Annotated in this window: 53 protein-coding genes and 2 pseudogenes (2 of these 55 cut by a window edge); 29 read left to right on the forward strand and 26 right to left on the reverse strand. The window is 66.8% G+C overall.

Translation table 11 applies throughout. The features are described from left to right. The 3 genes in view from hemL to G582_RS0106790 are tightly spaced (at most 8 nt apart) and all read left to right on the forward strand, a layout consistent with a single transcriptional unit that may run on beyond the window. Positions 1–243, forward strand: the final stretch of a protein-coding gene (gene hemL, locus G582_RS0106780) for a glutamate-1-semialdehyde 2,1-aminomutase (protein WP_028839193.1). 1041 nt of this gene lie to the left of the window's left edge; the window shows 243 of its 1284 coding nt (coding positions 1042–1284); its start codon lies off the left edge, out of view; it ends in the stop codon at positions 241–243. Positions 244–251: 8 nt separating this feature from the next. Then, positions 252–1136, forward strand: a complete 885-nt coding sequence (locus G582_RS15790) for an ion transporter (protein ID WP_051246915.1) — start codon at positions 252–254, stop codon at positions 1134–1136. A gap of 8 nt (positions 1137–1144) precedes the next feature. Further along, positions 1145–2272, forward strand: coding sequence for a trans-sulfuration enzyme family protein (locus tag G582_RS0106790; RefSeq protein ID WP_038053236.1), 1128 nt, complete (start codon positions 1145–1147; stop codon positions 2270–2272). 5 nt (positions 2273–2277) lie between these two features. On the opposite strand, the gene G582_RS0106795 is transcribed toward G582_RS0106790, so the two are convergent. Genes G582_RS0106795 through G582_RS0106805 form a run of 3 tightly spaced genes read right to left on the reverse strand, consistent with a single transcriptional unit; the run spans position 2278 to position 4802 of the window. Next, entirely contained in the window at positions 2278–3510 is a 1233-nt protein-coding gene (locus G582_RS0106795; RefSeq protein WP_028839195.1) for an acetylornithine transaminase, read from the reverse strand. Position 3511: 1 nt separating this feature from the next. Beyond that, positions 3512–3931: a VOC family protein gene (locus tag G582_RS0106800; RefSeq protein ID WP_028839196.1), complete on the reverse strand. Its 420-nt coding sequence runs from the start codon at positions 3929–3931 to the stop codon at positions 3512–3514. Between the two features lie 49 nt (positions 3932–3980). After that, on the reverse strand, positions 3981–4802 hold the full coding sequence (locus G582_RS0106805; RefSeq protein ID WP_028839197.1) for an SDR family oxidoreductase: 822 nt from the start codon (positions 4800–4802) through the stop codon (positions 3981–3983). 59 nt (positions 4803–4861) lie between these two features. Here G582_RS0106805 and G582_RS15795 point away from each other — a divergent pair, with 59 nt between their 5' ends. Further along, entirely contained in the window at positions 4862–6784 is a 1923-nt protein-coding gene (locus G582_RS15795; protein WP_156880335.1) for a bifunctional DedA family/phosphatase PAP2 family protein, read from the forward strand. 85 nt (positions 6785–6869) lie between these two features. Here G582_RS15795 and mpl read toward each other — a convergent pair whose 3' ends face one another. After that, positions 6870–8222 carry a UDP-N-acetylmuramate:L-alanyl-gamma-D-glutamyl-meso-diaminopimelate ligase gene (mpl, locus tag G582_RS0106815; protein ID WP_038053239.1) on the reverse strand — a complete coding sequence of 451 codons (1353 nt, stop codon included), beginning with the start codon at positions 8220–8222 and terminating at the stop codon, positions 6870–6872. Positions 8223–8356: 134 nt separating this feature from the next. Further along, a complete protein-coding gene (locus G582_RS0106820) occupies positions 8357–8935 on the reverse strand; it encodes an adenylate kinase (protein WP_028839199.1) in 579 nt (192 codons plus the stop codon). A 115-nt stretch (positions 8936–9050) separates the two neighbouring features. Here G582_RS0106820 and G582_RS0106825 point away from each other — a divergent pair, with 115 nt between their 5' ends. From G582_RS0106825 to G582_RS0106835, 3 genes are all read left to right on the forward strand, one after another. Then, positions 9051–10307, forward strand: a complete 1257-nt coding sequence (locus G582_RS0106825; RefSeq protein WP_028839200.1) for a 6-phosphofructokinase — start codon at positions 9051–9053, stop codon at positions 10305–10307. Positions 10308–10373: 66 nt separating this feature from the next. After that, complete coding sequence (locus G582_RS0106830) at positions 10374–11177, forward strand: CsgG/HfaB family protein (RefSeq protein ID WP_028839201.1); 804 nt, start codon at positions 10374–10376, stop codon at positions 11175–11177. Positions 11178–11270: 93 nt separating this feature from the next. Continuing rightward, positions 11271–11495, forward strand: coding sequence for a DUF167 domain-containing protein (locus G582_RS0106835; RefSeq protein ID WP_028839202.1), 225 nt, complete (start codon positions 11271–11273; stop codon positions 11493–11495). Between the two features lie 7 nt (positions 11496–11502). Here the strand turns inward: G582_RS0106835 and G582_RS0106840 are convergent, their stop codons facing one another. Further along, entirely contained in the window at positions 11503–12006 is a 504-nt protein-coding gene (locus G582_RS0106840; protein ID WP_028839203.1) for a hypothetical protein, read from the reverse strand. A 225-nt stretch (positions 12007–12231) separates the two neighbouring features. Here G582_RS0106840 and G582_RS15800 point away from each other — a divergent pair, with 225 nt between their 5' ends. Then, positions 12232–14391 (forward strand): sodium-translocating pyrophosphatase, encoded by a 2160-nt coding sequence (locus G582_RS15800; RefSeq protein ID WP_083961042.1) that lies wholly within the window; start codon positions 12232–12234, stop codon positions 14389–14391. Between the two features lie 155 nt (positions 14392–14546). On the opposite strand, the gene sucD is transcribed toward G582_RS15800, so the two are convergent. Then, positions 14547–15422 carry a succinate--CoA ligase subunit alpha gene (gene sucD / locus G582_RS0106850; protein WP_028839204.1) on the reverse strand — a complete coding sequence of 292 codons (876 nt, stop codon included), beginning with the start codon at positions 15420–15422 and terminating at the stop codon, positions 14547–14549. 162 nt (positions 15423–15584) lie between these two features. Continuing rightward, the gene (gene sucC, locus G582_RS0106855) at positions 15585–16754 is read right to left on the reverse strand and encodes an ADP-forming succinate--CoA ligase subunit beta (protein ID WP_028839205.1); all 1170 of its coding nucleotides are present in this window, start codon (positions 16752–16754) and stop codon (positions 15585–15587) included. 143 nt (positions 16755–16897) lie between these two features. Here sucC and G582_RS15805 point away from each other — a divergent pair, with 143 nt between their 5' ends. Next, complete coding sequence (locus tag G582_RS15805; protein WP_051246918.1) at positions 16898–18511, forward strand: sensor histidine kinase; 1614 nt, start codon at positions 16898–16900, stop codon at positions 18509–18511. Positions 18512–18541: 30 nt separating this feature from the next. On the opposite strand, the gene G582_RS0106865 is transcribed toward G582_RS15805, so the two are convergent. Beyond that, positions 18542–19987: a sigma-54-dependent transcriptional regulator gene (locus G582_RS0106865; protein ID WP_028839206.1), complete on the reverse strand. Its 1446-nt coding sequence runs from the start codon at positions 19985–19987 to the stop codon at positions 18542–18544. 471 nt (positions 19988–20458) lie between these two features. Between G582_RS0106865 and G582_RS0106870 the strand changes: the two genes are divergently transcribed. The 14 genes and pseudogenes from G582_RS0106870 (at position 20459) to G582_RS0106935 (ending at position 32764) form a co-directional block, all read left to right on the forward strand. Further along, complete coding sequence (locus G582_RS0106870) at positions 20459–20989, forward strand: helix-turn-helix domain-containing protein (RefSeq protein ID WP_028839207.1); 531 nt, start codon at positions 20459–20461, stop codon at positions 20987–20989. Further along, positions 20979–21557 (forward strand): DUF6036 family nucleotidyltransferase, encoded by a 579-nt coding sequence (locus G582_RS15810; RefSeq protein ID WP_051246921.1) that lies wholly within the window; start codon positions 20979–20981, stop codon positions 21555–21557. Before G582_RS0106870 ends, G582_RS15810 begins: the two co-directional genes overlap by 11 nt. Positions 21558–21892: 335 nt before the next feature. Then, positions 21893–21991 (forward strand): annotated as a pseudogene (locus tag G582_RS18310) (prepilin-type N-terminal cleavage/methylation domain-containing protein); the annotation flags it as partial. 391 nt (positions 21992–22382) lie between these two features. Continuing rightward, positions 22383–22724: a prepilin-type N-terminal cleavage/methylation domain-containing protein gene (locus G582_RS18655; protein ID WP_028839208.1), complete on the forward strand. Its 342-nt coding sequence runs from the start codon at positions 22383–22385 to the stop codon at positions 22722–22724. Between the two features lie 64 nt (positions 22725–22788). Then, on the forward strand, positions 22789–24639 hold the full coding sequence (locus G582_RS0106890) for a hypothetical protein (protein WP_028839209.1): 1851 nt from the start codon (positions 22789–22791) through the stop codon (positions 24637–24639). Then, positions 24636–25406 (forward strand): glucose-1-phosphate cytidylyltransferase, encoded by a 771-nt coding sequence (gene rfbF, locus G582_RS0106895; RefSeq protein WP_028839210.1) that lies wholly within the window; start codon positions 24636–24638, stop codon positions 25404–25406. Before G582_RS0106890 ends, rfbF begins: the two co-directional genes overlap by 4 nt. Beyond that, positions 25397–26482 (forward strand): CDP-glucose 4,6-dehydratase, encoded by a 1086-nt coding sequence (gene rfbG / locus G582_RS0106900; RefSeq protein ID WP_211219313.1) that lies wholly within the window; start codon positions 25397–25399, stop codon positions 26480–26482. The genes rfbF and rfbG overlap by 10 nt, the downstream gene beginning before the upstream one ends. After that, entirely contained in the window at positions 26479–27030 is a 552-nt protein-coding gene (locus G582_RS0106905; protein ID WP_248642710.1) for a dTDP-4-dehydrorhamnose 3,5-epimerase family protein, read from the forward strand. Before rfbG ends, G582_RS0106905 begins: the two co-directional genes overlap by 4 nt. Continuing rightward, a complete protein-coding gene (locus G582_RS0106910; RefSeq protein WP_028839213.1) occupies positions 27027–28250 on the forward strand; it encodes a class I SAM-dependent methyltransferase in 1224 nt (407 codons plus the stop codon). Before G582_RS0106905 ends, G582_RS0106910 begins: the two co-directional genes overlap by 4 nt. A 3-nt stretch (positions 28251–28253) precedes the next feature. After that, the gene (locus tag G582_RS0106915; protein WP_028839214.1) at positions 28254–29093 is read left to right on the forward strand and encodes an NAD-dependent epimerase/dehydratase family protein; all 840 of its coding nucleotides are present in this window, start codon (positions 28254–28256) and stop codon (positions 29091–29093) included. Next, on the forward strand, positions 29090–30154 hold the full coding sequence (locus G582_RS15820; RefSeq protein WP_038053244.1) for a class I SAM-dependent methyltransferase: 1065 nt from the start codon (positions 29090–29092) through the stop codon (positions 30152–30154). The genes G582_RS0106915 and G582_RS15820 overlap by 4 nt, the downstream gene beginning before the upstream one ends. After that, on the forward strand, positions 30151–30918 hold the full coding sequence (locus G582_RS0106925) for a cephalosporin hydroxylase family protein (protein ID WP_028839215.1): 768 nt from the start codon (positions 30151–30153) through the stop codon (positions 30916–30918). The genes G582_RS15820 and G582_RS0106925 overlap by 4 nt, the downstream gene beginning before the upstream one ends. Before the next feature lie 58 nt (positions 30919–30976). After that, positions 30977–31837: a glycosyltransferase family 2 protein gene (locus G582_RS15825; RefSeq protein ID WP_051246924.1), complete on the forward strand. Its 861-nt coding sequence runs from the start codon at positions 30977–30979 to the stop codon at positions 31835–31837. A 3-nt stretch (positions 31838–31840) separates the two neighbouring features. Beyond that, entirely contained in the window at positions 31841–32764 is a 924-nt protein-coding gene (locus G582_RS0106935) for a hypothetical protein (RefSeq protein WP_156880337.1), read from the forward strand. Between the two features lie 51 nt (positions 32765–32815). Here G582_RS0106935 and G582_RS17880 read toward each other — a convergent pair whose 3' ends face one another. The 5 genes from G582_RS17880 to G582_RS0106960 are packed head-to-tail and all read right to left on the reverse strand — an operon-like array spanning position 32816 to position 35756. Continuing rightward, positions 32816–32992, reverse strand: a complete 177-nt coding sequence (locus G582_RS17880) for a hypothetical protein (protein WP_156880339.1) — start codon at positions 32990–32992, stop codon at positions 32816–32818. Next, complete coding sequence (locus G582_RS0106945; RefSeq protein ID WP_028839217.1) at positions 32989–33288, reverse strand: nucleotidyltransferase domain-containing protein; 300 nt, start codon at positions 33286–33288, stop codon at positions 32989–32991. Before G582_RS0106945 ends, G582_RS17880 begins: the two co-directional genes overlap by 4 nt. A gap of 50 nt (positions 33289–33338) precedes the next feature. Further along, complete coding sequence (locus G582_RS0106950; RefSeq protein ID WP_028839218.1) at positions 33339–34202, reverse strand: glycosyltransferase family 2 protein; 864 nt, start codon at positions 34200–34202, stop codon at positions 33339–33341. Between the two features lie 59 nt (positions 34203–34261). Next, complete coding sequence (locus G582_RS0106955; protein ID WP_211219315.1) at positions 34262–35500, reverse strand: type II toxin-antitoxin system HipA family toxin; 1239 nt, start codon at positions 35498–35500, stop codon at positions 34262–34264. After that, the gene (locus tag G582_RS0106960) at positions 35490–35756 is read right to left on the reverse strand and encodes a helix-turn-helix domain-containing protein (RefSeq protein ID WP_028839220.1); all 267 of its coding nucleotides are present in this window, start codon (positions 35754–35756) and stop codon (positions 35490–35492) included. The genes G582_RS0106955 and G582_RS0106960 overlap by 11 nt, the downstream gene beginning before the upstream one ends. Before the next feature lie 282 nt (positions 35757–36038). Between G582_RS0106960 and G582_RS0106965 the strand changes: the two genes are divergently transcribed. The 5 genes from G582_RS0106965 to coaE all read left to right on the forward strand — a co-directional run bounded on the left by G582_RS0106965 (position 36039) and on the right by coaE (position 41870). Next, positions 36039–37217 carry an ATP-binding protein gene (locus G582_RS0106965; protein WP_028839221.1) on the forward strand — a complete coding sequence of 393 codons (1179 nt, stop codon included), beginning with the start codon at positions 36039–36041 and terminating at the stop codon, positions 37215–37217. A gap of 106 nt (positions 37218–37323) precedes the next feature. Then, positions 37324–39051: a type IV-A pilus assembly ATPase PilB gene (gene pilB, locus G582_RS0106970; protein ID WP_028839222.1), complete on the forward strand. Its 1728-nt coding sequence runs from the start codon at positions 37324–37326 to the stop codon at positions 39049–39051. Between the two features lie 11 nt (positions 39052–39062). Next, a complete protein-coding gene (locus tag G582_RS0106975; RefSeq protein WP_028839223.1) occupies positions 39063–40331 on the forward strand; it encodes a type II secretion system F family protein in 1269 nt (422 codons plus the stop codon). A gap of 18 nt (positions 40332–40349) precedes the next feature. After that, a complete protein-coding gene (locus G582_RS0106980; protein ID WP_028839224.1) occupies positions 40350–41213 on the forward strand; it encodes a prepilin peptidase in 864 nt (287 codons plus the stop codon). A 39-nt stretch (positions 41214–41252) separates the two neighbouring features. Further along, positions 41253–41870, forward strand: coding sequence for a dephospho-CoA kinase (coaE, locus tag G582_RS0106985; protein WP_028839225.1), 618 nt, complete (start codon positions 41253–41255; stop codon positions 41868–41870). Positions 41871–41891: 21 nt separating this feature from the next. On the opposite strand, the pseudogene mutT reads toward coaE, so the two are convergent. The 3 genes and pseudogenes from mutT to G582_RS0107000 all read right to left on the reverse strand — a co-directional run. Further along, positions 41892–42266, reverse strand: a pseudogene (mutT, locus tag G582_RS15835) (8-oxo-dGTP diphosphatase MutT); the annotation flags it as partial. Between the two features lie 36 nt (positions 42267–42302). Then, positions 42303–45020 (reverse strand): preprotein translocase subunit SecA, encoded by a 2718-nt coding sequence (gene secA, locus G582_RS0106995; protein ID WP_028839226.1) that lies wholly within the window; start codon positions 45018–45020, stop codon positions 42303–42305. 143 nt (positions 45021–45163) lie between these two features. Continuing rightward, the gene (locus tag G582_RS0107000) at positions 45164–46105 is read right to left on the reverse strand and encodes a M23 family metallopeptidase (protein WP_051246931.1); all 942 of its coding nucleotides are present in this window, start codon (positions 46103–46105) and stop codon (positions 45164–45166) included. Between G582_RS0107000 and G582_RS15840 the strand changes: the two genes are divergently transcribed. Beyond that, positions 46095–46625, forward strand: coding sequence for a DciA family protein (locus tag G582_RS15840; protein WP_425472232.1), 531 nt, complete (start codon positions 46095–46097; stop codon positions 46623–46625). The genes G582_RS0107000 and G582_RS15840 overlap by 11 nt on opposite strands. A gap of 80 nt (positions 46626–46705) precedes the next feature. On the opposite strand, the gene lpxC is transcribed toward G582_RS15840, so the two are convergent. From lpxC to mraY, 9 genes are all read right to left on the reverse strand, one after another. Beyond that, positions 46706–47620: a UDP-3-O-acyl-N-acetylglucosamine deacetylase gene (gene lpxC, locus G582_RS0107010; RefSeq protein ID WP_028839228.1), complete on the reverse strand. Its 915-nt coding sequence runs from the start codon at positions 47618–47620 to the stop codon at positions 46706–46708. A gap of 272 nt (positions 47621–47892) precedes the next feature. Next, positions 47893–49146: a cell division protein FtsZ gene (gene ftsZ, locus G582_RS0107015; RefSeq protein ID WP_028839229.1), complete on the reverse strand. Its 1254-nt coding sequence runs from the start codon at positions 49144–49146 to the stop codon at positions 47893–47895. A gap of 171 nt (positions 49147–49317) precedes the next feature. Beyond that, a complete protein-coding gene (gene ftsA / locus G582_RS0107020; RefSeq protein WP_028839230.1) occupies positions 49318–50553 on the reverse strand; it encodes a cell division protein FtsA in 1236 nt (411 codons plus the stop codon). Further along, on the reverse strand, positions 50550–51281 hold the full coding sequence (locus G582_RS0107025; RefSeq protein ID WP_028839231.1) for a cell division protein FtsQ/DivIB: 732 nt from the start codon (positions 51279–51281) through the stop codon (positions 50550–50552). Before G582_RS0107025 ends, ftsA begins: the two co-directional genes overlap by 4 nt. Continuing rightward, positions 51278–52219, reverse strand: a complete 942-nt coding sequence (locus tag G582_RS0107030) for a D-alanine--D-alanine ligase (RefSeq protein WP_028839232.1) — start codon at positions 52217–52219, stop codon at positions 51278–51280. Before G582_RS0107030 ends, G582_RS0107025 begins: the two co-directional genes overlap by 4 nt. Next, on the reverse strand, positions 52216–53673 hold the full coding sequence (gene murC, locus G582_RS0107035; protein ID WP_038053249.1) for a UDP-N-acetylmuramate--L-alanine ligase: 1458 nt from the start codon (positions 53671–53673) through the stop codon (positions 52216–52218). The genes G582_RS0107030 and murC overlap by 4 nt, the downstream gene beginning before the upstream one ends. Beyond that, on the reverse strand, positions 53670–54731 hold the full coding sequence (gene murG, locus G582_RS0107040; RefSeq protein ID WP_038053293.1) for an undecaprenyldiphospho-muramoylpentapeptide beta-N-acetylglucosaminyltransferase: 1062 nt from the start codon (positions 54729–54731) through the stop codon (positions 53670–53672). The genes murC and murG overlap by 4 nt, the downstream gene beginning before the upstream one ends. A gap of 20 nt (positions 54732–54751) precedes the next feature. Next, the gene (ftsW, locus tag G582_RS15845; protein ID WP_051246936.1) at positions 54752–56095 is read right to left on the reverse strand and encodes a putative lipid II flippase FtsW; all 1344 of its coding nucleotides are present in this window, start codon (positions 56093–56095) and stop codon (positions 54752–54754) included. Next, a protein-coding gene (gene mraY, locus G582_RS0107050) for a phospho-N-acetylmuramoyl-pentapeptide-transferase (RefSeq protein WP_028839235.1) crosses the window boundary here: on the reverse strand, positions 56095–56400 show its final stretch. It continues 780 nt past the right edge of the window; only the last 306 of its 1086 coding nucleotides appear in the window; its start codon lies beyond the right edge, outside the window — the gene reads right to left on this strand; it ends in the stop codon at positions 56095–56097. The genes ftsW and mraY overlap by 1 nt, the downstream gene beginning before the upstream one ends.

Below are 56400 nucleotides of genomic sequence, written 5' to 3' on the forward strand. Positions count from 1 at the left end.
TTCACCACCCAGCGCGTGGGCGGCATGTTCGGCATGTTTTTCAGCGCGGAAAAGGTGGACACCTTTGACCGGGCGATGGCCTGCGACAGCGCCGCGTTCAACCGCTTCTTCCACGCGATGCGCGAGCGCGGCGTATACCTTGCGCCCAGCGCGTTCGAGGCCGGCTTCATGTCCGGTGCGCACGACGACGACGTGATCGCCACCACCATCGACGCGGCGCGCGCCGCCTTCGCCGCGATCTGACCGGCGTCGTGGACGATAAGCCTCAGGCGGGTTCGGGCGGAGGCGATTTCTTTGCCCCCACCCTTCAGCCTGCCAGCCGCGAAGGATGGCGCTTCCGGCTGTACCGGCTGATGTTCCACCACGAGAGCCGCGGCGAGCGCAATTTCGACCTCACGCTGATCGGGGTGATCCTGGCCAGCGTGCTGGTGGTGCTGCTGGACAGCGACCCGGAAATCAAGACGCGCTGGCACTTCCAGCTCTACCTGGCCGAGTGGGTCTTCACCCTGCTGTTCGCGGTGGAGTACGCCGCAAGGGTCTGGGTGGTGCGCGAGCCGCTGCGCTATGCGCGCAGCTTCCTTGGCATCGTCGACCTGCTGGCGATCCTGCCGACCTTCCTGTCGCTGCTGTTCCCCGCCAGCGCGTCGCTGACGGTGATCCGCATCCTGCGGTTGCTGCGCATCTTCCGCGTGCTCAAGCTGGTCAAGTATTCCGACGAAGCCGGCATGCTTTCCCATGCGTTGATCCGCAGCCGGCGCAAGATCCTGATCTTCGTGCTGACCCTGCTCACCATCGCGGTGATCTTCGGCGCCCTGATGTACGTCGTCGAAGGCCCGGAACATGGCTTCGTCAGCATTCCCAGCGGCATGTACTGGGCGGTGGTGACGATGGCGACGGTGGGTTACGGCGACCTTTCGCCTGCCACCGGGTTGGGCCGCTTCCTGGCCTCCATGCTGATCATCATCGGCTACAGCATCATCGTGGTGCCCACCGGCATCTACAGCGCCGAGCTGGCGCGCACGATGCGTTCGCGCGGCCGCGTGCAGTTGCGCTGCCCGCAATGCAGCTTGGGCGAACACGACGACGACGCCTGGTTCTGCCGCAAATGCGGCGAGGCGCTGCCCCCACACGATTGAGGTTCGCGATGACCACGCACCGCCCCTGCACCCTCGCCGTCCACGCCGGCAACCACGCCGACCCCGCTACCGGCGCGGTGGCGCCGCCGATCCACCTGGCCACCACCTTCCGCCATGGCCCCGCTGGCGAGCGCATCGCCGGCTACGAGTACCAGCGCGAGGGCGATCCCACCAACGACCGCCTGCGCGAAGCGCTGGTTGCGCTGGAGGGTGGCGCGACCGCGCTGACCTTCGCATCGGGCATGGCGGCGATGACCACCGCGCTGGAATCGTTGCCCGCCGGCAGCCGGGTGCTGTTCCCCGACGACTGCTACAGCGGCCTGCGCATGCTCTTCAACGAGGTCCTGCCGCAGCGCGGGCTGGTGATCGAAACCGTGGACATGGCCGATCTCGACGCTGTGCGCGCGGCCTGCGCCACGCCGCTGGCGGTGCTGTGGATCGAAACGCCGTCGAACCCGCTGCTGAAGGTCTGCGACATCGCGGCGTTGGCAGAGATCGGCCACGCGGCCGGCGCGCTGGTGGTCGCCGACAACACCTTCGCCACGCCGCTGCTGCAGCGCCCGCTGGCGCTCGGCGCCGACATCGTGATGCACTCCACCACCAAGTATTTCGGTGGCCACAGCGACGTGCTGGGCGGCGCGCTGGTGTTCGCCCGCGACGACGCCTTCGCGAAGCAGGTTGCGCACCGCCTGCATGTCACCGGCGGGGTGCTGGCGCCGTTCAGCGCCTGGCTGATCCTGCGCGGCTGCCGCTCGCTGGGCGCGCGCATGGCGATGCACTGCGCGAACGCACGCAAGCTGGCCGAATTCCTTGCCACGCATCCTGCGGTGGAACGGGTGAACTGGCCGGGGTTGCCCACGCATCCGGACCATGCCGTGGCCGCGAAGCAGATGCGCGATTTCGGCGCAATGCTGAGCGTCGAGCTGCGCGGCGGCCGCGAAGCCGCGCTGGCGGTAGCCGGCAGGTTGCGTATTTTCACCAATGCCACCTCGCTGGGCGGCTGCGAATCGCTGGTGGAACACCGCGCCTCGGTGGAGGGCCCCAACCCGCGTTCGCCGCAGAACCTGCTGCGAATCTCGGTGGGACTGGAAGACGGCGACGACCTGGTCGCCGACTTCCGGCAGGCGTTGGGCTGAGGGGCTCAGCCGGCGACGAACACCTCCAGCGCCCTGCGCAGCCGCGCCAACCCTTCCGCGACATCGGCATCGCCGATGTTGAGCGCCGGCACGAAGCGCAGCACGTCCGGGCCGGCCTGCAGCAACAGCAGGCCTTGCGCGGCGGCAAGATCGCCGATCGCGCCGGCTTTGCCCGCATGCTCCGGCCTGAGCACCGCACCCAGCATCAGGCCACGGCCGCGCACCTCGGCAAACAGGCCAAGGTCGCGGCTGATCGCTTCGATGTCGTCGCGGAGCGCCTGCGACTGCTTCGCTACGTTGGCGGCAATCGCATCGGACCCCAGCCGGCGCAGCGCAACGCGCGCCACCGCCGCCGCCAGCGGGTTGCCGCCGAAGGTGGTGCCGTGGGCGCCGAACTGCATCGCCTGCGCGACCCTGGGGCCAGCTAGCAGCGCGCCAATCGGCATGCCGCCGCCCAAGGCCTTGGCCAGCGTCACGATGTCGGGCGTGACGCCGTCCTGCCAGTGCGCGAACAGCGCGCCGCTGCGGCCCATGCCGCACTGGATCTCGTCCAGCACCAGCAGCGCGTCGTGCCGGTCGCACAGCGCGCGCACCGCCTGCAGGTAACCGGGCGCGGCCGGCATCACCCCGCCCTCGCCCTGCACCGGCTCCAGCATCACCGCGGCCACGTCGCCGCCGACCATCGCCGCTTCCAGCTGGGCGATGTCGTTGAAATCGACGTAGCGGAAACCGCCAGGCAGCGGATCAAAGCCTTCCTGGTACTTGGGTTGCGCGGTAGCGGTGACCGCCGCCAGCGTGCGGCCGTGGAAGCTGCCGCGGAAGGTGACGATGACGCGGCGCTCCGGTCCGCGCCCGTGCGATGCGGCCCATTTGCGCACCAGCTTAATCGCCGCCTCGTTGGCCTCGGCGCCGGAATTGCACAGGAAGGCGCGCTCGGCGAAGCGCGAGGCCGCCACCAGTTCCTGCGCCAGCCGCAGCGGCGGTTCGCTGTAGAACACGTTGCTGGTATGCCAAAGCCTGCCGGCCTGCTCCACCAGCGCGGCGGTCAGTTCGGGGTTGCAGTGGCCGAGACTGCAGACGGCGATGCCGGCGCCGAAGTCCACGTACTCGCGGCCTTCGCTGTCCCAGACGCGCGCACCCTGCCCGCGCTCCAGGATCATCTCGCGCTGGCGGTATACCGGCAGCAGCACGTCGCGACCCAGTGCCAGCAGCTCCTCCACGCTCGTGTCGCGGGCCATCTCACCAGGCCCCCGTGTTCGGCATCGACGCCCACGGCTCCTGCGGCGGCAGTTGGCCGTCCTGCAGCAGCTCCACCGAAATCAGATCCGGCGAGCGCACGAACGCCATGTGGCCGTCGCGCGGCGGACGGTTGATGGTGTAGCCCATGTCCAGCAGGTGCTGGCAGCTGGCGTAGATGTCGGCGACGCGGAACGCAAGGTGGCCGAAGTTGCGGGCGCTGCCGTAGTCCTCGTTGGCGTCCCAATTCCAGGTCAGTTCGATCTCCGCATCCGGGCTCTCGGCGGCCGCAAGGAAGATGAGGGTGAAGCGGCCAGCTTCGTTTTCCATGCGGCGGGTTTCGCGCAGGCCCAGGCCTTCGCAGTAGAAGCGCAGCGACGCTGCGACATCGCGCACGCGCACCATCGTGTGCAGGTATTTCATGGCGGGATTCCACTCGGGGGGATCGCAAGATGATCCCACGAAGCCCGGTTCAGGGATCGATGTAGAGATCCGGCAGCAGCGGCATCGACGGGTCCTGCGCGTAGCCGGACAGGTCGCTGATGCCGGCCTGGCGCAGCACCTGGTCGTCGATCAGGAAGTTGCCGGAAAAGCCGGCGGCCTCGCGGGTCAGCACGGCGTGCGCGGCGTCGCCCATGATCTCGGGCTTGCGGCCGTTGCCGGCGGCAACGCCGGGGATCATGTTCAGCGCATCGGTGGCGATCAGGGTGCGCGGCCACAGCGCGTTCACCGCCACGCCGCGCGGGCCGAATTCGGCGGCCAGGCCCAGGGTGACGAAGCTCATGCCCATCTTCGCCAACGTGTAGGCGGTATGCGGGCCCCACCACTTCGGTTCCAGCGACGGCGGCGGGCACAGGGTGAGGATGTGCGGGTTCGGCGCGTCGAGCAGATGCGGCAGGCAGGCCTGCGCGCACAGGAAGCTGCCACGGCTGTTGACCTGCTGCATCAGGTCGAAGCGCTTCATCGGGGTATCCAGCGTGCCGCGCAGCCAGATCGCGCTGGCGTTGTTGACCAGGATGTCGATGCCGCCGAAGGCATCGACGGTGGCGGCCACCGCGGCGCGCACCTCGTCTTCCTCACGGATGTCGCACTTCAGCGCCAGCGCGCGCCCGCCCGCCTCCTCGACGGCGCGTGCGGCGCTGTGGATGGTGCCGGGCAGCTTGGGATTGGGCACGTCCGACTTGGCGACGATGGCGATGTTGGCGCCGTCGCGCGCAGCGCGCAGCGCGATGGCCAGGCCAATCCCGCGCGAGGCGCCGGTGATGAACAGGGTCTTGCCGGAAAGCGTGGTCATGCGCATTCACCGTGTTGGCGACGAACGGAAGTGTAGCCTCCGCCACCTATAATCCGCCGATGCAAAGCGCGTGGTTCGACAACATCGTCGCGTGGATCGGCGCGCACCCGCAGGCGGCCGGCCTGCTGATCTTCCTGATCGCGTTCAGCGACGCGGTCATCGTGCTGGGCGCCATCGTGCCGGCACTGCCGCTGATGATCGCCATCGGCGTGCTGATCGGCATGGAAGAGATCGCAGGTCCCTACGCGGTGGCCTGCGCCGCGCTGGGCGCCTTCGCCGGCGACAGCCTGAGCTACTGGATCGGCCGCCGCTGGGGCAATGCGCTGCGCGGGGTGTGGCCGTTCAGCCGCTATCCGCAGCTGCTGGATCGCGGCGAAGCGCTGTTCCGGCGCAACGCGGTCAAGAGCATTTTCATCGCCCGCTACGTGGGCGCGGTGCGGCCGTTCGTGCCGGCCATCGCCGGCATGTCGCGGATGCCGCTGCCGCGCTACCTGCAGGCCAGCGGCGTGGCCTGCCTGTCATGGGCGGTGCTGTTCCTGCTGCCGGGCTGGGCGCTGGGCCAGGCCTACGACGCCGTCGCCGCGGTGGCCGACAAGCTGGCGCTGGTGCTGCTGGGCCTGCTGGCGGCGCTGGCGCTGGCCTGGGCCGTGGTGCTGTACAGCTGGCGCTGGTTCGCGATGAACGCCGACAGCCTGCTGGCGCGGCTGCTGCGCTGGAGCCGCCGGCATCCGTGGCTGGGCCGCTATGCCGCGGCGCTGATCGACCGCCGCCGGCCGGAATCGGCGCCGCTGCTGCTGCTCGCGGTCTGCCTGTTCGCGGTGGCATGGCTATGGGCGTGGTTCAGCGCCTCGCTGATGCTGCGCGGCGGTCCGCTGCTGGCAGACCACGACGTGCACGCGCTGATGTTCACCCTGCGCAATCCGCTGGCCGACCGGATGATGGCCACGCTGGCGGCGATCGGCAGCGCGCCCGTCCTGGGGCTGGCCTCGATGTCGGCGATGCTGTGGCTGCTGTGGCGGCGGCGCTGGAAGGCGGCGGTGCACTGGCTGATCGCCATCGCGGTGGGGCTGGGGCTGACCGAAGGACTGGAGGCGCTGGTCGACATGCCGCGCCCGCCCACCGCTGCGGCGGGCTTCGGCTTCCCGTCGGTGGCGGTGACCATGACCACGGTGGTGTTCGGCTTCTTCGCGGTGCTGATCGCGCGCGAGCTGCCGGGCCGGCAGCGGGTCTGGCCCTACCTGCTCACCGGGATAGCCACTGCGCTGGTCGGCTTCGCCCGCCTGTACCTGGGCGCGCACTGGCTGTCGGACATCGTCGGCGGGGTGCTGCTGGGCGCGCTGTGGGTGCTGCTGATCGGCATCGCCTACCGCAGCCACAGCGAGCGCTCCTTCTGGATGCGCCCGCTGGGCTGGACCTTCTACGGCAGCTTCCTGCTCGCCGCGCTCTGGTACGCGCCGCGCAGCGCACCGCAGACGCTGGCGCAGTTCGAGCCGCCGCCGCCCGTGCAGGCGCTGGACGCACGCCGCTGGCAGGCGCAGGGGCTCGGCGAGGATCACCAGCGCTTCGACCTGGAAATCGCCGGCGACATCGAAATGTTGCGCCAGCGCCTGCAGGCGCGGGGCTGGCGGGTGCAGCCGGCGGCGGACTGGGTGGCTGCGCTCGGGCTGCTGGATGACGACCTGTCGCCGGCGCAGCGCCCGGTGCTGCCGCTGGCACTGGATGCACATCCCGAGCGGCTGCTGCTGCGACGCGCGGATCGCAACGATCCCGAGCGCATCGAAGTGCTGCGCATCTGGCCGGCGCCGGTGCGGCTGGACGACGGCAGCCAGCTGTGGGTGGCCCGCTACGACGTGATGCAGCTGCGCCGCCGGCTGTACCTGCTGAACCTGTGGAAGCCGGATCCGCCGGCGCATGCGCTGCCGGCCGACCTGCAGGCGCTGGACAATCCACCGGCGCTGCGGGTGCTGGCGCATCCGCGCTGAACGCGAATCCTGCCGGCGCAGGAGCGCTCCATACTCGCCCTGCTTGAACCCTTTCCCGCGCGGGGAAAAGATCCGGAACGGGGATTCAGAGCGCGGCGAAAAACCGGCGCGGCGCGCCGTCAAAGCCGCCGTTGGACATGAACACCACATGGTCGCCGGCGCGCACGATGCCGCCCAGCGCGGCCAGCAGCGCATCGGCGTCGGCGACGGCATGGCCTTCGCCGCGCAGCGCCGCGATCACCTTGCCGGCATCCCACGGCAGCTCCGGCCGGGCGAGGAACACCACCGCGTCGGCGAGATCCAGCGACGGCGCCAGCGCATCGGCGTGCGCGCCCAGGCGCATCGAATTGCTGCGTGGCTCCATCGCCACCACGATGCGGGCATCGCCCACCTTCGCCCGCAGCCCGGAAAGCGTGGTCGCAATGGCGGTGGGATGATGGGCGAAGTCGTCATACACGGTGACGCCAGCGTGCGCGCCGATCACCTCCAGCCGTCGCTTCACGCTGTGGAAGCCCGACAGCGCCGGCATGACCGTCGCGACGTCCACGCCCACGGCCGCGCAAGCCGCCAGCGCAGCCAGGCCGTTCAGCACGTTGTGGTCGCCCAGCAGCGGCCAGTCGACCACGCCCAGTTCTTCACCCCGATGGGACACCGCGAACGCGCTGCCGTCCTCGGCCAGCTTGCGCGCGCTCCATTCGAACGCGGGATCGAAGCCGAACCGCTCCACCGGCGTCCAGCAGCCCATCGCCAGCACTTCACGCAGGTGCGCGTCGTGGCCGTTGACGATCAACCGGCCACGCCCGGGCACGGTGCGCACCAGATGGTGGAACTGGCGCTGGATCGCGGCCACGTCGGGGAAGATGTCGGCGTGGTCGTATTCCAGATTGTTGAGGATGGCGACCAGCGGGCGGTAGTGGACGAACTTGCTGCGCTTGTCGAAAAAAGCCGTGTCGTACTCGTCCGCCTCGACCACGAATTCGCGGCCCGTGCCCACCCGCGCCGACACGCCGAAGTCCTCGGCCACGCCACCGATCAGGAACCCAGGCTCGCGGCCAGCGGCCTGCAGCAGGTAGGCCAGGATCGTCGTCGTCGTGGTCTTGCCGTGGGTGCCGGCCACCGCCAGGGTGTCGCGGCCCGGCAGCACGCGCTCGCTCAGCCACTGCGCGCCGGAGGTGTACTTCAACCCGGCATCAAGCACGTGCTCCACCGCCGGGTTGCCGCGCGAAAGGGCGTTGCCGACGATGATTTCATCGCAATCGCCGGCGATGTTGCCGGCGGCATAACCCTGCTGCAGCGCGATGCCCAGCTGCTCGAGCTGGGTGGACATCGGCGGGTAGATATTGGCGTCGCTGCCTTCGACGGCATGGCCGAGTTCGCGCGCCAGCGCTGCCACGCCGCCCATGAAGGTGCCGGCGATGCCGAGGATGTGGAGTTTCATCTGACTGCTCCGGGAGGGGAGCAGGTCGGCGGGGCACCGGCCCCGCAAGTCGCTCCCCGATACTCGCTTGGTTGCGGGGCCGGTGCCCCGCCGACCCGCTCATCGCGGGCCGCACGCCCCACGTTGCGTCGGCTTCAGCCTACGTCGTGCCCGGGTTGGATCGCCTCGATGATGCGGGCGAACACATCGTCCAGCGAACCGACGCCGTCCACCACGGTCAGCTGGCCGTGCTGGCGGTAATAGTCGATCACCGGCGCGGTCTTCTCGTCGTACACGTTCAGGCGGTGGCGCACCGATTCGGGGGTGTCGTCGGCGCGGCCCTCGGCCTTGGCCCGGCCGGCCAGGCGCTCGATGATCTGCTCGTTGTCCACCGCCAGCTGCACCGCGGCATCGAACTTCTGGCCCAGGCTGGCCAGCAGTTCATCCAGCGCAGCGGCCTGCGCCAGGTTGCGCGGGTAGCCGTCGAGGATGAAGCCGGCGCGGGTGTCTTCCTGCGAGAAGCGCGATCGCAGCATGCCCAGCAGGATCTCGTCGCTGACCAGATCGCCGCGTGCCATCACTTCCTTGGCCTGCAGCCCCAGCGGGGTGCCGGCGGCCACCTCGGCGCGCAGCAGGTCGCCGGTGGAAATGTGCGGAACCTGCAGATGTTCCTTGAGTCGCGTCGCCTGGGTGCCCTTGCCGGAACCCGGCGCGCCCAACAGAACCAATCGCATCGAATCACTCCAGTAATGGACAGGCGGGGCGGCGTTAGACTGCACCCGAACCCCCGCTACCCGGCCAGCTTAACGCATCCGGCCGCCGTCTCAGACCCATTCCGAAGGATTTTCCATGCCTGCCGGCACCCTGCTGTACGCCCAGAGCGGCGGCGTCACCGCCGTCATCAACGCCACCGCCTCCGCCGTGCTGCAGGCCGCCCGCGCCCGCAAGGTGCCGGTCCTGGCCGCCCGCAACGGCATCCTCGGGGCGCTGCGCGAAGAGCTGCTGGACACCTCCACGCTGACCGCCGCCGAGGTCAGGGGCCTGGCGCATACCCCGGGCGGCGCGTTCGGCAGCTGCCGGCTCAAGCTCAAGTCGCTGACCGACGACCGGGCGAAGTACGAGCGCCTGCTGGAGGTGTTCCGCGCCCATGACGTGCGCTGGTTCCTCTACAACGGCGGCAACGACTCCGCCGATACCGCGCTGAAGGTCTCGCAGCTGGCGGAGGAGTTCGGCTATCCGCTGACCTGCGTGGGCGTGCCGAAGACGGTGGACAACGACCTGGCCGTGACCGACTGCTGCCCGGGCTTCGGCTCGGCGGCCAAGTACACCGCGGTGTCGGTGCGCGAATGCGCGCTGGACGTGGCGGCGATGGCGGAAACCTCCACCAAGGTGTTCGTCTACGAGGCGATGGGCCGCCACGCCGGCTGGCTGGCAGCGGCGGCGGGACTGGCCGGCGAAGGCAGGGACGAGGCGCCGCACCTGATCCTGTTTCCCGAGCGGCCGTTCGACGAGGTGGATTTCCTGTCCCGCGTGGACGCCGTGGTCAAGCGCGTCGGCTACTGCGTAGTGGTCGCCAGCGAGGGCATCCGCACCGCCGACGGCAGCTTCGTTGCCGATGCCGGCGGCGGCAGGGACAGCTTCGGCCACACCCAGCTGGGCGGGGTGGCCTCGCATCTGGCCGGGCGGGTCAAGGATGCGCTGGGCTACAAGGTGCACTGGGCGCTTCCCGACTATCTGCAACGCTCGGCCCGTCACCTGGCCAGCGCCACCGACCTGGAGCAGGCGCTGGCGGTGGGTCGGGCCGCGGTTGATTGCGCGCTGTCCGGCCAGAACGCGGTGATGCCGGTGATCGTCCGCGACAGCGACGCACCGTATCGCTGGCATATCGACATCGCCCCGCTGGCGCGCATCGCCAACCACGAGAAAACCATGCCGAAAGGCTTCATCCGCGCGGACGGCCAGGGCATCACCGCGGCCGCGCGCCGCTACCTGACCCCGCTGGTTGCAGGGGAAGCCTACCCGCCGTTTGGCCGGGATGGACTGCCGGATTACGTTGTACCCAAACTGCGGCAGGTGCGTCGCCGGCTTCCGGGCTGGAGCGACTGACCGCCTCCGGTTTAAACTCATCACCGCGCGTATTTCGCGACGCCCATCACATTCAACGGGGACACCATGAAGATTGCTTTCGCCGCCGCTGCCATCCTGGCCTTGGCTGTTGCCAGCTCGCCCGCGCAGGCCCAGTTCAGCAAGAAGAAGAACGACCCGCAGGGCTCCGCTGGCGGTGCCAGCGCAAAGAACACAGCTGCCAACCTTGAATCCTGCGACGAGCCGATGGGCACGGTTGCCGTGGTCGAGGAACAGGAAGGCGACTGGTACCGCTACCTGACCACCGACCTGCGCCTGCCGTCCACCGTCCCGGTGATCCGCATGCTGATCCAGCAGTCCAACTGCTTCGTCGTGGTCGAGCGCGGTAGGGCTATGCGCAACATGATGCAGGAGCGCGCGCTGGAGGACAGCGGCGAGATCCGCGGCGGCAGCAACTTCGGCAAGGGTCAGATGGTTGCCGCCGACTACACCGTCAGCCCCAGCATCAACTTCTCCCAGAGCAACGCCGGCGGCATCGGTGGTGCGCTGAGTTCGTTCGGCGGCAAGCTGGGCGTGGTCGGGGCGCTGGCCGGCGGGCTGAAGTTCGGCAAGGCCGAAACCATGCTGACCATGATCGACAACCGCTCGGGCGTGCAGATCGGCGTGGCGATGGGCTCGTCGAAGAAGACCAGCTTCGGCATCGGTGGCGCCGGCTTCGGTGGCAGTGGCTTTGGTGCGATCGGCGGCTACAGCAATACGCCGGAGGGCAAGACCATCCTTGCCGCGTTCGGCGACGCCTACAACAACCTTGTGCGCGCCATGCGCGACTACAAACCGCAGCAGGTCAAGGGCGGCCTGGGCAAGGGCGGCACGCTCAAGGTCGGCGACTGACCACGCTCCTTCGCAACACGGTTTACCGCGAACGCCCGGCCTGACCGGGCGTTTGCTTTTTGCACATGCCCGCTACGTGCGATGCTTGCGCGCATGCCGATCCTGCAGGTCAAAGCCAAGCCCAACAGCCGCGTTTCCGCGCTCACCCAGCAGGACGACGGCACATGGCTGGCGCAGCTGAAATCGCCGCCGGTCGATGGCAAGGCGAATGCGGAATTGATCGAATTGGTGGCGCGCACTTTCGGCTGCGCGAAGTCGACCATCGCCATCAAGACCGGCGCCGGCAGCAAGCTCAAGCGGGTGGTGGTGCCGGACTGAGTGGCGCTCAGCGGCAGCCTTTGCCTTCCATCGCCATGGCTACCGCATACTGCGGGATTGCCGCCAGCTGGCCTGCCGCCGCGGCGTTCAGTCCGTCCTTGAGGTAGACGCGGGCCTTGCCTTGCGCATCCATTTTCGGCGCAGCGTTGCCTGCCGGCTTGCGCCATACCCGCACCACGGCCTGTTGCGAGGGGCAGGCCGCGCTGGGTACGCGGATCAAGTCATTCAATACCCACCCTGCCGCATCCGATTTCGGCGCCTGCTGCCGCAGCGCCGCGCGTGGCTGGCAGCGCGCGCCGGTGCGCACCATGGCCAGCGCGTAGGGCGCAACGGCATCTCCGGTGAAGCGGCCTTCCAGCCGCGTGCAGGCTTCGGGAATGGTGCGCAGGGTATGCGCCACGCCCACGGCCTGTGGCGCGGCGGGGGCGCGCTGGATTTCCGGGGCACGATCGCCCGCAATGGCCAAGGACGCGGCGAGCAGGCCGGCGCAGAACGTGTGCAGTCGCAGCATCGGAACAGCCTCGGCAACACGGATCGGATGGCCAGACTGGCACGCGCCGGCTGAATCGCGCCGTCATCCGGGCCTGCGCGGGGCCGAACGCAATGGGCCTCCGCCCCGGCCCTCGCACAGCGGCTCACGCCTGCCGGTCGTGTATGCGATAGTCGGACGTCGCCCGCCCACGGGTGGGCACGACAACCTGATGTCTTCCATTCGAACACTCCGGGGAGGGGTTTCATGCTGGAGCAATATGGTTTGGTGTTGGCGCTGGCCAGCGCCGTGATCGCGATCCTCTATGGCCTTTGGGCCGCTGCGTGGATCAACAAACAACCCGCGGGCAACGAACGAATGCAGGAGATCGCCGGCGCGATCCAGGAAGGCGCGCGCGCCTACCTCAACCGCCAGTACACGACGATTTCCGTGGTCGGCGTGGTGCTGCTGGCGCTGATCGGGATCTTCATCGGCTGGCATACCGCGATCGGCTTCCTGATCGGCGCGGTGCTCTCGGGCGCAGCCGGCTACATCGGCATGAACGTCTCGGTGCGCGCCAACGTGCGCACCGCCGAAGCCGCCCGCAGCGGCATCGGCCCGGCCATGGACGTCGCCTTCAAGGGCGGCGCGATCACCGGCATGCTGGTGGTGGGGTTGGGCCTGCTGGGCGTGGCCGGCTACTACAGCCTGCTCACCGGCTATCTCAACGCCAAGCCGGACGAAGCGCTGCACGCGCTGGTCGGGCTGGCGTTCGGCAGCTCGCTGATCTCGATCTTCGCGCGCTTGGGCGGCGGCATCTTCACCAAGGGCGCCGACGTCGGCGCCGACCTGGTGGGCAAGGTCGAAGCCGGCATTCCCGAGGATGACCCGCGCAACCCGGCGGTGATCGCCGACAACGTCGGCGACAACGTCGGCGACTGCGCCGGCATGGCCGCCGACCTGTTCGAGACCTACGCGGTCACCGTCATCGCCACCATGCTGCTGGGTGGGCTGATGGTCGCTACCGTCGGCCAGCATGCGGTGTTGTACCCGCTGGTGCTGGGCGGCGCCTCGATCATCGCTTCGATCATCGGCACGTTCTTCGTGAAGGTGAGCGGCAGCAGCCCCAACATCATGGGCGCGCTGTACCGCGGCGTGATCGTGTCCGCCGTGCTGGCGGCGGTGGCGTTCTATCCGATCACCACCCAGCTGATGGCGGATTCGTCCTATGGCGCGATGAACCTGTACGGGTGCGCGCTGATCGGGCTGGTGCTGACCGGGGTGATCGTGTGGATCACCGAGTACTACACCGGCACCCAATACAAACCTGTCAAGCACGTGGCGCAGGCCTCCACCACCGGCCACGGCACCAACATCATCGCCGGCCTCGGCGTGTCGATGAAGTCGACCGCGCTGCCGGTGCTGGCGGTGTGCGCATCGATCCTCGGCGCGTTCGAACTGGGCGGGCTGTACGGGATTGCGATTGCCGCCACCGCCATGCTGTCGATGGCCGGCATGATCGTGGCGCTGGACGCCTATGGCCCGATCACCGACAACGCCGGCGGCATCGCCGAGATGGCGGAGCTGCCGCCGGAAGTGCGCGCTGTGACCGACCCGCTGGACGCGGTGGGCAACACCACCAAGGCCGTCACCAAGGGTTACGCCATCGGTTCGGCCGCGCTGGCCGCGCTGGTCCTGTTCGCGGACTACACCCACAACCTGCAGGCCGCGCATCCGGGCGTCAGCTTCACCTTCGATCTGTCCAACCACATGGTGATCATCGGGTTGCTGATCGGCGGCCTGATTCCCTACCTGTTCGGTGCGATGGCGATGGAAGCCGTCGGCCGTGCGGCGGGCAGCGTGGTGGAGGAAGTGCGCCGCCAGTTCCGCGACATCAAGGGCATCATGGAAGGCACCGCCAAGCCGGACTACAGCCGCGCCGTGGACATGCTGACCAAGTCGGCGATCAAGGAAATGATCGTGCCCTCCCTGCTGCCGGTCGCGGTGCCGGTGGTGGTGGGCCTGGCGCTGGGCCCGCAGGCGCTGGGCGGGCTGCTGATCGGCACCATTGTCACCGGCATCTTCGTGGCGATCTCGATGACCACCGGCGGCGGCGCCTGGGACAACGCCAAGAAGTACATCGAGGACGGCCACTTCGGCGGCAAGGGTTCCGAGGCGCACAAGGCCGCGGTGACCGGCGATACCGTCGGCGATCCCTACAAGGACACCGCAGGCCCTGCGGTGAACCCGCTGATCAAGATCATCAACATCGTGGCGCTGATGATCGTGCCGCTGCTGCCGATCAACGCCGGCAACAGCGAGGCGGCGCCGGTAGCGGTGTCCGCGCCGGTGATGCAGGCCACGCCAGGCTCGACGTTGCCGGTGGCCGAACCCGCCGCAGAAGCCGCGCCGGAGTCGGCGCAATAAGATTCGAACACCGCAGCAAGACAAGAACGGCGACCGCAAGGTCGCCGTTTTTTTGCCCGCAGCTGCGGCGTTTGCGCATCGCGCGGAATACCCGCTGCGGAAACGACAAAGGCCGCCCGGAGGCGGCCTTTGCATGGTGCGGATGATGCGCGGGCTTACTTGGCCAGGCGCGCCGCGATGGCCGCGCCCAGGTCGCCCGGCGACTTCACGGTGGTCACGCCCGCGGCTTCCATCGCCGCGAACTTGCCCTCGGCCGTGCCGGAGCCACCGGAGGCGATCGCACCCGCGTGGCCCATGCGCTTGCCCTTCGGCGCCGAGGCACCGGCGATGAAACCGACCACCGGCTTCTTGACGTGGTTCTTGATGTACTCGGCGCCGGCTTCCTCCGCCGCACCGCCGATCTCGCCGACCATGATGATGCCTTCGGTCTGCGGATCCTCGTTGAACAGCTTCAGGCAGTCGACGAAGTTCAAGCCGTTGATCGGGTCGCCGCCGATGCCGATGACGGTGGACTGGCCGAGGCCGGCAGCGGTGGTCTGCTTCACGGCTTCGTAGGTCAGCGTGCCCGAGCGGCTGACGATGCCGATCTTGCCTGGCATGTGGATGTGGCCCGGCATGATGCCGATCTTGCACTCGCCCGGGGTGATGATGCCGGGGCAGTTGGGGCCGACCAGCACCACGTCCGGATGCGCCTTGAGCACGTTCTTGACGCGCAGCATGTCCAGCACCGGGATGCCTTCGGTGATGCAGACGATGACCTTGATGCCGGCAGCCGCGGCTTCCAGGATCGCGTCGGCCGCGAACGGCGGTGGCACGTAGATCACCGAGGCATTGGCGCCGGTGGCGGCCACCGCTTCGGCCACGGTGTTGAACACCGGCAGCTCGATGTGGGTGGTGCCGCCCTTGCCGGGCGTGACGCCGCCGACGACCTGGGTGCCGTATTCCACCATCTGGGTGGCGTGGAAGGTGCCCTGCTGGCCGGTGAAGCCCTGCACGATCACCTTGGTGTTCTTGTTGATCAAGACGGACATTTCTGGAAGTTCCTTCGCTGTTCGGATATCGGCTGCTTCGGACGCATCGGACAAGGGTGGATCTCCTTGTCCGCCACTACGTGCCTCCACAACCCCCACCGCGCCGCTTCGCGTCGCGGTCGCCCCCTTGACTCAAGGGGGCTGAAAAAACCGCTCCGCCGATCAGGCCGCCTTGGCAACGGCGGCGACGGCCTTGCGGGCGCCGTCGTTGATGTCGTCGGCCGGGGTGATGGCCAGGCCGGATTCGGCCAGCAGCTTCTTGCCCGCCTCGACGTTGGTGCCTTCCAGACGGACGACCACCGGCACCTTGACGTCCACTTCCTTGACCGCCGCGATGATGCCCTCGGCGATCATGTCGCAGCGGACGATGCCGCCGAAGATGTTGACGAAGATCGCCTTCACCTTGTCGCTGGACAGGATCAGCTTGAACGCCTCGGTCACGCGCTCCTTGGTGGCGCCGCCGCCGACGTCGAGGAAGTTGGCCGGCGAGCCGCCATTCAGCGCGATCACGTCCATGGTGGCCATCGCCAGGCCAGCGCCGTTGACCATGCAGCCGATGTTGCCGTCCATGGTCACGTAGTTCAGGTCATGCTCGCTGGCCTTCACCTCGGTCTCGTCTTCCTGCGTGGTGTCACGCATGGCGGCGAGGTCCTTGTGGCGGAAGGTGGCGTTGTCGTCGGAGTTGACCTTGCCGTCCAGCGCGTACAGGTTCTGGTCGTCCAGGATCGCCAGCGGGTTCAGCTCGACCAGCGACAGGTCCTTGTCGTTGAACAGCTTGAACAGCGCGCCCATGATGCCGGCCAGCTGGTTGGACTGCTTGGCGGTCAGGCCCATCTTGAAGCCGATCTCGCGGCCTTGGTACGGCTGCACGCCTTCGACGTAGTCGACGACCAGGGTGTGGATCTTCTCGGGGGTGTTGGCGGCGACTTCTTCGATGTCGACGCCGCCCTCGCTGGAGACGATGTAGGTGATCGACTTCTGGTCGCGGTCGACCAGCAGCGACAGGTACAGTTCCTTGACGATCTCGCCAGCGGTGGTGACCAGCACCTGGTGGACCGGCAGGGCGACGCCCGCGGACTGGTAGGTGGCCATCTTGGTGCCGAGCATCTTGCCGGCAGCGGCCTGCACGTCGTCGGTGGTCTTGCAGAACTTCACGCCACCGGCCTTGCCGCGGCCGCCCGCATGAATCTGGGCCTTGACCATCCAGGGGCCGTTGCCCAAGGACTTGGCCGCCTCGACCGCTTCGTCGGCGCTGGACGCAACGCGCCCCGCCGGAACCGCAATGCCGTAATCGGCAAACAACTGCTTCGCCTGGTACTCGTGGAAATTCATGGATCACCCGGGGAGAAATTTGCCGATAAAGGCTGGGACGCTCCGCGTGGCCGGCAACTCCGGTCTGGCGCGGGCGGACCCCCATTTTAGCGTGTTGCGACGCATCATGCTTCGATCCCGGTCGCATCCCGCATACTCGGGGCATGGCCCCGCCCGACGCCGCGACCGCCGACGCCCGCTCGGTCCACCACGCCGAGATCCGGCGGGAACTCTATTTCTTCACCCTGTACCGGGTGTTCGAGGCCGCGCTGCTGTGCCTGACGGTCTTCGGCCCGGTCGGCGAGCTGCTGGCCCAGCCGCGCCATCCGCAGCTGGCCGCCGCGTTGGCGTTGGCCTACCTGCTGGGGGCGCTGGTGCTGTTCGCCACCGGCCGCCGTGGGGCAGTGGCGGGCCAGGTGGCCACCGGCGTGGCCGGCGACATCCTGGTCACCGCGCTGGCCATGCACGCGCTGCCGTCGCTGGCCTCCAGCATCGCCATGATGCTGCTGTTCAACGTCGGCGCCGCGGCCCTGCTGCTGCCGCTGCGCCGCGGCTTGGCGGTGGCCGGTGCCGCCAGCCTGGCGCTGCTGCTGCAGTACGCCTGGACCGTCGCGGCGGGCGAGGACGAAGGCCGCCCGGCGGTGGAGGTGGTGATGTACGCCACCAGCTACCTGGCCCTGGCCACCCTTACCAGCCTGCTCGGGCGCCAGCTGCGCGCCAGCCAGGCGCTGGCCGAGCAGCGCGGCAGCCAGGTCGCCAACCTGGCCGAAGTCAACGAGCTGATCATCCGCCGCATGCGCACCGGCGTGCTGCTGGTGGACGGCGACGACGAGATTCGGCTCGCCAACGAGGCCGCCATGCTGCAGTTGGGCGACGCCGGCCAGGGCCGACGCCTGCTGGCCACCGCCGCGCCGGCGCTGGAGGCGCGGCTGCGGCGCTGGGAGCGCGACGGCCACAACGACCCCACCCCGATGCAGCTGGCCGCGGATCTGCCCGAAGTGCTGCCGCGCTTCGCCCGCCTGCTGGCCGAGGGCGACCAGGTGCTGGTGTTCCTGGACGATGCCGAGCTGGCATCGCGGCGCGCGGAAAGCCTGACCCTGGCCACCCTGGGCCGTTTTTCCGCCAGCCTGGCGCACGAGATCCGCAACCCGCTGGCGGCGATCAGCTATGCCACCCAGCTGCTGGAGGAATCGCGCGACATCCCCGAGGCCGACCGCCGCCTGCTGGAAATCATTTACCAGCAGACCCGGCGCATGAACGGCATCGTCGAGAACGTGCTGGGACTGGCGCGGCGCGAACGCGCCCAGCCGGAACACGTGGACCTGGGCGAATTCGCGCGCCATTTCGTCGACGACTACCGCAACAGCCACCCGCTCGACCGCGACACCCTGGACGCCCGCACCGACGGCCGCCCGCTGCCCTGCCTGGTCGATCGCCGGCAACTGCAGCAGATCGTCACCGTGCTGGTGCACAACGCCCTGGTCTACGGCCGCATGCCCGGCGAACCCGCGCGCGTGTCGCTGCACGTGCACCGCGACGCCAGGGGCGCGCCGCTGCTGGATGTGATCGACCGTGGCCCCGGCATCCCCGAAGCCGTCGCCGGCCAGTTGTTCCACCCGTTCTTCACCACCTCCAGCCTCGGCACCGGACTGGGCCTCTACATCGCCCGCGAAATGTGCCTGGCCAACCAGGCCGACCTCAGCCACGTCGCCCTCCCCGCCGGCGGCGCCTGCTTCCGCATCCGCCTGGCCGGCGCGCGCGCGATCGATACCGCCTGACCGCGACACGCACGACGCCGCACCGCTGGTTCAGTCGATGCCCAGCTTCTTCAGCTTGTAGCGCAGCGCGCGGAAGGTGATGCCCAGCTGGGCGGCGGCCTTGGTCTTGTTGTAGCGGTTGTCGACCAACGCCTGCTCGATCGCCTTGCGCTCGATTTCCTCGATGAAGCCCGGCAGCGCGCTGGACGCGGACTCGCGTGGGTCGATCAGGCTGGGGTCCATGGTCGCGGCGGCGGCCGTGGCCTGGGCCTGAAGCGACGGCGCCGGGCGCGCCTCGGGCAGGCGCAGGTCGGCGGCGCGGATGCCGTCGTCGTCGGCCAGGGCGAAGGCGCGCTCGAGGATGTTCTCCAGCTCGCGCACGTTGCCCGGGAAGGTGTAATGCGCCAGCGCTTCCATCGCGTCGCCATGCAGCACCGGCCGCAGCCGGCCCTGGGCGGCGGCCAGCCGGCCCAGGATGGCGTCCACCAGCACCGGCAGGTCCTCGCGGCGCTCGCGCAGCGGCGGCACCCGCAGTTCGATGACGTTGATGCGGTAGTACAGGTCGTGGCGGAACCGGCCTTCCTCCACCAGCGCCGCCAGGTTCTTGTGGGTGGCGGACAGGATCCGCACGTCCACCGGCACCTCGGTATTGGCCCCCACGGGGCGCACCGACTTTTCCTGGATCGCGCGCAGCAGCTTGACCTGCATCGACATCGGCAGTTCGGCAATCTCGTCCAGGAACAGCGTGCCGCCCTCGGCCGCCTGGAACAGCCCGGTCTTGTCGGCGTGGGCGCCGGTGAAGGCGCCCTTGCGATGGCCGAAGAACTCGCTTTCCATCAGTTCGGTCGGGATCGCGCCGCAGTTGACCGGCACGAACGGTGCGGCCGCGCGCATGCCCTCGTCGTGGATGGTGCGTGCCACCAACTCCTTGCCCACGCCCGACTCGCCGGCGATGTAGACCGGCGCTTGGCTGCGGGCAACCTTGGTCAGCGTGGCCCGCAGTTCCGCCATCACCGAGGACTGCCCCAGCAGCCGCGAGGCCACCGCCCCGGACATCGGCGCACGCTTGGGCGCGTCCTCGCTGGCCGCGCCCACCGCGGGCGCCAGCTTCAGCGCGTGCTGCACCAGCCCGCGCAGCACCGCCAGATCGACCGGCTTGCTGACGAAATCGAAGGCGCCGGCCTTCAACGCGTCCACCGCCGCCTCCTGGTTGCCGAACGCGGTGATCATCGCCACCGGCGTCTGCGCGTAGAGCTGGGAGATCTCCTGCACCAGCTCGATCCCGGAGCCGTCGCTCAGGCGCATGTCGGTCAGGCACAGCGCGTACTGGTTGCGCTTGAGCAGCGCGCGCGCATCATGCAGCGACGACGCCGTGTCGCACTTCAGCCCCATCCGCCCCAGGGTCAGCACCAGCAGCTCGCGGATGTCGCGCTCGTCATCGACGACCAGGGCACAGATAGGGGCGTTGGGCGGGGTGCTGCGGGCGGGGGTGCTCATAAGTGAAAGCACGATAACCGGTTGCTGCGCCGGGTCCAAGTACGACAAAGCGTGGCGATACCGGGCAATCCAAGTCTCCGCCCCCGCCTCGACGGCGCACGCCCACCCACCCGGCCGCGCGAACCCGGATTCACACCAGCCCATTACCACTTGGCAATCTGCCCGCTCGCCTATCCGGAAACGGAGCCAGCACGCCGGCAGGCACCACGATCCACCTCTGAAATTCCGGATTGGACGACACCAGATTCCATATTGGACGACCATGAAGTCCACATTGGACGGGCATGTAATCCCGCCTCTGCCCACCCACCGCACGATTTTTCACTCTCATGCCCGAAGCCCGCCGGACGACGAACACTGCACCCGGGAACCCTGCCTCGGACATGACCAGCGCGGATCAAGCCCCCCCCCCAGCAAGCCCGAGGCGCACCATCAATTGACTTCAACATCAATTTTCCCGAAACTCTGCACATGGACACCCGGCAACCGGTATTGCCCACCCTGCTGGCCGAGCTTTCGGATCGCGCCCGCGCGCGCGACCTGAACGACGCCCAGTGGGCACAGCGCGCCGGTATCCGTCAGGAAACGCTGTCCCGCCTGCGCCGGCGCAGCGACTGCGACCTCTCCACCCTTCAAGCCCTGGCGCACGCCGTGGGCGCCCAGGTCGCCACCACGGACGGCTTGCGCACTACGCCTGATGGTCTCTTCCCGGCCACGCTGAACCGGGACGACGAGGCGCGCCTGCTGGCACTGGACACCCACCAACCCGACCCGCGCAGCTGGACCAATGCAGGCCCGCGTTTCTTCATGGCCGGGCTGGCGGTGATGCTGGCCGGCGAAACCGGCCGGGACCGGCGCCAGTGGCTGGATCTGGCCGAACAGCTGCATCCTGGCGCCAGCAGTCCCGCCGTATTCGCCCTGTGGCTGCAACGCAGCCCGCTGCGCCCCTCGCGCTTCCTGCCCCTGCTGGCCATGGCGAAGCAGGCGCGCCATGCAGCCTGAACTCCACGCCCGGCCGCAATACCTCGCCGCGCTTGCGGAAATTGCCCGGCGCATCGCCGCATCGCTGGCGAACGTCGCTCCACAGGCCCTGCCCATCCGCATGTACATCGCCGGCGGCAGCGCCCTGCATCTCTATACCGGCAGCCGCGTCACCCGCGATGTCGATGCCGCCTTCTCGCACCGCATCGCGTTGCCGGATGATCTGGAAGTCTCCTATCCGGCCGAAGACGGCAACGCCGCCCTGCTCTACTTCGACCGCAACTACAACGACACCCTGGGCCTGCTGCACGAAGACGCCTACGACAACGCCATCCCCATCGCGCTGCACGGCGTGGACAGGGCGGTTCTGGACGTGCGGCTGCTCTCTCCGCTGGATCTGGCCGTCAGCAAACTCGGCAGATTCTCCAGCCAGGATCGCGAAGACATCCGGACGCTGGCCCGAGCCGGCCTGATCAACGCCGACGCCCTCCGGCAGCGCGCCGAAGAAGCGTTGGGCGCCTACATCGGCAATCTGGACCGCCTGCGGGGCAGCATCGACATCGCGTGCAAGGACATCGCGGCGTACTGAGGCACAATTGCAGGAAGGGCAGACGTTCAGACCTTTCTCTTGCCCTCACAGAAACCGGAAGGAGCGACGCGTCGCGCCGGGCACGCAGTACCGCAGCAGCCCCGAACACTTATGACGCATAACGTCACATGCAGACAAAAAGTGCCATACACTCTCCACGGCTCTGGTGCCGCCAGCCGTGACGGCGGCCACAGAACGGCCACCCATGCCCACTTGTCCGCATTTGGCATGAATCCTGCGTTATAACTTTCGCACGTGCACCGCGCCCCAGGTCGGGACCGGTACCGGCGGGAACGCAGCACGTGAACCACCCAACCAACCCTAGGGGATACACCATGAACAAGCAGCAAGGCTTCACCCTGATCGAACTGATGATCGTCGTCGCGATCATCGCCATCCTGGCCGCCATCGCGCTGCCGGCGTACAACAACTACCGCGTCCGTGCAGCCGAGAACGCATGCCTCGGCGAAGCCAAGGCGTTCATGAACTCGTACGTCTCCGCAGTCAAGGGCGGCTTCTCGACGGCTGCACTCCCGGCCTATACGGCTGCCGCCTGCACCAACACTACCCCGCCGACCGCCGCACAGGTCGAGGCAACCACCGCTACTAATGTCACCTTCAACTCGCAGTCTCCGGGCGTGCGCGATGCCGTTTGCGCGTCGAACTCGGCCACCTGCCGCCTGCAGTAAGGCAAGCTAAGGAGCAGATTAGCTACTGCTCAGTTGGACAAAAACCCCGCCCTTGCAGGCGGGGTTTTTTTAGTTATGCACCACATGGCACGCATCTTGCTCGGACTTATGTGTAGCACTACTTCGGATCTCAGCCATGCGCCGCATAAGTACTGGTTTTACCTTAATAGAGCTGATGATCGTGGTAGCGATCATCGCAATCCTCGCAGCCATCGCCCTGCCGGCGTACAACAACTATCGAAAGAGCGCATCTGAGAACGCCTGCCTAGCCGAAGCCAAGGCATATGCCAACAATGCGCTGGTCATTCTGTATGACGAACAGACCCCGCCTGCCGCAACTCCAAGCGCCTGCGCAAACATCACCGGCGGTGCAAGCATCGGCGACACCGTAACGGGCACGCCACGCACACCCGGCACCCGCACCACCACCTGCCAGATGGACGGCGCCAGCGGCCAGGGCAGCTGCAGCTTGAACTGACCCCCCGCACCGTCAGAACAACGCCTCAGGCTATCCTAGGCAGCCACACAATCCGGGCTGCAACATGGCAGACAAGCCGATCCATTTTTACCTGCTTGCCCTCGTTTGCAGCCTGCTGGTCGCCCTTGTGTTTTGCACGGGACTGGGCGGCGACTTCATTTTCGACGACAAACCGACTTTCATCAGCAATACCGCTGTCCAGATCACCTCGCTGGACGCTGCATCACTGCAACGGGCCGCCTATAGCTTCAACGCCGGCAGCGGTTCACGCGCCCTGCCCATGCTCAGCTTCGCGCTGGACTACTGGCGCGCCGGCCTGGATCCCACCGCGTTCAAGATCACCAATATCGCTATCCACGGCCTGACCATGCTGGCATTGGCCGCATGGTTCCGGCTGCTGCTTGTCATGGCCGGCTGGCCGCCCCGGCGGATCCCATACGCGGCGCTGGCCTTGGCGCTGGCCTGGGCAGTCCATCCGCTGCAGGTCTCCTCCGTGTTGTACGTCGTCCAGCGCATGCAGACGATGGGAACACTGTTCCTCGTGCTAGCACTTTACGCATACCTAAAGATGCGCCAAGCGCAAATTGCCGGCGAGCGCAGCCGCCAATACGGCGTGCTTGTCGGTCTGTGCTGGGTGTTGGCGTTGGCCAGCAAGGAAGATTCCGCCCTGTTGCCCGCCTACACCTTGGCGCTGGAACTCACCGTGCTGCGCTTCAAGGCTGCCAGCCCGGCCATGACCCGTGGCCTGAAGCGCGGCTATCTTGCCCTGACCCTGCTCGGGATGGCCGCCTTCTTCCTGATTGCGGTCCCACATTACTGGTCTTGGGACGCCTATCGCTACCGCACGTTCAACAGCCCGGAACGCCTGCTGACGCAGGCGCGCGTTCTGGTGATGTACCTGTGGCAGGTCGTTCTGCCATTGCCATCGCACATGCCGTTTTACTACGACTGGCTGCAACCCTCGCGCGGACTGCTGCAGCCTTGGACCACCCTTGCCAGCTTGCTGCTGATCCCCGCCATCCTGGGGACTGCCTGGTACTTGCGCCGCCGCCGACCGCTCTTTGCACTGGGCATTTTTCTGTTCTTTGCCGGGCACTTCATCTCAAGCAATATCGTCGGGCTTGAGTTGGCGTTCGAGCACCGAAACCATTTTCCGCTGATAGGGGCTGTTCTAGCGTTTGGCGACCTGGGTTCCATCGCCTTCTCAAAGGTCGGGCTCAAACCCAAATCAGCTGTCGCCATCAGCTGCGCACTCGTCGGAGCGCTGGGGGCCACCACAATGGCTCGCGCCTCCATCTGGAGCAGCCCGATTGGGTTCGCCAAATATACTGCCTCGCTATTGCCGCAATCGGAACGCGCACAAGGGGAGCTATGCCTCGCCTACTTCGATCGCAGCAATGAAAACCCGGACAGCCCTTATTTCGCACAAGCCGTCGCCACGTGCGCCAAAGGGGCAGAAGTCCCAGACGGCGCCACTGCACTCACCAACCTCGTCATACTCAAGACAATCAATGGCAGCGTAACCCAGGTGGATTGGAATCGCCTTTTCGAACGAATGCAGATCGTTACCATGTCCACGAGCAACACTGACGTGGTTTGGCATTTGGTTAGATACTCTAATCGCGACCCACGCGTAAATCCACGCAACGTCACCCGCATCGTAGACATTGTTGACAGTCGAACCGAATTCCGTCCCATGGACTACGCCGCATTAGGCTATTACGCCGCCAAGAACAAGCTGGACGAGCATGCTTTTCGTTATTTCATGAAGGCCGCAGAGGCGGTGAAAAATCGAAATTTCCCGGCAATGTTGGTTGCAGATTTGCGGTCAGAAGGCTACACAGCACTAGCCGACGAGGTGGAAGCTGCAGTCCAGACAGGAAGACTCCCCGCCACCAAACCGGATCTCCCATGAAAGCCGTCATCCTCGCCGGCGGTCTTGGCACGCGCATCAGCGAAGAAACCACGGTACGACCCAAGCCCATGGTCGAGGTCGGTGGCATGCCGGTGCTGTGGCACATCCTCAAGACCTACTCGCACCACGGCGTCAACGACTTCGTCATTTGCCTTGGCTACAAGGGCTACATGATCAAGGAGTACTTCGCCAACTACTTTCTGCACATGTCCGACGTCACGTTCGACATGCGCACCAACCAGTTGGAAGTGCATGAGAAACACGCCGAGCCTTGGCGGGTAACTCTGGTCGATACTGGCAACGAAACGCAGACCGGCGGACGCCTGAAGCGAGTACGTCCATACTTGGACAATGAGACCTTCTTCTTCACCTATGGCGATGGCGTAGCCGATATCGACATCGGTGCGGAACTGGCCTTCCATCGTGAGAAAGGCGCACTTGCCACCATGTGCGCCGTGCAGCCGCCGGGGCGTTTCGGCGCCATCGACATCGAGGACCATCGCATCACCCGCTTCGAGGAAAAACCGGTCGGTGATGGCAGCTGGATCAACGGCGGCTACTTCGTGCTGGAACCCGGCGCCCTCGATTACATCGAAGACGACGACACCATCTGGGAGCGCGCCCCGCTGGAACGACTTGCACGGGATGGGCAACTGTCGGCGTACCCACATCGCGGGTTCTGGCAGCCCATGGATACCCTGCGCGACAAGACCAAGCTGGAAGAGCTGTGGCACTCGGGCAATGCGCCGTGGAAAGTATGGCCCTGAGCCTGTTCGGCGGCGTGTATGCAGGGCGGCGGGTACTGGTCACCGGCCATACCGGCTTCAAGGGCTCATGGCTGGTGCTGTGGCTGCGTCAATTGGGCGCGACGGTCTCGGGCCTGGCATTGGACCCGGACACTCAGCCTTCACACTGGTCGCTGCTTGACTTCGACGACGTTGCCGACTACCGGTTGGACTTGCGTAACGCCATAGCGGTGGGCCAGGTGCTGGACACGCTGCAACCCGAAGTCGTGTTCCACCTCGCCGCGCAGCCTTTGGTACGCCGCAGCTACCGCGCCCCGGCGGAGACCTTCGCCAGCAACGTGACCGGTCTGGTCAACCTGCTGGATGCCATTCGCGGCTGCCCCTCTGTGCGTGTGCTGGTCAATGCCACCACCGACAAGGTCTATGCCGAACACGATGCGCCGGGTGGGTATCTGGAAACCGATCCACTCGGTGGACATGACCCCTACAGTGCATCCAAAGCCTGCGCGGAGCTTGTTACAGACTGCTATCGCAAGAGCTTCTTCAACGCCGCCGATGCATCAACACGGATCGCCAGCGCACGCGCAGGCAACGTCATTGGCGGCGGCGACTGGGCGGAGGACCGTCTGGTGCCCGACATCGTGCGCGCGGCCGACGCGGGGCATGCCCTGCGCATCCGCAACCCGTCGGCGGTACGCCCATGGCAACACGTGTTGGAGCCGCTTTCCGGCTATCTGCGCCTGGCGCAAATGCTCTGGCAAGACCGCGATTTTGAAGGGGCATGGAACTTCGGTCCGCGTGCGGAAGGCGAGACCAGCGTCGCAGCGCTGGCTGCACAACTCGGCGCCAGCTGGCCGGCACTGCGTATCGAGCATGATGCCGACGCACATCCGCACGAAGCCGCCGTGCTGCGCCTGAACTGTGAGAAGGCGTGCACGCAGCTGGCCTGGCAACCCGTCTGGGACCTAGCCACTACGCTTGCCCGCACCGCCGATTGGTATCGCCAGTTCCATGCATCAGGGCAGGTTCAAAGCGCCGGCGATCTTGCGGCCTACATCGACGATGCCCGGCGGCAGGGGCTGGCATGGGTAGGATGACGTTCCATCCCACGCCCATTGCGGGCCTTTGCGAGATCCGGCAGGCTCCATTCGGGGATCTGCGCGGACGCTTTACTCGCTTGTTCTGCGAGCAGGAACTTGCCGCAATCCGCCCCGGACTCCATTTCACCCAGATCAACCTCTCGCAAACCCAGGGCCGGGGTACGCTACGCGGCATGCATTACCAGTTGCCCCCCGCCGCCGAAGCCAAGCTGATCCGCTGCCTTCGCGGGCGCGTGTTCGACGTGGCAGTGGACGTCAGAGCGGGCTCGCCCACCTTCCTGCATTGGCATGCCATTGAACTTTCGGAGGATGGCAACAACGCAGTGTTCATTCCCGAGGGCGTTGCGCATGGCTTCCAAACCTTGAGCGATGAAGCGTGGCTGCTGTACATGCATACCACCCCCTGGACGCCTGCTTGCGAAGCCGGCTTGCGGCACGACGATCCACGCCTGTCCATCGATTGGCCGATACCTGTCACCAACCGGTCTGATCGCGACAGGGGGTACGCGTCGATCGATGATGCATTCACCGGAATCGTGGCATGAAGTGCCGTTTCTGCGGTACCCCGCTGCACGACGTGTTTCTCGACCTCGGCAGTGCCCCGCCGTCCAATGCCTTCCTGCGCGCGGAAGACCTTACCGCGCCGGAGACCTGGTTCCCCTTGCGCCTCTATACCTGCACTGAGTGCCATCTGGTGCAGGTAGACGAAGTGCAGAAGCACGACGCGCTGTTCTCCGGTGATTACGTCTACTTCTCTTCCTACTCGCGAAGCTGGCTGGCGCATGCCGAACGCTACGTCGCCCACGCAACAGAACGGCTGGGTCTGGGCCCGGACAGCCTTGTGGTCGAGGTCGCTGCCAACGACGGCTATCTGCTGCAATACATCAGCGCACGCGGCATTCCCTGCGTCGGCATCGAGCCCACCGCCAGCACGGCAGCGGCGGCGCGCGATCGCGGCATCGAGACGGTCGAGCGCTTCTTCGGCCGTGCGTTCGCGCAGGAGTTCGTGGCGGCGCGGCGCAAGGCCGATCTGGTGGTCGCCAACAACGTGCTGGCGCACGTGCCGGACGTCAATGATTTCGTTGCCGGCCTGTCCGCCGCTCTCGCGGCGGGCGGTACGATCACCCTTGAATTCCCGCATCTGCTGCAACTGGTGGCGCAGCACCAATTCGACACCGTCTATCACGAGCATTTTTCGTACTTCTCGCTTCACACCGTCCAGCGCATTCTTGCCCGCCACGGGCTGCGCGTCTGGGATGCCGAGGAACTCCCCACCCACGGCGGCTCACTGCGGCTTTGGGTCTGCCATGCCGGCGCCGCACAACACGAAACCCCGGCAGTTGCCGACCTGCTTGCGAAAGAAGCGGGTGCCGGAATGCTGGAGATGGGCTACTACCAAGGCTTCCAACACGTTGCCGATCAGGTCAAGAACGATTTCTTGACCTTCCTGCTCGGCTGCAGACGCGACGGCAAGCAAGTCGTTGGCTACGGTGCCGCGGCCAAGGGCAACACCCTGCTCAATTACGCCGGCGTACGCCCCGATTTGCTGGGCTATGTGGTGGATGCATCGCCGCACAAGCAGGGGCGCTACCTGCCCGGCTGTCGCATCCCGGTGGTGGCCGAGGCCAGCATCCGCGATACACGCCCGGACTTCGTGGTGATCCTGCCGTGGAACTTGCGCGAGGAAATCACCGGGCAGCTGGCGTACATTCGCGAATGGGGCGGGAAGTTCGTCACCGCGGTTCCGGACATATGGATCAACTAGCGGATGCGAATCGCCATTACAGGTGCAAGCGGTTTCATCGGGTGCCATGTGGTGCGCGAGCTTGCGGCGCGGGGTATCGAAATCACCGTAGCTAGGTTTGGGCGGCCAATCCCCGGCCTCCCCCTCTCTGCCCGGGAAGTCCCGCTGGACATTCATTCGCCTGCCGCCGATCCGTTTGCTGAGCTGGGAAGGCCTGACATCCTGCTCCACCTGGCTTGGTCCGGATTACCGCATTACGGCTCTCCGCATCACCTTGAAAGCGAACTCCCGGCCCAGTTGGCATTTCTTTCCGCCTGTGTTCGCTCCGGGATCAGGCGCGTGGTCGCGACCGGGACGTGCTTCGAGTACGGACTGGCCCTCGGCGAACTTGAAGAAAGCCACCCGCTCAGGCCCGTTACCCGGTATGGCGATGCCAAGGCGCGCCTGTTCGAAGGGATGTCACTACTGCGTGAATCGGTTCCCTTCGAATTCGCGTGGCCGCGCCTCTTCTACCTGTTCGGTCCGGGTCAATCCGCCAACTCGATCTATTCGCAGCTTCATGCCGCTATCGAGCGCAACGATGCGACCTTCGCCATGTCAGGGGGCGAACAAGTTCGCGACTACCTGCCTGCCGCGGAGGCCGCAACCCTTCTGGTGGACGTCGCCATCCACGCCGGAGATGCGGGCGCCATCAACCTCTGTAGCGGAATCCCGGTGAAACTGGTCGATCAAGTCGCCCGTTGGATTGCCGAATCCGGCTCATCAATCCGCATGGAACTCGGCCGACTGCCGTACCCTGAATTCGAGCCTATGGCGTTCTGGGGCTCGCGCCGTAAACTGAACCAGGTCTTGGGGGGCACGTGACGAGCCGCATTCTCTTCGAGGCCAGGAACGTCCCCGCCTACCAAAACAAGATGTTCGAAACGCGGGAGGCGGCCCTCGCCTGCCCGACTGGCGACGTGGTTATCGCTCAAGACCCTGCCAGTGGGCTTGTCCGAAACATCGCTTACGAGCCGGGCATCCTGAGTTACGACGAGACCTACCAGAATGAGCAGGGAAACTCCGCTCAATTCCGCGACCACCTGGATCAGGTGCTCGCCAAAGTCACATCAGCTTTCGGCTCCCGCGACATCCTCGAAATAGGGTGCGGGAAGGGGCTTTTCGTCGAGTTGATGCGAGACCGCGGGCTACGCGCACGCGGGATCGACGATGCCTACGAGGGCCATGCCCCCTACATTGAAAAGCGCCATTTCGGGGCGGCCGTCGAGACCTGTGTCGATGCCATCGTTCTTCGGCACGTGCTCGAGCACATCCCGGACCCGCAAGGATTCCTGCACCTGATCGCTGCTGCAAACGGCCATCGTGGCCTGATCTACATTGAAGTCCCTTGCTTCGACTGGATCATGCGCAACCGCGCATGGTTCGATGTTTTCTATGAACACGTGAACTACTTCCGCCTCGATGACTTCCACCGGCTTTTCGGCCAAGTAAACGACTCCGGACACCTGTTCGGTGGCCAGTACCTCTACGCCATTGCAGACCTATCATCACTGCGTACCGAACTCCCCGCTTCGGCCAGGATCGATTTCCCGGCGGATTTCACCCGCGCGCTGGATTCATTGGCTGAACAGGCACTTGCAGCGCCACTACGCCGTCGCGTCATCTGGGGTGCAGCCGCGAAGGGCGTGATGTTCTCCCACTGCCTCGGGCATCGCGGCGTGGCTTTCGATGCCGCCGTCGACATCAACCCCGGTAAGCAGGGCCGCTACCTCGCCTCCAGTGGACTCAGGGTGGCCTCCCCGGAGCAGGTGCTTGACGGTCTACCACCCGGCAGCGACATCTATGTCATGAATTCCAACTACCTGCCCGAAGTCTCCGAGGCAGGTGGCAATCTATTCCGGTACATCCCCGTGGACAAGACATGAACAACTTCGAAAGCGAGACTCGGGCACGAGTTGCCCGCAATGCCGCGGACACCGGATTGCAGGAAGCTGCCCGCGGCTTCATGGGTGTTTCGATTCGCGCGCAATACTCGTACAACTATTCCTGGCTTGGCCGCCCGATCATCCAGTATCCGCAGGACATGGTTGCGATCCAGGAACTCATCTGGAAGACCCGGCCCGACCTGATCATCGAGACCGGCATCGCCCATGGCGGCTCGCTGATCCTCAGTGCGTCCATGATGGCGCTGCTGGACTATTGCGCGGCCGTGGAGTCCGGCCAGCCACTTGATCCAAAGGGACCTTGCAGGCGAGTGCTGGGCGTCGATATCGACATCCGCGCGCACAACCGCGAGGCCATCGATGCCCACCCGATGGCACATCGCATCGACATGCTGCAGGGTTCATCCATTGCACCGGACATCGTCGCTGAAGTACACAAGCGCGCGCAGGGACACGAGCGGGTGCTGGTGATCCTGGATTCCAACCACACCCATGAGCACGTGTTGGCGGAACTGGACGCCTATGCCCCCCTGGTCAGCCCGGGTAGCTATTGCGTGGTGTTCGACACGGTGATCGAAGACCTGCCCGCAGGGATGTATCCCGACCGGCCGTGGGATGTTGGCGACAACCCGAAGACCGCCGTGCGCGAGTTCCTTTCGCGCAACTCCGACTTCGTGGTGGACGAAGACATCGAAGCCAAGTTGCTGATAACCGTCGCACCCGGCGGCTATTTGCGCCGCATCTAGCGCCTGTCGTTGATGCAGGTTCTTCAACACCCAACCACGCCGCTCGCCATCATCCAACATGCCAGAAGCCACTCCCCAGAACACGCGCCTGGTCAGCATCGGCGTGCCTGTTTTCAATGAAGCCACGTACCTGGCAATGACGCTCGATTGCTTGCTGGCGCAGGACTATCCGAATCTCGAAATCGTGATCTGTGACAACGCCTCGACCGATGCCACGCCGGAGATCTGCGCCCGCACCGCGGACCGCGACCCGCGCGTACGCGTGCTGCGCGCCGAAGCAAACCTGGGCGCAACGGCCAACTTCCAGCGTTGCATCAGCGAGGCCAGTGGCGACTTTTTCATGTGGGCGGGCGGCCACGACCTGTGGTCCCCGAACTACGTCTCGCAATGCGTGACCGCATTGGACGCGCATCCCACGGCCGTCATTGCCGTGCCTGAATCGAACTGGATCGACGAGAACGGGCAGATCTATGGCTCCAGGGCCAGTGTGCTGGACACCCGCGACATGGCACCACTTGCGCGACTTCTGACACTGCTCTGGGCCAACATGCACCCCATTTACGGCCTTATCCGTATCGAAAAATTGCGCGCATGCGGGCCACTGCCGAACTACCCGGGGGCGGACCTGGTGCTTCTCGCGCGCTTGATTCTGGCAGGGGATTTCGTCCCCGCGCCCATGGCACTTTGGTCGCGCCGCCAAGCGCGCGCGCAGGAGAACTACCGTGACCGCCAACGCCGCTACGCAAGCAGCAAGGTCAAGATCCGCGGCGGACGTTTCCCCTTGCTGAATCTCGTGTACAGGCTCTGGCACGCGGCCTGGTCATCCTCCTTGCCACTGAGCGACAAGCTTGCGTTCACCCTCGCACTTCCGGGCGCGCTTCCTGCCCGTTATCTGATTGCGCGCAGGCGCGTGATCTGAGTCGTGGAAATGGTCGCTTGGCTGCGAAAAGTCGCCACATCCTCGTGGCTGCCCCGGCTCCGCCACGGTTTCATCCCGCTGGCACTGGTCTTTCTCGCCTACTCAGCCTATCGCGCAAAAGATTCCTTGCTGCCGTTATTGACGACAGTTTCGCTTCCACTCCTGCTGCTGGCATCCCTGCTGTGGGGTCTTGCCCAGTGGATTGGCCCGCTGGCCTCACTCGCAATGGCACGCATCCTCGACCTTCGTCTTGGCTACCGTGAGCTGGCACTGATTTCCGTGTTGCGCCTGCCTGCCAAATATCTGCCGGGCGGTATCTGGCAAAGCGTGGCGAGATTCGCTGCCTACCAGCGCCTGGCGATCAAGAACAGCGATTCGATGACCATCCTGATTGTCGAGCATGTGTTCGCGCTGGGTACCAGCATTGCCTTGGGTGCTGCCGTGCTGCTGTTGGCGACTCATGCCGTCAATACCTCGCGCATCGCGGGAGGCCTTCTGGCCCTGGCAATCATCGGCCTGCTGCTTGCCTCCACATGGCTTCGGTACAAGCAGCACCATGCACGGCCCGATTTGGCCTGGATCCTGAAGTTGTCGCTTTCAACCTGCCTGTTCTGGATGCTGGCCGCTGCCAGCTTCTGCATGTACTGGATTGCTGTCTTCGGAAATGACGGCGCAGATCTTCGCTTGGTGGCATCGTCCTACCTGCTGTCTTGGGCAGCCGGGTTCGTCGTCATTTTTTCGCCGCAGGGCTTGGGCGTTTTCGAATGGGTTGCCGCGCACCTCGTGCCCTCGGCACACTCCATGAGTGTCGTCGTCACCGCAGTGGCTGGCTTTCGCATGATCACCATCATCGGCGACTTGTCGGCATGGTCTTTGGGTCTGGTCGTCTCACGCTGCCGTCATCGCGCGCCGGAATCCTGTCCCTGACTCGCGCGGTACGCTCACCGATGACGACCTGATCCGGCTGTATCGCTTGGGTCAACCATCGCGCCGATATTTCAGATTGGTTATCTGCTCCGCCAGCGCCTTGGCGCGATCCTGCGTGAACGGCTTTGCAAACACGCGCCGGTCAGTGGTCAGCAGATGCTTGCTTTCGCGCCGCACGACGCGCGCAAGAAACCGCAGCCGCTGCAGTTGGGCATCGTCGCCCGTCATAACAGAACCCCTTGCCGCTGGGCGATGTCGTGGATGGGTTGGCGCATGAGATTGGGCGCCAACAGCAGCACATCCACCTTGCGTCCGTCCATGGCGCGGCTGGCGCGAGCCGCCAGGCGTGCGATCAGCGGTGCCGGGTGCGCCACCGGGGCATCCAGCTCCAGCAGCAGATCCACGTCGCCGCCGCGGGCTGCATCATCAAGACGGGAGCCGAACAGACGCAGCCGCGCCGACGGGCCGGCCTCTTCCTCGGCCAGCCGCTTCAACGCCCGGATATGCTCCTGGCTCAGCCGCATCGCACGCTCCACGTTGTTTGGGTCAGTCTAGCCCAGCGCACACCGATGGTTCAGCCATCGCGCCTGTAGGTCAGGTTGGTGATCTGCTCCGAAATCAGCCCGATCAGGAAAATGATCACCGCCGCGCTGAACAGCAATGTGCTCATGTTGGTGAGCCTGCCCTGCGTGGCGAAGGTGTAGCCATACCAGCCCAGCGCCGCCAGGAAAAACGCCGCCGCGGTCGGCGCGAACAGCTTCAACGGCGAATACAGGCTGGCGATCTTGAAGATGATCAGCAGGAAGCGCAGGCCGTCCTTAAACGGGCGGATATGGCTGCCGTTGCCCACGCGCTTGGCCACCGGAATGGGGACGTAGGCCACCGGGTAGGCGCTGCGGAAGAACGCCATGGTGCTGGTGGTGGGGTAGCTGAAGCCGTTCGGCAGCAGGTGCAGGAATTCCTTGAACTTGTCCGCGCGCACCGCGCGGAAGCCGGAGGTCAGGTCCATGATGCGGTGGCCGGTCATCCAGCTGGCCAGGCGGTTGTAGAAACCGTTGGCCAGGCCGCGATGCAGGTTGGCCTGGCCGCTGCGGTCGCGGGCGCCCACCACCATGTCGTAGCCGTCGGCGAGTTTTTCCAGCAGGGCGCGGATATGCGCGGCGCCGTGCTGGCCGTCGGCATCCATGAACACCAGCACCTGCCCGCGGGCAGCCCGCGCGCCGCGCTTGATGGCGGCGCCGTTGCCCATGGAGTACGGCGAGGACAGCACGCTGGCGCCAGCTTCGCGGGCGACGCGCGCGGTGTCGTCGGTGGAGCCGTCGTCGACGACGATGATTTCCGCGTCCGGATAGGCCACCCGCAGCGCCGGCAAGGTGCCACGCAGGCCTTCGGCCTCGTTCTTGGCGGGCAGGATGATGCTGAGCGTCGGGTTCCCCATGACGCTAGATTAGCGCGAACGATTGCGGGATCGGGCCGGGGTGCGGCGGACTGCGGTTCTCACTGCCCATACCGGATTCCGTTCTCCCACACCGGGCGCAGCCGCGCCAGCAGACCGGCGGGAATGCGTGGATCGGCGGCGGCGTGCAGGGTATCGGCCATGGCTGCGGCAATCCTGTCCAACGGTGCCTGCGGATCGCGCACGCCGCAGACGTCGCGGCCGAAGCGGCGCAGTTCTTCCGGCAGGGGATAGGCCTTGGAGCGCTGTGCTTTCCCCGACCACAGCCGCAGGGCCATGCTGTGGTCTTCCAGTTCGGGGCCGCCGGGGGAGCGCTGGTAGCGGTAGATGCGCGTGGTGACGACATCGAACATGGGGGCAAGGCGGATGTCGTCGGACACGCCGCGATAGAGCACGCCGAAGTTTTTCAGATGGGCATCGCCATTGCCCACCATGATCGAAAACGCCAGTTGTTCGTAGAAGCGCTGCAGGTCGCGACGATTGCCGGTGATCATGCCCAGCAGCTCGGCGATGCGCTGGTAGCTGCCGTGGTATTTGCGTTCGGACAACGTATCGCGCACGCGCAACCCCATCAGCGACGCCACGTCTTCGAAGCCGAGGCGCTGGCCATCGGCGTCGAAATCGAAGCGCTCCACCAGCAGGAGTTGCCCGTCGTCGCTCAGTTCCACCTTGGCCGCGTCGATGCCGGCACGCGCGGCCGCCGTCATGCACAGATATTCGTTCGCGGTCAGGCCGGGATAGCCTGCGCCGGCGGTTTTCACGATCAGATTGGGGATGGGGATGGTGGCGCGGTCGGGCACCATGATCTTGGGCTGCATGCCGGCCACGCCAATACCGGTGGCAAGGTAGGCACGCACCAGTTCGTCGAACACCTGCACCGTGAACGGCATGCGCAGCAGGGTTTGCCGGGCGATCGGCACACCCGCCGCCGGTGCCGCGCCGCCGGGCACGCGGTAGCCCAGCCGGCCGATGCCGTTGTCGCCGATCAGCGCAAGCAGGCGCATGGCAGTCATCGCCTGCTTGGGGAATTGCTGGCGCAGGCGGTTGAACAGATCGCCTTCCGGGAGATTCTGATCCATTACCGGGAACAGCGCGCCGTCGTGCCAGGTAAGCCGCGCGGGTGGCATCAGCAACCCCACCACAGGCTGGGCCGGATCCGCCTGCAGATATCGGTATTCGAAGCCGGACTGCTGCAGCGACTGCCCAGAGAGACGGCCTGCCACATTCACTTGCAGCAGCTTGATGCGCTCGTCCATGTCCATGTCACTGTCAGTCGTCATCGTCTTCGGCGAAGCGTTGGCGGACTTCTTCCAGCGTGGGCAAACCCAGCGGCTCCAGGCGCAGGGTGTACCCCATGCTGCGCAGCACATCGAGCAACGCGCCGGTGGTGACATCCCGCCCCGTTTCCAGTCGATGCAGCAGATCCCGGCTGCGTCCGGACTGCGCCGCGACCAGGGTTGCCTTCAAGCCCTGTTCGCATCGCGCACCGCGCACGGCCTCTCCCAGATCCAGCAGCGTGCGAATCGGAAGATGCATGACCGAGTCTGTCCTTTAATCGAGCCAATTTACCTGATACATCAAAATGTGTCCTTGAAGCAAGACATATTTGGAACGGGTCAGGAACGGGATCAGGTTCACTTCCTGAGCCGCCAAGCGGCGGAAGTCCGATACCAACAACGGATATGTCCCCCCAGTTCGCGAATATCAGGCCCCCATCGGCCAGTACGGTTTCGGCCGTCTGATGAAAGTGAACCTGACCCCATTGTCGACAAACTCATACATTTCGGAGATTTGTTCTTTGTATTGTATGATCTCAGTATGCTCCCCCGTGCCCTGACCCCAACGCTGCAGCGCCTGGCCCAAGGCTTTCCGGTGGTGGCCATGACCGGGCCGCGCCAGTCAGGCAAGACTACGCTGGCGCGGCGGCTGTTTGCCGACAAGCCGTACGTCAGCCTGGAAGACCCGCAGGAACGTGCTTTCGCCAGCGAGGACCCGCGCGGCTTCCTGGCGCGCTTCGCGCACGGGGCGGTGTTCGATGAGGCGCAACGCTGGCCGGATCTGTTCTCGTATCTGCAGGGCATGGTGGACGCGGATCGGGTGCCGGGGCGGTTCGTGCTGACCGGATCCCAGCAGTTCGGGCTGCTGTCCGGCGTCACCCAATCGCTGGCTGGCCGGGTGGGCATGACCCGGCTGCTGCCGCTGTCGCTGGCGGAGTTGCCGGCTGCGCAGGTAGCCACGCGACCGCTGGATGCGGTGCTCCTGCTGGGCATGTATCCCGCGCTGCATGCACAATCGCTGCGGCCTGCCGACTGGTTTGCCTCGTATGTCGCGACCTACGTGGAGCGCGACGTGCGACAGGTGCTCAACGTGCAGGATCTCTCCGCGTTCCAGCGTTTCCTGCGCCTGTGCGCCGCCCGCACCGGGCAGCTGCTCAACATCAGCGCGCTGGCGGGCGAAACGGGCATCTCCAACCACACCGCGCGCGCCTGGCTGTCGGTGCTGGAAGCCAGTGACATCGTGTTCTTGCTGCCGCCCTACCACCGCAACTTCGGCAAGCGGCTGGTGAAGTCGCCCAAGCTGCATTTCGTCGATACCGGCCTTGCGTGCTGGCTGCTGGGTATCCGCGATGCGGCCACGCTGAGCCTGCACCCGCTCCGCGGCGCGCTGTTTGAAACGCTGGTGGTGGGCGAATTCCTCAAGGCCCGCCTGAATCAGGGGCTGCCACCGGATCTTTATTTCTGGCGCGACAACAACGGACTGGAAGCAGACCTGCTGTTCGAAACCAATGGCAGGCTGCAGCCGGTGGAGATCAAGTCCGGCGCCACTGTGACGCCCGATTACATCCGCGCCGGCCAGAAGGCCGCACGCTTTGCCGGCGAGGAAGCCTTGGCGCCGTGGCTGGTGTACGGCGGCGATGACACTTATGGGCGCAGCGGCGTTCGCGTAATCGGCTGGCGCAGCCTGCCCGCAGCAGCAAGCAGCGCCGACGCGAGCTGACGCCGCAATCCATTGCGATTGCGCACAGCGCCGGCCGGCGGCCGCGTTGGGCCTTGTTATGCGTTTACGCTACAGTCACACCGTTCCCGTGGAGACCGCCTGACCGATGAGCACCGCCCCTACCGCCAATCTGATGGGCATCACCGGGATCGCCCGGCGCCTGGTGCTGGACGGCGCCCTGGACGAGGCCATCGCACGCAAGGCGATGGACGGCGCCACCGCCGAGAAGATGCCGATGGCATCCTATCTGGCGGACCGCCGCCTGGCGTCGCCTAGTGCTCTGGCAGCCGCCAACTCCATCGAGTTCGGCATGCCGCTGGTGGATTCGCTGGCCATCGACCCGACCCAGTCCGCGATCGCCCTGGTCAAGGAAGAGTTGCTGCGGAAGCACCAGGTGCTGCCGCTGTTCAAGCGCGGCAACCGGCTGTTCATCGGCACTTCCGATCCCACCAACAGCCGGGCGCTGGAGGAGATCAAGTTCCACACCAACCTGGCGGTGGAACCGATCCTGGTGGACGCCGACCGGATCAAGCGCAGCCTTGAGCAGTGGCTTGAGGCCGCCGACGCAATGGCCGGCGACCTGGAGGACAGTGATGGTCTGGACGGCCTGGAAGTCAGCGGCGGCGACGACGACCTGAGCAATGACACCGGCGTGGACGCCAAGGGCGAGGACACCCCGGTCGTCAAGTTCGTCAACAAAGCGCTGGTTGACGCGATCCGCCGCGGCGCCTCGGACATCCACTTCGAGCCTTACGAGACCGACTACCGGGTGCGTTTCCGCATCGACGGCATCCTGAAGACATTCAAGAAGGTGCCGGTGAAGCTGCACGCGCGCATCGCCGCGCGCCTGAAGGTGATGGCGCAGCTGGATATTGCCGAGAAGCGCATCCCGCAGGACGGCCGCATCAAGCTCAACATCAGCAAGACCAAGCAGATCGACTTCCGCGTCAGCAGCCTGCCCACCCTGTTCGGCGAAAAGATCGTGCTGCGCATCCTGGACGGCAGCGCCGCCAAGATGGGCATCGAGAAGCTGGGCTACGAGCCGGACCAGCAGAAGCTGTTCCTGGACAGCATCCACAAGCCCTACGGCATGGTGCTGGTCACCGGCCCCACCGGCTCCGGCAAGACCGTGAGCCTGTACACCGCGCTGGGCATCCTCAACGACGAGACCCGCAACATCAGCACGGTGGAAGACCCGGTGGAGATCCGCCTGCCGGGCGTCAACCAGGTGCAGCAAAACGCCAAGCGCGGCATGACCTTCGCCGCGGCACTGCGCAGCTTCCTGCGCCAGGATCCGGACGTGATCATGGTCGGCGAAATCCGCGACCTGGAAACCGCGGAGATCGCGATCAAGGCCGCGCAGACAGGCCACATGGTGCTGTCCACCCTGCATACCAACGACGCGCCCCAAACCATCGCCCGCCTGATGAACATGGGCATCGCGCCCTACAACATCACCAGCTCGGTGAACCTGGTCATCGCCCAGCGCTTGGTGCGCCGCCTGCACAACGACTGCAAGCGCGCGGTGCACCTGCCCGAGCACGCGCTGCTGGCCGAAGGCTTCACCGCCGACGAGATCCACGCCGGCATCACCGTCTACGAGGCGGGGGGCTGCGATGAGTGCACCGGCGGCTACAAGGGCCGCGCCGGCATTTACCAGGTGATGCCGATGACCGAGGAAATCCAGCAGATCGTGCTGGCTGGTGGTAATGTCCAACAGCTGACCGAGGCTTCCCTGCGCAGCGGCGTCCGCGATCTGCGGCGCTCCGCGCTGGACAAGGTGAAACAGGGGATCACCAGTCTCATCGAGATCAACCGCGTCACCAAGGACTGAAGGGGAGCTCCATGTCCGCAAACAAGGCTGCCATTGGCAAGACCCGGCAAAAGGCCGAGTCTCACCGACTGAATGCGCTGGATGAGTTCGTCTGGGAAGGACGCGATAAGCGCGGCAAGGTGATGAAGGGCGAGCAGATGGCGCGCAACGCCAACCTGCTGCGCGCGGACCTGCGCCGGCAGGGCATCACCCCAACGGTGGTCAAGGCGAAACCGAAGCCGCTGTTCGGCGGCAGCGGGAAGAAGATCTCGGCGCGCGACATCGCCGTGTTCAGCCGCCAGATCGCCACCATGATGAAGTCCGGCGTGCCGATCGTGCAGGCGCTGGAGATCATCGGCGGCGGCAACAAGAATCCGAACATGAAGAAGATGGTCAACAGCCTGCGCACCGACATCGAGGGCGGCGCGTCCATCTATGAGGCGATGAGCCAGTTCCCGGTCCAGTTCGACGAGCTGTACCGCAACCTGGTGCGCGCCGGCGAATCCTCCGGCGTGCTGGAAACCGTGCTGGAGACCATCGCCACCTACAAGGAAAACATCGAGAGCATCAAGGGCAAGATCAAGAAGGCGCTGTTCTATCCGGCTGCGGTGATTGCGGTTGCCATTTTGATCAGCGCCGTGCTGATGATCTACGTGGTGCCGATCTTCAAGGAGACCTTCTCCAGCTTCGGCGCCGACCTGCCCGCGTTCACCAATCTGGTGTTCAGCATTTCCGACATCGTGGTGAAGTGGTTCTGGCTGATTGGCATTGTCCTCGCCGCGGCGATCGGCTTCTTCATCTACACATACAAGCGTTCGCAGAAGCTGCAGCACACCGTTGACAGGCTGCTGCTGAAGATGCCGGTGATCGGCAAGGTGCTGCACGATTCCGCCATCGCCCGCTTCGCCCGCACACTGGCCCTGACCTTCCGCGCCGGCGTACCGCTGGTGGAGGCGCTGGACAACGTGGCCGGCGCCACCGGCAGCATGGTCTACCACAATGCCGTGATGAAGATCAAAGACGATGTGGCCGTCGGCTACCCGGTCAACGTCGCGATGAAGCAGGTCAATCTGTTCCCGCACATGGTGGTGCAGATGACCGCGATCGGCGAGGAAGCCGGCGCGCTGGACACCATGCTGCTGAAGGTGGCCGAGTTCTACGAGGAAGAAGTCAGCAACACCGTCGATGCCCTGAGCAGCCTGATCGAGCCGATGGTGATGGTGATCATCGGCGGCCTGGTCGGCTCGATCGTGGTGGCCATGTACCTGCCGATCTTCAAGATCGCCATGACGGTGATGTAAGCAGGGCGCTCATACCAGATGGCATTTCTCGACGCACACCCCGGCCTCGGCTTTCCCGCCGCGGCTGGCCTGGGCCTGCTGGTCGGCAGTTTCCTCAACGTGGTGATCCTGCGCCTGCCGCCGCGGCTGGAGTGGCAGTGGAAGCGCGACGCCCGCGAGATCCTGGAGGAGCCGGATCTTTACGACCCGCCGCCGCCGGGCATCGTGGTGGAGGGCTCGCATTGCCCGAAATGCAAGAAGCCGCTGTCCTGGTACGAGAACATCCCGCTGCTGAGCTGGGTGCTGCAGGGCGGCAAGTGCCGCGGCTGCAAGGCGCCCATCTCGATCCAGTACCCGTTGGTGGAGTTGATCACGGCGCTGCTGTTCCTTGCCTGCGCCTGGCGTTTCGGTTTCGGCTGGAAGGGCTTCGGCGCGATGCTGCTGACCAGCTATCTGGTCGCGCTGTCGGGCATCGATTTCCGCACCCGCCTGCTGCCCGATCAGCTGACCCTGCCGCTGATGTGGCTGGGCCTGGTCGCCGCCAGCGACAACCTTTACATGTCGGCCAAGCCCGCGCTGCTTGGCGCGATGGCCGGCTATCTCAGCCTGTGGTCGGTGTACTGGATCTTCAAGCAGCTCACCGGCAAGGAAGGCATGGGCCACGGTGATTTCAAGCTGTTGGCGGCGCTGGGTGCGTGGATCGGCCTGTCCGGCATCCTGCCGACCATCCTGCTGTCTTCGCTGGTGGGCGCCATCGTCGGTTCGATCTGGCTGGCCGTGAAAGGCCGCGACAAGGCCACGCCGATTCCGTTCGGCCCGTATCTGGCCGTCGCCGGCTGGATCAGCTTCATGTGGGGCCAGCAGCTAGTGGGCGCCTACCTGCGTTTTGCCGGGCTGGCATAAACCTCGGAACACCGGCGGCGCTACCCACATAATGTCCCGATGAGCGACTACATCATCGGCCTGACCGGCGGCGTGGCCTCCGGCAAGAGCGCGGTCGAAACATGTTTCCGGGCATTGGGCGTGGCAGTGGCGGACGCCGATGCGGCCGCACGCGACGCATTGGCGGCTGGCAGCGACGGCCTGGCCGAGGTAGTGGCAACGTTCGGCAGCGAGGTGCTGGGACCGGATGGCCTGTTGGACCGGGCGGCCATGCGGCGGCGGGTGTTCGCCGATCCGGCGGCGCGCCAACGGCTGGAGGCGATCGTCCATCCGCGGGTACGCGCAACCCTGGCCGATGCCTGTCGCGCTGCACCGGGCGCCTACACCGTGGCCTCGGTCCCGCTGCTGGCCGAAGGCGGCGGGCGCGACGCCTATCCGTGGCTGGCCCGCGTGCTCGTGATCGATGTGCCGGAAGCCGTGCAGCTTGCACGCCTGCTGCGGCGCGACGGCATCGACGAGGCGCTGGCAGGGGCGATGATCGCGGCGCAGGCCACCCGGCGGCAGCGTCTGGCAATCGCCGACGACGTCATCGTCAACGACGGGCCGCTGGAAGCACTGGACGGCCAAGTGGCGGCGCTGGACCGCTTGTACAGGTCGCTGGCCGCGCCTGTCCCGTAGCCGGCGTCATCCGCGAAGCAACAGCTCCGCCACCACCGGCAAGTCGGCGGGGGGCATCGGGTAGTCCACCAGCTTGCGCAGCGGCACCCAGGCCAATGCCTGTCCTTCCAGGCCGCGCGGATGGCCGCTGAAGGCCACCTCCCGCACGTCCAGCAGCAGGCGCTTGCCGGGCGTCTCCAGCGGCACGCAGGCCACCGGTGCGCCCACCGTGGCCTCGATGCCCAGTTCCTCGCGCAGTTCGCGCACCAGGGCGTCTTCTGGTGATTCGCCGGGTTCCACCTTGCCGCCCGGGAATTCCCACAGGCCGGCAAGGTCGCGGCCTTCGGTGCGGCGCGCCAGCAAGATCCGCCCACGCACGTCGCGGATCACCCCGGCAACGACGTGGACCTGCTTCATGTCCGCAAGCCTGGGGCGGGCAATGCGGGAAGCGTGTTACGCAAGCTGCCCATGGCAGTGCTTGAACTTCTTGCCGCTGCCGCAGGGGCAAGGATCGTTGCGGCCGATGTCGGCAAACGCTTCCTGCTGCGCGCGCGCGGCCTGCACCTGCGCCGCCTCCTCGTCCGCGCCCATGCCGCCGGAACCGGGGTGCTGGAACTGCATCTGCCGGGCCACGGCCTCGGCGCGGGCACGCTCCTGCGCTTCCGCTTCGGCCACTTCCTCTTCGCTGCGGATGCGCACGCGTGCAAGCAGCGAGACCACTTCGTGCTTGACCTTCTCCAGCAACTCCGAGAACAGCTCGAAGGCTTCCTTCTTGTATTCCTGCTTGGGCTGCTTCTGCGCATAGCCGCGCAGATGGATGCCCTGGCGCAGGTAGTCCATGCGCGCCAGATGCTCCTTCCAGCTCTGGTCCAGCACGTTCAGCATCACGTGCTTTTCCAGCATGCGCATGGTCTCGGCACCCACCTGCTCTTCCTTGCCAGCGAACAGCGCGTCCACCGCGTCCTGCACGTGGCCAAGGATCTGCGATGCATCCAGCTCGGTTTGTGCCTTGTGCAGGCCCACCAGATCCAGCTGCACGCCGAACTCGGCGGCCAGCGCCGCTTCCAGGCCCGACAGGTCCCACTGCTCGTCGATCGAGTCGGCCGGCACGTGGCGCTGCACCAGCTCGGCCACCACGTCGTAGCGGATGCCGTCGATGTTCTCCTTGACGCTCTCGGCTTCCAGCAGCTCGTTGCGCTGGCCGTAGATGACCTTGCGCTGGTCGTTGTTGACGTCGTCGAAATCGAGCAGGTTCTTGCGGATATCGAAGTTGTGGGCCTCGACCTTGCGCTGCGCGTTGGCGATCTGCTTGGTCACCAGCGCGGATTCGATGATGTCGTCTTCCTTCAGGCCCATCCGCGCCATCACCTTCTGCACCCAGTCGGCGGCGAAGATGCGCATCAGGTTGTCTTCCAGCGACAGGTAGAAGCGCGACGAACCCGGATCGCCCTGGCGACCGGAACGGCCGCGCAGCTGGTTGTCGATGCGGCGGGATTCGTGGCGCTCGGTGCCGATGATGTGCAGGCCGCCGGCGGCCTTCACCACGTCGTGGCGCTCCTGCCATGCCGCCTTGATCCGGTCCTTGTCGGACGGCGACGCGTCCTCGCCCAGCGCGGCAAGTTCGGCGTCCAGCGAACCGCCCAGCACGATGTCGGTGCCGCGACCGGCCATGTTGGTGGCGATGGTCACCGCGCCCGGCGCGCCGGCGTTGGCGATGATGTGCGCCTCGCGCTCGTGCTGCTTGGCGTTGAGCACTTCGTGCGCGATGCCGGCTTCGCGCAGGTTTTCGCTGAGCAGTTCCGACACCTCGATCGAGGTGGTGCCGACCAGCACCGGCTGGCCCTTGGCCACGCATTCCTTGATCTCGTTGGCCACCGCGCGGTACTTGCCGGCGCGGTTGAGGAACACCAGGTCCGGGTGATCCTTGCGCACCATCGGCCGATGGGTGGGGATGACCACCACTTCCAGCGCGTAGATGTTCTGGAACTCGAACGCCTCGGTGTCCGCGGTGCCGGTCATGCCGGACAGCTTCTTGTACATGCGGAACAGATTCTGGAACGTCACCGACGCCAGAGTCTGGTTCTCGCGCTGCACCGGCACGCCTTCCTTCGCCTCCACCGCCTGGTGCAGGCCGTCGGACCAGCGCCGGCCCGGCAGGGTGCGGCCGGTGAACTCGTCGACGATGATCACCTCACCGTCGCGGACGATGTAGTCCACGTCGTTCTGGTAGATCGCGTGGGCGCGCATCGCCGCGTTGAGGTGGTGGACCACGTGGATGTTCTGCGCGGCGTACAGGCTCTCGTCGGCGGCGAGGATGCCGGCCTGGCGCAGCAGCTGTTCGGCGTGCTCTTGCCCGGCTTCGGACATGTGCACCTGCTTCTGCTTCTCGTCGACCCAGTAGTCGCCCTCGCCCTCTTCGGTCTCCTGCCGCTGCAGCGACGGCACCACTGCGTTGACCCGCAGGTAGAGCTCCGGCGATTCGTCAGCCGGGCCGGAGATGATCAGCGGGGTGCGCGCCTCGTCGATCAGGATCGAGTCCACTTCATCGACGATGGCGAAGTTGAGGCTGCGCTGGAAGCGGTCTTCCTTCGCCAACGCCATGTTGTCGCGCAGGTAGTCGAAGCCGAATTCGTTGTTGGTGCCGTAGGTGATGTCGCAGCCGTAGGCCGCGCCCTTGTCGCCGTGCGGCATGCCCGGGTAGACCACGCCCACGCTCAGGCCCAGCCAGTTGTAGAGCTTGCCCATCTGGGCGGCGTCGCGGCGGGCCAGGTAGTCGTTGACGGTGACCACGTGTACGCCCTTGCCCTCAAGCGCGTTCAGGTACACCGCGGCGGTCGCGGTCAGGGTCTTGCCTTCGCCGGTACGCATTTCCGCGATCTTGCCGCCGTGCAGGACCATGCCGCCGATCAGCTGGACGTCGAAATGGCGCATGCCGAACACCCGCACCGAGGCTTCGCGGCAGACCGCGAACGCTTCCGGCAGCAGCTTGTCCAGCGATTCGCCCTTGGCGACGCGCGCCTTGAACTCCTCGGTCTTGGCCCGCAGCGCCTCGTCGGAGAGCGCCTGCATCTGCGGCTCCAGCGCATTGATCTTCCTGACGTTGGCGCCGTACTGCTTGAGCAGGCGCTCGTTGCGGCTGCCGAAAACGCTGGTAAGCAAACTGTTGAACATGGGGTGTCCCTGGCGGGATGCGCGCCGGTGGCGCGGCATCGGGAAAGCAACGAAATGCCCGAAACCGGGCATGGGTGCCCGTTCGGGAATCGAATAGTTTAGCTGGAGGCGGCCCGCGGCGTGCGCAAGCCCCTTGCCCGATGTCAGCCGCGCTTCGGCCCGTGCCGGGCCAGCGCGTTGTTGTGGCCGAGGAACTTGCGGGGATTGACCACCACGCCGTCCTGCCACAGTTCGAAGTGCACGTGCGCGCCGGTGGAGCGGCCGCTGGAGCCCGCCTTGGCGATTTCCTGCCCCGCGCGCACCAGATCGCCGACCTGGCGGGTCAGGCGCGAGTTGTGCGCATAGCGGGTGACGTAGCCGTTGCCGTGGTCGATCTCGACCGTGTTGCCGTAGCCGCTGCGGTCGCCGGCATAACTGACCACGCCGTCCGCCACCGCCAGCACCGGGTCGCCGATGCTGGCCTGGAAATCGATGCCCTTGTGGAACTGGCTGCCACCGCCGAACGGATCGGCGCGGCCACCGAAGCCGGAGGTGACGAAGCTGCCGGCAATCGGTTCACGCGAAGGCACCGTGTTGCGGTCCAGCGCGCGGTTGAACAGCAGGGTTTCCAGCACCGACAGCTGGGTGCCGGCCAGGCGATAGTCGCCTTCCAGCGCCGCCAGCCGCGCGCGCAGCTCGGCCGGAGGCATGTCGCGGGTGATCCCGCCACCACCCTGGCCGACCGGCTTCTCGAAATCGAATTCGCCGTCCTGCAGCTGGCCGGCACGGGTCAGGCGGGTACCCAGCGCGTTCAGGCGGTTGGCCTGCGCCTGCAGTTCGGCCAGCCGCGCGGCCAGCGCGTTGACATCGCGCTGCGCGTCGCGGCGGACCTTGTCCAGTTCGGCCTGACGCTCGGCATCCGCGGTTTGCAGCGCCTCCACCTGGGCCATACCGATCGCACTGCGTGCGGCCGCGCCGCACAGCATGCCTGCGCCCAGCAGCAGCGCCAGCGCCGCCCACGGCCTGCTCCGCGCCCATTTGCGCAGCTGCCGGGCCTGCGCGACGGCGCGCTGGCGGGTATCGTGTAGGTTGCTGATTTCGATCATCCGTATGCCTGGTTCTCGATCCAACCCCGAAGGGAGCCGTGCCGCCGCCAGCCCGCGCGCGGCGCTGGACGCGCTGCTCGCCGGTTCCGCCGGGGGCACCCTGCGCCGGGCGCAGTGGCTCGACGCGATGGACCGGTTGTTGCGGCCCCTGCTGCCGGCGGGGCTGGGGGCGCATGCGCGCCTGGCCAACGTCCGCGGAGACAGGCTGGTGTTCGTCGTCGACTCGCCGGTGTGGCATGCCAAGTTGCGGCTTGCCGCGCCAGCGCTGATCGACGCCGCCCGCTCCATCGGGCTCGAAGTGAACGACGTGGGTGTCAGGACGACCACCGCACCGCTGCGGCCGTTACCGCCGGCCGAAGCGCGCCATGCTCCGATGTCGGCCGCCGCCCGTGCTGGACTGGAGGCGGCCTTGGCCCTGCTGCGGCCGGATGCGTCGGAAGAACACGCCGGGGGCGACCGCAAGGCCGGTGCGAGGCGGGCAACGAAGCCCCCCGCCGAACCAGCCGAGGGCGCATCCTAGCCGCGACGGCGGTCGGTTTTGTTAAGAAATCGCTGGCGAGCGCTGCAATTTTGTGACGCGCACCGCGGTTTGCGGTGGAATCAGGCCGCCGGCAGCGCGATTCCGTAGCTCAATTGGGGCGCCTGTTCGGCATCGACGAAGCTGACCTCTTCCCACGCCTGCGCATCCGCCAGCAGCGCGCGCACCAGCTTGTTGTTCAGCGCGTGCCCGGACTTGTAGCCCTCGTAGGCGCCGAGGATGGCGTGGCCGGCCAGGTACAGGTCGCCGACCGCGTCGAGGATCTTGTGGCGGACGAATTCGTCGGCATAGCGCAGCCCGTCTTCGTTCAGCACGCGGAAGTCGTCGAGCACGATGGCGTTGTCCATCGAACCGCCGAGGCCGAGGTTGCGGTCGCGCATGTATTCGAGGTCGCGCATGAAGCCGAAGGTGCGCGCGCGGCTGACTTCCTTGATGTAGGCGCTGGTGGAGAAGTCCACCTCCACCCGCGACAGCGTATCCGGGATCGCCGGGTGGTCGAACTTCACCGTGAAGCCCAACCGGAAGCCGTCGTGCGGATCGAAGCGGGCGACCTTGTCGCCATCGCGCACTTCCACCGGCTTGAGGATGCGGATCAACCGCTTGGCCGCGTGCTGTTCGACGACGCCGGCCGATTCCAGCAGGAACACGAAGGGCCCGGCGGAACCGTCCATGATCGGAACTTCCGGCGCGCTCAGCTCGATATAGGCGTTATCGATGCCCAGCCCCGCCAGCGCCGACATCAGGTGCTCGATCGTCAGCACCTTGGCGCCATCGCGGCTCAGTCCGGTGCACAGCGTGGTTTCGGTAACCAGCGCGGCGGCGGCGGGCATTTCCACCACCGGCTCGAGGTCGATGCGACGGAACACGATGCCAGTATCGACCGGCGCCGGCCGCAGGGTCAGGAAGACCTTCTCGCCGCCATGCAGGCCCACGCCGGTGGCGCGGATCACGTTCTTGAGGGTGCGTTGGCGAAGCATCGGTTCAGACTATCACGCGATTTGCTGAATCCAGCCGTAAAAAGGCCGTCGTCCTGCGCCCTGCGCAGACGGCAGCGGCGGAACGAAAGCGGCCGGCCGGCAGCGCCGACCGACCGGAAAACGCGCCGGGCGGACAACCCGGCACGCGATTCGACAGGGGTAACACGCCCTTCCTCCGCCACGGACTGACGGGGGAAAAGGTTGGGGCGGCGGCGGCGTTGCGCGCGCTCCCCGGCTTCCTTCCGCTCACGCGGAAGAAAGCTGTCGGGCCATCAGTCTGCCTGGCGGCGCAAGAACGCCGGGATGTCCAGGTAGTCGTCCTTCGGCAGCTCGGCGGCGGCCGGGGCGGCCTCGGCGGCGTTGCGACGCAGGCTGCCGGCGAAACCGACCGGCGCGGCCGGGGTGAAGCTGTCGGCGATCGCGTCGATCGGCAGCCCGGTGGTGCCGTCGCGCTTGACCTGGGTGTTGATCAGCTGCACCTGCGGGCGACGCGGCGCTTCCTGGGTGGTTTCGTAGCGCACTTCGCGGCGCTCGTTGCCGGCCGGCTGACGCAGGCCCACGGTGGCGCGGCTGAGGCCGGTGGCGACCACGGTGACGCGCACTTCGTCCTGCATGTCCGGGTCGAGCACGGTGCCGATGACCACGGTGGCGTCTTCGGCAGCGAACTGCTCGATGGTGCGGCCAACCTCGTCAAACTCGGCCATGGTGAAGTCCGGGCCGGCGGTGATGTTGACCAGGATGCCGTTGGCGCCGGACAGGTTGACGTCGTCCAGCAGCGGGTTCTGGATCGCCGCCTCGGCCGCCGCCTGCGCGCGGTCGTCGCCGCGGGCGCTGCCGGTGCCCATCATCGCCAGGCCCATTTCGGACATGACGGTGCGCACGTCGGCGAAGTCGACGTTGATCAGGCCCGGGCGCACGATCAGGTCGGCGATGCCCTGCACCGCGCCGAGCAGCACGTCGTTGGCGGCGCGGAACGCCTGGATCATGGTGGCATTGCGGCCCAGCACGGTGATCAGTTTTTCGTTCGGGATGGTGATCAGCGAATCGCAGTGCTGGCTCAGTTCCTCGATGCCCTTGGCCGCGACCTGCATGCGCCGGCGGCCCTCGAACGGGAACGGCTTGGTGACCACGGCCACGGTCAGGATGCCCATTTCCTTGGCCAGCTGCGCCACCACCGGCGCCGCGCCGGTGCCGGTGCCGCCGCCCATGCCGGCGGTGATGAACACCATGTCGGCGCCCTGCAATGCCTCGATGATGGTTTCGCGGTCTTCCAGCGCGGCCTGGCGGCCGACTTCCGGGTTGGCGCCGGCGCCGAGTCCCTTGGTGACGTTGCCACCGAGGGTCAGCTGCTGGCTGGCGCCGCAGTTCTTGATCGCCTGCGAGTCGGTGTTGGCGGTGATGAATTCCACCCCGTCGACGCTGCTGTTGACCATGTGCGCGACCGCGTTGCCACCGCCGCCGCCGACGCCGAAGACCTTGATGACCGCGTTGGGTGCCACCTGCTGGATCAGTTCGAAATGTGCCATGTCCGTGTCCTGTCGTTGTGGCCGGGATCGGAGAGGCGGGGGTTCCGCTTCGCCTTCGCCGGCTTGTTATTGGGTTGTGTCCTGCGCTTGCCGCCTTGCCGCTTTTGCCGCCCTGCCTGCCTGCCTTTCCCTGCCCTGCCCGCTGTTGCTACCGCCTTCCGCTGCCGCCGCTCAGAACGCGCCGCGGAACCACTTCACTGCCTTGCCCAGCACCCCGCCGACCTTGCCGCTGGGCAGGGTCGGCCGCTTCGGGTGTTCCATCTGCGCGCCCATCAGCAGCAGGCCAACGCCGGTGGCATGCACCGGATTGCCCACCACCTCGCCAAGGCCGGTGACGTGCTGCGGGATGCCGATCCGCACCGGCATCTGCAGCATTTCCTCGGCCAGCTCGACCACGCCTTCCATCTTCGAAGCGCCGCCGGTCAGCACCATGCCGGCGCGCACCCGCTGCTCGAAGCCCGAGCGGCGCAGTTCGGCCTGCACCATCTCGAAGATTTCCTCGTAGCGCGCCTGCACCGCCTGCGCCAGCGCGTGCCGCGGCAACCGACGTGGCGGGCGGTCGCCCACGCTTTCCACCTGGATGCTTTCCTCGGCGCGCGCCAGCTGCGCCAGCGCGCAGGCGTACTTGACCTTAATGTCCTCGGCGTGCGGCGTGGGCGTGCGCAACATGTGCGCGATATCCTCGGTCACCTTGTCGCCGGCCACCGCCAGGTTGGCGGTGTGGCAGATCGCGCCCTGCATGAACACCGCGATGTCGGTGGTGCCAGCGCCCATGTCCACCAGCACCACGCCCAGCTCGCGCTCGTCCGGGGTCAGCACGGCGGTGCTGGATGCCAGCGAGGACAGCACCAGCTCATCCACCTGCAGGCCGCAGCGCTGCACGCACTTGCTGATGTTCTGCGCCGCCGACTGCGCGCAGGTGACCAGATGCGCGTGCACTTCCAGGCGCACGCCGGTCATGCCGACCGGGTTGCGGATGCCTTCCTGCGAATCGTCAAGCACGTATTCGCGCGGGATCGCATGGAGGATGCGCTGGTCGGCCGGGATCGCCACCGCCTTGGCGGCTTCCAGCACGCGGTCGAGGTCGCCGTAGGTAACCTCGCCGTCGCGGATCGGCACGATGCCGGGCGAATTCTTGCACTGCACGTGGTTGCCGGAAATCGAGGCGTACACGCTGCTGACTTCGCAGCCGGCCATCAGCTCGGCTTCCTCCACCGCGCGCTGGATCGACTGCACGGTGGAGTCGATGTCCACCACCACGCCGCGGCGCAGCCCGCGCGATTCGTGGGAACCGATGCCGATCACCTCGATGGGTTCGCCCGGGGCGTATTCGCCGACCAGCGCGGTGACCTTGGAGGTGCCGATATCGAGGCCAACGATCAGGGACTTGTCGCCTTTGCGGTTCATGTATTGCTGCCGTGGTTCGTGGGGGTTGGTACTGCCTTCGCCCAAGTCAGGGCAAAGCCGTTGGTGTAGCGAAGATCGGCGCGGACCAGCCGCCGGTGCGGGTTTTGCGCAGCCAGCTGCGGCAGCATCGGCGCGAACCGCGCCAGCCGCGCGCCGGGGTCGCTGCGCCCCAGCACCACGCGGGTGCCGTCGCGCAGGCTGATCGACCAGCTGCCGCGGCGGTCCAACGCAACACCCAGCACGCCGCCGGCATTGGCCAGCTGCGCGTGTGCCTGGTTGTAGAGCGCCACCACCTCCGGCACGCGGCCTTCCGGGCCATCCAGCAGCGGCAGGCCGGCCGGCGCCTGCAGCTTGCCGACCGGGAACAGCCGGCCGTGCTCGGACAGCAGCTGTTTCTCGCCCCAGCGCGCGAACGGCCGGTGCTCGACGATCCGCACCTCCAGCACGTCCGGCCAGTGCTTGCGTACCTGCGCGCGCTCCACCCAGGGCAGCGCATCCACGGTGCGCTGGATCGCGCGCAGGTCCACCGCGAAGAAGCCGCGCTGCGCGTGCGGCAGCACCGCTGCCTGCAGCTGCGCGCGGTCGACCCGCGCCAGTTCGCCCTGCACGCGCAGGGTGCGCAGCGGCCAGTGCTCGCCACCCATCCAGCCCTCGACCACGGCCACCACCGGCAGCGCCAGCAGCGCCAGCGCAAGCAGCCAGGCCAGCGAGCGCAGGGCGGGCTTCAAAGCGTCTGCTCCAGGATGCGCCAGCACAGTTCCTCGAACGACACGCCCAACTCGCGCGCCGCCTTCGGCACCAGCGAGTGGCTGGTCATGCCCGGCGCGGTGTTGACCTCCATCAGCATCAGGCGACCGTCGCCATGGCGCATCACATCGACGCGGCCCCAACCCGTGCAGGCGGCAGCGCGGAAGCCGGCCAGCGCCAGCGCACGCACTTCCTCTTCCTCGGCGCCTTCCAAGCCGGGGCAGAGGTACTGGGTGTCCTCTGCGATGTACTTGGCGTGGTAGTCGTACCAGCCGCTCGCCGGCACGATCCGGATCGAGGGCAGGACCACGTCGCCCACCACCCCAACCGTGAATTCGCCGCCGGTCAGCATCTGCTCGGCCAGCAGTTCCCCGGCATAGCCGCGCGCGAATTCGATAGCGGGTGCGAGGTCGTCTTCCGAGACGATGCGGAACACGCCAACGCTGGAACCTTCCGTGGACGGCTTCACGAACACCGGCAGGCCGAGTTCGCGCACCGCCGCCGCGAGGTCGCCCTGAGGCGCGATGCGCACGAAGCGCGCGGTCGGCAGGCCGGCAGACTGCCAGACCTGCTTGGTCCGGATCTTGTCCAGGGTCAGCGCGCTGCCCAGCACGCCGGGCCCAGTGAACGGGACTTCAAAACCCTGCAGCAAGCCCTGCAGAACGCCGTTCTCGCCATCGCCGCCGTGCAGGATGTTGAACACGCGGTCGAACCGGCCGTGGACCAGCGCATCGACCAGCGCCGGGATGCCATCGACGCCGTGCGCATCGACCCCGCGCGACCGCAGCGCCTCCAGTACGTTGGCGCCGGAATTCAGCGAGACCTCGCGCTCAGCACTGCTGCCGCCCATCAGCACGGCGACGCGACCGAACGCGGCCGGGTCGGTGCAGCGCAGCGGGGCGAATGCGGACGCACTCATGCGGGTTCTCCCTGCGCGGATTTCGGCTGCAGGCCGTCGCGGGCGATCTGCTGCGCGGCGGCGCCGATGTCGCCCGCGCCCATCAGCAGCAACAGGTCGCCGTCGCGCAGCACGCCCGGCAATACGCCCGCCACTTCAGCGGCACCGCCGACGACCACCGGCTCGACGCGACCGCGGGTACGGATGGAGCGCGCCAGCGCACTGGCATCGGCGCCCGCAATCGGCGCTTCGCCGGCCGGGTACACCTCGGTCAGCAGCAGCGCATCGACGCTGGACAGCACCGCCGCGAACTCGTCGAACAAGTCGCGGGTGCGGGTGTAGCGATGCGGCTGGAACGCTACCACCAGGCGCTTTTCCGGCCAGCCGCCGCGGGCCGCCGCGAACACCGCGGCCAGTTCCTTGGGGTGGTGGCCGTAATCGTCCACCAGCGCCACTTCGCCACCGCCTTCCAGCTGCAGCGTGGCCAGCTGGTTGAAGCGCCGGCCGATGCCCTGGAAGCCTTCCAGTGCCTTGGCGATGGCGGCGTTCGGCACGCCCAGCTGCCAGCCGATGGCGGCAGCGGCCAGTGCGTTCTGCACGTTGTGGCGGCCCGGCAGGGCCAGCGTGCAGGCGGTGCGGCTGCCGTCTGGCAGGCACAAGGTGAACTGCATGCGCGCGCCCTGTTGGCGCACGTCGGCGGCGCGCACGTCGGCCTCCGGCGCAAAACCGTAGGTCACCACGTGGCGCGGCGTCTTGCGCGCCAGCTGCGCCACTTCCTCGTCGTCGATGCACAGCACCGCCAGCCCGTAGAACGGCAGCCGGTGCAGGAATTCGGAGAACGCATCCTTGACCCGCTCGAAGTCGCCGCCGTAGTTCTCCAGATGGTCGGCATCGATATTGGTGATGACCGCCACCACCGGGTTCAGGCGCAGGAAGCTGCCATCGCTCTCGTCGGCTTCGGCGACCAGCCAGTCGCCGCCGCCAAGCCCGGCATTCGCGCCGGCTGCCAGCAGCTTTCCGCCGATCACGAAGGTCGGGTCCAGTCCGCCTTCGGCCAGCACGCTGGCGGTCAGCGAGGTGGTGGTGGTCTTGCCGTGGGTACCAGCCACCGCCACACCGCGCTTGAAGCGCATCAGTTCGGCCAGCATTTCCGCGCGCGGCACCACCGGGATGCGCTGCGCGCGCGCCTCCAGCAACTCGGGGTTGTCCGCCTTGATGGCGCTGGACACCACCACGCAGTCGGCCTCCAGCACGTTGGCGGAAGCATGGCCGCGGTGGATGGCGATGCCGAGCGAGGCCAGCCGCTTGGTCACCGCGTTGTCGGCGTTGTCGGAGCCGCTGACCTGGTAGCCCAGCGTGCGCATCACTTCGGCGATGCCGCTCATGCCCACCCCGCCGATGCCGACGAAATGCACGCGCGGCAGCGCCTTGGCCGGGTCGTTGATCTGCCGCAGGTGCAGGCTGTGCGGGCTCATCGGGAAACCTCGTTGGAAATCGTGGCCAGCACGGCGTCGGCCACGCGCTGCGCGGCATCGGGACGGGCCAGGCCGCGCGCGGCCTGCGCCATCGCCAGGCGCTTGCCGGGATCATTGGAAAGGTCGGCCAGCGCTTGCTGCAGGCGCGCGGCCAACTGGTCGGATTGCGGCAGCAGCACGGCGGCGCCGCGCTCCACCAGATATTCGGCGTTGCGGGTCTGGTGGTCGTCCACCGCCTGCGGGAAAGGCACCAGCACGCTGCCGACGCCGACCGCGCACAGCTCGGCCAGGGTCAGCGCACCGGCGCGACAGACCACCAGGTCAGCGCCGGCATATGCCGCGGCCATGTCGGCGATGAAAGGTTCGACCCGCGCCTCGACGCCGGCATCGACATAGGCTTGGCGCGCGGCATCGAGCATCTTTTCGCCGGCCTGGTGAACGATCCGCACCGGCAGGCCCAGCGCGGCGACTGCCTTCGGCACCGCCTCGTTCAGTGCGCGCGCGCCCTGGCTGCCGCCCAGCACCAGCAGGCGCAGCGGGCCGGCGTGGTCGAAGCCGCGCTGCCCGGGCGGCGGCACCTGCGCGATCTGCGCGCGCACCGGGTTGCCGACGTGGACCTCCTTCGCAAACGTCTGCGGGAACCCCACCAGCACCTGCCGCGCCACTTTCGCCAGCGCCTTGTTGGTCATGCCGGCGGCGCGGTTCTGCTCGTGCACCAGCAGCGGGATGCCGGCCATCCGCGCGGCAATCCCGCCCGGCCCCGCGGCGTAGCCGCCGAAGCTGATCGCCGCGTCCGGACGGCGCGCACGCATCACCGCGGCGGCCGCGCGCACCGCCGACAGGATCCGCAGCGGCGCCGCCAGCAGGGTGGCGATGCCCTTGCCGCGTACACCCTTCACGGTGATGGTGTCGATGGCGATGCCCTGCGTCGGCACCAGCCGGGTTTCCATGCCGCCGTCCGCACCCAGCCAGCACACCTCGGCGCCGCGCTCGCGCAGCGCCTGCGCGACCGCAAGGCCGGGAAAGATGTGGCCGCCGGTGCCACCGGCCATCACCATCACCAGGGGCGCATGCGCGCTCAACGGGACCTCCGCAGCGCGGCCAGCGCGGCCGATTCGGTGGACGGCCGGCCCAGGGCGGGTTCGATCCGCTGGCGCAGGCGGCTGGTGCCGCGGTTGCCGGCGTCGGCCGGCAGCGGCGGCTGCGCGGCCACCGGCGGCGTGCCCACGGGCGACCCGCTGGCCACGCCGCGCAGCTTCGCCACCTGGCGCGCCGCACGGTTGTACTCCCACGACACACGCAGCAACAGGCCCAGCGCCACGCAGGTCATGAGTACGCTGGAACCGCCCGAGGACACCAGCGGCAGGGTCAGGCCCTTGGTCGGCAGCATGCCCAGATTCACGCCGATCGAAACGAAACTCTGCAACGCCATCCACAGCGCGATGCCGAACGCGATGTAGCCGGAAAAATGCCGCTTCATCTCCACACACTTCAAGCCCAGCCAGAATGCGCGCCCGGCCAGCAGCACGAACAGGCCCACCACCAAGGCCACGCCGGCAAAACCCAGCTCTTCGGCGATCACCGAGAAGATGAAATCGGTATGCGCTTCCGGCAGATAGCTGAGCTTCTGCACGGACGCGCCCAGGCCCACGCCAAACCATTCACCTCGACCAATCGCCATCAGCGCGTTGCTGAGCTGATAACCGGCACCCAGCTGGTCTTGCCAGGGGTCCATGAACGAGGTCACGCGACGCATGCGATACGGCTCGAACACCACCAGCAGAACGAGCGCCGGCACCATCAACAGGATCGGCAGGGCGATCCGCCGGATCGGCGCGCCGCCCAGCAGCAGCATGCAGGTGGTGATGCCAAGCAGCAGCACCGATGAGCCGAAGTCCGGCTGCAGCAGCAGCAGCACGACCAGCACGCCGACCACGCCCAGCGGCTTGAACATCGCGGTCAGGGTGACCGCCACGTCCTCGCTGTAGCGCTTGAGGTAGCTGGCCAGCCAGACGATGTAGAGCACCTTCACCGCTTCCACGACCTGGAAGTTGGACACGCCGAAGTTGAGCCAGCGCCGCGCACCGTTCACCGATTTGCCGATGACCGGCACGAACACCAGCAGCAGCAATACGGCGCAAGCCAGAAGCAGCCACTGGCTGTGCTTCTCGATGGTTTTCAGCTCGGTGCGCATCGCCACCGCAGCCAGCCCCACCCCGACCGCCAGAAACATCAGATGACGGCTCAGGAAGTACCACGGACCTGCATCGACGCCGCCACCGGCAATCGCCGCAGATCCGACCATCACCACACCCAGGCAGGCCAGCGTGATGGACACACCCAGCAGCCACGGGTCGAAACGCCCGACCAGCTCGTCGCGACGGGTCGCCTGGCCCAGGCTGCCGAAACCGGTCGCGGCCATCAGCGCACCTTCAAGGTGGCAAGGCCGACCAGCACCAGCACCACGCTAATGATCCAGAAGCGCACGATCACCCGCGGCTCCGGCCAGCCCTTGAGTTCGAAGTGGTGGTGGATCGGCGCCATCCTGAACACCCGCTTGCCGGTGAGCTTGAAGCTGGCCACCTGGATCATCACCGACAGGGTTTCGATCACGAAGATGCCGCCCATCAGCACCAGCACCAGTTCCTGGCGCACGATCACCGCGATCGTGCCCAGCACCGCGCCCAGCGCCAGCGCGCCGATGTCGCCCATGAACACCATCGCCGG

It is taken from the genome of Thermomonas fusca DSM 15424 (genome assembly GCF_000423885.1).
GTDB lineage: Bacteria > Pseudomonadota > Gammaproteobacteria > Xanthomonadales > Xanthomonadaceae > Thermomonas > Thermomonas fusca.

Bases quoted from the DNA above. Each gene is read 5' to 3' on its own strand.
- G582_RS0106790 (WP_038053236.1), top strand. From the start codon at position 1,145: ATGACCACGCACCGCCCCTGCACCCTCGCCGTCCACGCCGGCAACCAC.
- G582_RS0106795 (WP_028839195.1), bottom strand. From the start codon at position 3,510: ATGGCCCGCGACACGAGCGTGGAGGAGCTGCTGGCACTGGGTCGCGAC.
- G582_RS0106800 (WP_028839196.1), bottom strand. From the start codon at position 3,931: ATGAAATACCTGCACACGATGGTGCGCGTGCGCGATGTCGCAGCGTCG.
- G582_RS0106805 (WP_028839197.1), bottom strand. From the start codon at position 4,802: ATGACCACGCTTTCCGGCAAGACCCTGTTCATCACCGGCGCCTCGCGC.
- G582_RS15795 (WP_156880335.1), top strand. From the start codon at position 4,862: ATGCAAAGCGCGTGGTTCGACAACATCGTCGCGTGGATCGGCGCGCAC.
- mpl (WP_038053239.1), bottom strand. From the start codon at position 8,222: ATGAAACTCCACATCCTCGGCATCGCCGGCACCTTCATGGGCGGCGTG.
- G582_RS0106820 (WP_028839199.1), bottom strand. From the start codon at position 8,935: ATGCGATTGGTTCTGTTGGGCGCGCCGGGTTCCGGCAAGGGCACCCAG.
- G582_RS0106825 (WP_028839200.1), top strand. From the start codon at position 9,051: ATGCCTGCCGGCACCCTGCTGTACGCCCAGAGCGGCGGCGTCACCGCC.
- G582_RS0106830 (WP_028839201.1), top strand. From the start codon at position 10,374: ATGAAGATTGCTTTCGCCGCCGCTGCCATCCTGGCCTTGGCTGTTGCC.
- G582_RS0106835 (WP_028839202.1), top strand. From the start codon at position 11,271: ATGCCGATCCTGCAGGTCAAAGCCAAGCCCAACAGCCGCGTTTCCGCG.
- G582_RS0106840 (WP_028839203.1), bottom strand. From the start codon at position 12,006: ATGCTGCGACTGCACACGTTCTGCGCCGGCCTGCTCGCCGCGTCCTTG.
- G582_RS15800 (WP_083961042.1), top strand. From the start codon at position 12,232: ATGCTGGAGCAATATGGTTTGGTGTTGGCGCTGGCCAGCGCCGTGATC.
- sucD (WP_028839204.1), bottom strand. From the start codon at position 15,422: ATGTCCGTCTTGATCAACAAGAACACCAAGGTGATCGTGCAGGGCTTC.
- sucC (WP_028839205.1), bottom strand. From the start codon at position 16,754: ATGAATTTCCACGAGTACCAGGCGAAGCAGTTGTTTGCCGATTACGGC.
- G582_RS15805 (WP_051246918.1), top strand. From the start codon at position 16,898: ATGGCCCCGCCCGACGCCGCGACCGCCGACGCCCGCTCGGTCCACCAC.
- G582_RS0106865 (WP_028839206.1), bottom strand. From the start codon at position 19,987: ATGAGCACCCCCGCCCGCAGCACCCCGCCCAACGCCCCTATCTGTGCC.
- G582_RS0106870 (WP_028839207.1), top strand. From the start codon at position 20,459: ATGGACACCCGGCAACCGGTATTGCCCACCCTGCTGGCCGAGCTTTCG.
- G582_RS15810 (WP_051246921.1), top strand. From the start codon at position 20,979: ATGCAGCCTGAACTCCACGCCCGGCCGCAATACCTCGCCGCGCTTGCG.
- G582_RS18655 (WP_028839208.1), top strand. From the start codon at position 22,383: ATGCGCCGCATAAGTACTGGTTTTACCTTAATAGAGCTGATGATCGTG.
- G582_RS0106890 (WP_028839209.1), top strand. From the start codon at position 22,789: ATGGCAGACAAGCCGATCCATTTTTACCTGCTTGCCCTCGTTTGCAGC.
- rfbF (WP_028839210.1), top strand. From the start codon at position 24,636: ATGAAAGCCGTCATCCTCGCCGGCGGTCTTGGCACGCGCATCAGCGAA.
- rfbG (WP_211219313.1), top strand. From the start codon at position 25,397: ATGGCCCTGAGCCTGTTCGGCGGCGTGTATGCAGGGCGGCGGGTACTG.
- G582_RS0106905 (WP_248642710.1), top strand. From the start codon at position 26,479: ATGACGTTCCATCCCACGCCCATTGCGGGCCTTTGCGAGATCCGGCAG.
- G582_RS0106910 (WP_028839213.1), top strand. From the start codon at position 27,027: ATGAAGTGCCGTTTCTGCGGTACCCCGCTGCACGACGTGTTTCTCGAC.
- G582_RS0106915 (WP_028839214.1), top strand. From the start codon at position 28,254: ATGCGAATCGCCATTACAGGTGCAAGCGGTTTCATCGGGTGCCATGTG.
- G582_RS0106925 (WP_028839215.1), top strand. From the start codon at position 30,151: ATGAACAACTTCGAAAGCGAGACTCGGGCACGAGTTGCCCGCAATGCC.
- G582_RS15825 (WP_051246924.1), top strand. From the start codon at position 30,977: ATGCCAGAAGCCACTCCCCAGAACACGCGCCTGGTCAGCATCGGCGTG.
- G582_RS17880 (WP_156880339.1), bottom strand. From the start codon at position 32,992: ATGACGGGCGACGATGCCCAACTGCAGCGGCTGCGGTTTCTTGCGCGC.
- G582_RS0106945 (WP_028839217.1), bottom strand. From the start codon at position 33,288: ATGCGGCTGAGCCAGGAGCATATCCGGGCGTTGAAGCGGCTGGCCGAG.
- G582_RS0106950 (WP_028839218.1), bottom strand. From the start codon at position 34,202: ATGGGGAACCCGACGCTCAGCATCATCCTGCCCGCCAAGAACGAGGCC.
- G582_RS0106955 (WP_211219315.1), bottom strand. From the start codon at position 35,500: ATGACGACTGACAGTGACATGGACATGGACGAGCGCATCAAGCTGCTG.
- G582_RS0106960 (WP_028839220.1), bottom strand. From the start codon at position 35,756: ATGCATCTTCCGATTCGCACGCTGCTGGATCTGGGAGAGGCCGTGCGC.
- G582_RS0106965 (WP_028839221.1), top strand. From the start codon at position 36,039: ATGCTCCCCCGTGCCCTGACCCCAACGCTGCAGCGCCTGGCCCAAGGC.
- pilB (WP_028839222.1), top strand. From the start codon at position 37,324: ATGAGCACCGCCCCTACCGCCAATCTGATGGGCATCACCGGGATCGCC.
- G582_RS0106975 (WP_028839223.1), top strand. From the start codon at position 39,063: ATGTCCGCAAACAAGGCTGCCATTGGCAAGACCCGGCAAAAGGCCGAG.
- G582_RS0106980 (WP_028839224.1), top strand. From the start codon at position 40,350: ATGGCATTTCTCGACGCACACCCCGGCCTCGGCTTTCCCGCCGCGGCT.
- coaE (WP_028839225.1), top strand. From the start codon at position 41,253: ATGAGCGACTACATCATCGGCCTGACCGGCGGCGTGGCCTCCGGCAAG.
- secA (WP_028839226.1), bottom strand. From the start codon at position 45,020: ATGTTCAACAGTTTGCTTACCAGCGTTTTCGGCAGCCGCAACGAGCGC.
- G582_RS0107000 (WP_051246931.1), bottom strand. From the start codon at position 46,105: ATGATCGAAATCAGCAACCTACACGATACCCGCCAGCGCGCCGTCGCG.
- lpxC (WP_028839228.1), bottom strand. From the start codon at position 47,620: ATGCTTCGCCAACGCACCCTCAAGAACGTGATCCGCGCCACCGGCGTG.
- ftsZ (WP_028839229.1), bottom strand. From the start codon at position 49,146: ATGGCACATTTCGAACTGATCCAGCAGGTGGCACCCAACGCGGTCATC.
- ftsA (WP_028839230.1), bottom strand. From the start codon at position 50,553: ATGAACCGCAAAGGCGACAAGTCCCTGATCGTTGGCCTCGATATCGGC.
- G582_RS0107030 (WP_028839232.1), bottom strand. From the start codon at position 52,219: ATGAGTGCGTCCGCATTCGCCCCGCTGCGCTGCACCGACCCGGCCGCG.
- murC (WP_038053249.1), bottom strand. From the start codon at position 53,673: ATGAGCCCGCACAGCCTGCACCTGCGGCAGATCAACGACCCGGCCAAG.
- murG (WP_038053293.1), bottom strand. From the start codon at position 54,731: ATGGTGATGGCCGGTGGCACCGGCGGCCACATCTTTCCCGGCCTTGCG.
- ftsW (WP_051246936.1), bottom strand. From the start codon at position 56,095: ATGGCCGCGACCGGTTTCGGCAGCCTGGGCCAGGCGACCCGTCGCGAC.